Here is a 57671-nt window from a genome sequence, read left to right as displayed (position 1 = left end):
ACAGACATGAAATAATAATTGCATAAAGGTCCTGTGTTTCCCTGATATACTCCGGAGTCGATGGCCGCCTCTTGTGTGGTACGGGCTATCAACGGATCCATTGTACTCAACATCACATTGGCACTGTAGCCACAAGATACCGATACGTATGCAGTGATGATTCCTGCTACCGGATTCAATCCAACCGAATAGAATAGAGTAGCTGCTATCGGCAGTAGTATGATATAACCTGCATCCCCCACTATATTCGATAACAATCCCAGGATAATCACCCAAAGAATTATTTTTTTAGTGTTTCTCCGGTTCTTCACTCCCTGTCGGATACAAGCATCGATAAATCCGGAATGTTGGGCTACTCCGATGCCAAACATTGCTGTCAGTACCATGCCCAGCGGTGCGAACCCGGTAAAGTTAGTGATCGCATTCCGCAACATCCAGCGAATCCCCTCCGGACTCAGCAGACTCTGCACACGAATTTCCGCTCCTGTTTGCGGAAGCTGTACCCTTAGTCCATAGATATCGAATATCCAAGATAAAAAGATGACTGCCAGCGTAAACAGGAAGAACATCGTTGCCGGATGCGGAATGCGCCATTTACTCTTCATCGGCTTCCAGATTGTCCAGATCGATAATGCGAAGTTCTAATGCACGAACCACCAGCCGGGTTGCGTTTACTCCCACCCGTTCACCTTGCGGAAACAACCTCCCAATCAAATCGTTTTGCCGTTTTTCCAGTGATTTCACTCCGAAAGGCATACCCTTCAGGTTAGCTATCATCTCTTTGGTATATCCTAAGGCCAAGTGGCGGAGAAACCGTTCGTCATATTCATCGATATCATAGCTTATGACAGCTTCCTGACGTTTAGCGTCATTGGCAACGGATTTTTTAAACCGCTCGACAATCTTCTCCAGAATAGGATAATTAAATACCAGTTTTTTGCCATCCATCACGGCCTGCACATCTGTTTTGGTCAGTAATTCACCTGTTTTCAATATAATTCCATCTGCTCCGGCGTTCAATACGTCTACCCATAACTTTTCATTTAGAATTTCTCCTGTGAATATCAGCACCCGCACCCCTGGATAGCGTTTAAATATGTTCCGGCAAATATCGACACCGATCGTCGTAGAACCTCCCAACCCTAAATCCAGCAATACCATATCGGGTAACTGAGTCTCCATCAAAGGCCAGAATTCATTTTCCGTCATTGCCGTACCAATTACCTGGGCATTCGGTATTTCATGACGGAATATTTCTTCGGTTCCTTTCAGTTCCAGTTTGACGTCTTCTACAATAATTACTTTAAATTTCTTATCTTCCATACTATTATCTATGTATATTAGTTTTCTTATCTTTTAGGTACAGTAAAATAGACTGTAAATCCTCCCCCCTGTGCTGGTTCGGCATTGATGCGACAACCGCGTCTTCCGGCAAATTCATCATGATCACGGATAATTTGTTTGCATATCAAGTATTCAGTTCCGCGCAACTCACCTTTTTCCCCCGAAGTCATACGTGCCAGATTCGGATAAAACAACAGGTTCAGTTCTTCTACGTGTTTTTCACGTCTTCTGTCTGTAAACAGGAAACGAATGTATTCTCCGTCTGCGACAGCTTTTAATATCAACTCTCCATCCTGATGGAAAGAGAGGGCTTCATCAATCAGGTTTTCCATAAGAAAACGCAATTGATTGATATCTCCTATTACTTTAGCTTCAAGAGGCTCTATAGCCATCGTTATCTTATTAGCACCCCCTTTACCAGCTTTCTTGAAATACTTACCGGCATATGCCATTATATCGGCAACCGGAATTGTTGTTCTCCGAAATGTAACCTCTTCCAACTGACGTGAAGCACACGAACTCAATATCGTAAAAATACCTTTATAATATTCTATCAGCTCACTAATGGTCTCTACACTCTCCTTCTCTTCCTCTTCTGAGAGGGACTGCACATTCAACCTGCCGATGATCTGTTTGATTTTATTCGGATAATAAATCGTTTCATGTTTAATGGTCGAAAGGCAATTATCCAGTACCATGTTCTGTACATGCAGCATACTGTCTTCCCATGAAGCTCTTCTTGTTTCTTCATGTGCTGCTTCAATATCGCGGTATTTCGTAGCAAGCCTGACAACTGCATTAAAAACCACAATGCCTACATATCTGGAGATCAATTGAAACAGCAGGCGGTCTGCCTCTTGCATGCTTTCTTCCTGCCTTTCCAAATATAATACACCCACACACTGATGTTCACCTCCCGCATCGACCAGCAAAGGCAATGCTTGCATGTCTTTGTCCGAAAGATAAGACTGACAGTCAAAACATTGTTGTACAATTTCCGGAGTCACATTCATGCGAGGACTGGAAGCAAACTCAAGCCGATGTCCCATTTCGTTATATACAGCAATGCCTAACCTCTCTATGGTCAAAAGTTCGTTTACCGAGTCAAAAGCTTCATTTACAATTCTCTGTGGTATCTCTTTCAGCGTATCTTCTTCGCGTTGCAAAGCTTCTGCCGATTCTTGCGTACGTGTCAGTGAAGAGGCAAATACTTTTTTGTTAATCTCCAGGACTTGCTCCAGATTCAGGCGGTTCAGGAGCCGTTTGCGCATGTACAAAAGATAATAGCCGCAAAGAGAAACCACTAACAAAAGAATACACAAAATAATCCCTACTGTCTTATTAGTAGTCGACCGTTCCAGTTGACGGCAATAACCTTCCAGAGACTGATCTTCTCCAGTCAGTTTATATAATGCCGTATAAGCGACATTATTGTAATTATATGCATCCAGTTTTTTGAGACCTAAGAAAGCGACTGACGCTTCGTTTCGCACATCCAATATCACATGGAAATCGGTATTGAACGGTTCCACCCACCATTCCAGTTCGGCCGGTACTCCACTCCCCACCAGTTTCATATATCGTTGAGGATGGCGAGCATACTTTTTATAATGTGCATTCAGTCGGTTTAGTGCCGAATCGGCATACTGCAAAGCGAGTTCAAAATTTTCTATCACATTACAATAGTACACTGTATCAGCAAAGCGGGAAGCTTCGTCTAATAAACGTTCGTATTCCTCTTCAGCTACCAAGGTTACGGAGTCGACAGGGACATCTTTCAGTTTCTCCGGCATCGGTTCATCCTGACAAGAGAAGAAACTGCAAGATATGATCAGGTATAGCCAGATCCCGAAGATCTTACGTATCCCGGGAGGCAACCGGAAATAGAAGCGACTTCCTTTACCCGGTGTGCTCTCTACGTTAAATGTACACACCCTGAACAAGTCGTTGGTCTTTTTGTATTTCTCAATAATTCCCTTACAGTTCATCAGTCCGAACCCACTGCCTTTACTGCGTTTCAGTTCTTCTTGATCCGTACTTTCTTTCATCCCTATCGATTGAGAATCATAGACTTTCTCACCGATAATTTTCGTTATATCTTCAGACGAAAGTCCCCGTCCGTTATCCTCCACAGAAATCTCCACATATTCATCGGTCGTCCCAGCATATATCTTTACGGTACCTCCCTCCGGGGTATATTTGCGGGCATTCTCGGCCAGTGTGTTAATCATAAACAAGGTCAGAGCTTTATCCGCCTTTACCAATGCCCCTGTCGGTTCTATTTCAAGCCTCTGCTTCTTCATTTCAAAAGCTTTACGCCCTTTGCCTATTAACTCAAACAGTTCGTTCAGCTCAAAATTTTCAATATTCAGGCTAAGTGAACCTTGTCTCATTTTAATCCACAACGCCAATATATCATTGTATTCATTGATAGTAGTGACCAGTTCGTCAATGTACTGGTACTTCTCTTTTTTTATCCGGTCGTCATTAATAAAGCCTTTTTCCGTCAGCTTGTGGACTTCGTTAATAATCCGATCTATATACGGATTGATTCCGTCTACGATAGCCAGGCAGGATTTTTTTATCAGGTTCTGACGTTTGTTTCCGGCGATGTGCTGTTCATAAACATACCTTTGTTTTTCCAGCTTATTTCGTTCATCACCCAATGAAATAAATGTCATTCCATTGTCTAATGCCCAAGCAATATAAGGAGTTATTACTTTCACCAACGCCTGTTCGTCTTTATTCAGCCGATGGCGGGTAAAGAGAATCAAAATACCGATAGGATCTGTTTTATCGGGTACATATAAATTAAAGTCGGCTCTTATACCAATCTCGCTACCCGGCTTTACTTCAGTTTCCTGTTCACTTTCACATTCTTCGTCAAACTTAATTTCTCCAGCTTCTTCATCCCTCACCCCGATTCTGATTCCTGTCGCACTAAACAATTGTTCCATATCCGGCAATATCGATCCAGCGATGGCACGTACAATCTCACTTTCATCCGCCACATCAGCCGGGATAGAAGCGGTGATTTTCTGACAGACATCCAATGTTTGTTTCAAACGGGCAATATGGATGCGGTTTCGTACTTTCGATCTTTTGTTGAACAGCCAAAACATGACAGCAACCAGTACGAGCCCTATAACTACGAAAAATAATACCACATTCAACTGTCTGGATTCTTGTTCCAGAGACAGGTAACGACTCTCCAGTTCCTTGTCTTGACGGGTATATCGCAAGATATCCAGATAGACATTTCTATTATAATCCGAAGCCGGTTTCATACCCAGACACGCAAATGACACACTCAACTGTTCACGTATTCTGGAGATCCATTCCGGCACAGTTTTCACCTTTTCTTTCCCAAGCCAGGTTACTTCAGTATATGCCACATCTTTGTTTGGGACAAACACCTCCAGTTTATCAAGTGTATCTGCTACAGAATGGTAATATGTTATATGGTGCTGGTTCACGCAATCCAACGCTTTTGCCAACGTGTCCAGCGCTTCTGCATAGCGCCCATGAGCATTCAGATATTTGCCGATTGATACATAGGCACCCGCTATTTGATAAAGGTCGTTATATTTGCGAAAACGTTCCAGTGCCATTTGTCCTAATCTCAACGGCAACAATGAATCTACAGGCATACCGAATCTTGTCAGAGCATGCGAACGCCTGTTCAGGAATAATTCATAACTACCCGGAGATGCCATCAGATTGGCAAGCCCCTGCAAGCCATTTCCTTCGAAGTATAAATATCCTTGCTCCGATGCCATTTTCCAAGTGGTATACAGTTCATCAAACTCTTCAAGCTTCCGGTCTTCCGGTGTTTTCCCCTCACATAAACCGGCTGAACCTTTGATATAATGAAAATAGAGAATTTGGTTTGTATCGGCTGCCAACTCCTCGTTTTGCCGTATTTCGTTCAGCGAAGCCATCGCCTCGGCACGTTGTTGCAGATAGTAGTAATAAACCGCTGAAACGATAAAAAACTCTGTAAAAGCATAATTCAACCGGGCACTTTCGTGACGATCTATAAACAGGTTACTTTCTTCATCAATCCGCTTCATTCTCCGGATTGCACTATTCCTGTAATCATAGAACTCTTTATTCATAGCTGTCCGCTGATAAATTTTCATCAGTCCGATATCAGCAATCAAAAGCTCCAGTTCATTTTTCGTCAGATTGTAGACCTCTTTATACAAACGTTCCGCATTATCAAAATCCATCCGCATGAAAGCGCAGAAAGCAAGATTATTGGAGGCTTCCGCTTTTCCCTGCTGGTACATGCTAACCTCTTTATAGGCCTGCGACGCAGCCCGGCAAGAAGAATCCAGATTTCTATATCGATAAGTATATGCCAGTTGGTTTAGCGAATCGATATGCTGTACCTCCTTGGTTGGAGCTGTATCGACACAAGAGAAGAATGTCGTTAGCAACAACACACAAAAAAGCACTATAGGCAAACGCGGATTCATTTCTTTTCGGATACAATTAGTGTTCAGGTAGCAAAACTACAATTTTTTCTACAATAAGTCTTTTAAAATGCCCAGATAATTCATACCTTTGCGCGCAAATTATAACCAATAGGTAACAACTATTACACACAATGAGCGAAAAAGCACCCTTTATGGTATTCTCGGGAACTAATTCGAGATACCTGGCAGAAAAAATCTGCGCAAGCCTCAATTGTCCTTTGGGAAACATGAATATCACCCACTTTGCTGATGGTGAATTTGCAGTTTCTTATGAAGAGTCAATTCGTGGCGCACACGTATTCCTGGTTCAGTCCACTTTCCCTAATTCCGACAATTTGATGGAACTTCTTCTGATGATCGATGCAGCCAAGAGAGCGTCTGCAAAGAGCGTCGTTGCAGTTGTCCCCTATTTCGGATGGGCACGTCAGGACAGAAAAGATAAACCACGTGTTTCTATCGGCGCAAAGCTGGTAGCAGACCTGCTTTCAGTTGCAGGCATCGATCGTCTGATCACAATGGATTTGCACGCAGACCAGATTCAGGGCTTCTTCAATATTCCGGTGGATCACTTGTATGCTTCGGCCGTGTTCCTCCCCTATATTCAGTCATTGAAGCTGGAAGAACTCGTAATTGCAACTCCCGACGTCGGTGGTTCAAAAAGAGCAAGTACATTCTCCAAGTATTTGGGTGTACCCCTGGTTCTCTGCAATAAGTCACGTGAGAAAGCAAATGAAGTAGCCTCTATGCAAATCATCGGCGATGTAAAAGGTAAAAACGTAGTATTGATTGACGATATTGTTGATACAGCCGGTACTATTACAAAAGCCGCCAACATCATGCTTGAAGCCGGAGCCAACTCAGTACGTGCCATTGCCAGTCACTGTGTAATGTCCGATCCCGCATCATTCCGTGTTCAGGAGTCAGGACTGACTGAAATGGTCTTCACCGACAGCATTCCTTATTCTAAAAAATGTGTCAAAGTAAAACAGCTAAGCATTGCCGATATGTTTGCCGAAACAATCAAACGTGTAATGAACAACGAATCCATCAGTTCACAATACATTATCTAAGAAAGATAGGATAAAGGACAATAAAAAAACGTAGAACTTTCAGTTCTACGTTTTTTTATTTATGCTTATTTATGCTTATCTCTGCTCTGTCTATTGTTCCAGTCGTCCGAATTTGTAAGTTCCTTTACGGATTACTTTTCCGGTACTATCTGTTTCTACAAACGGTCCATTTTTCTTACCTTGCTTGAAGAAGCCTTCATAACGATTCCCGTTTTTATCTTCTTCCACTCCATTGCCTTCCTGCAATCCGTTCACAAATCCACCTTTATATTTGGTACCGTTTGTCAAAGTAAGAGTACCTTTACCATTAGGCTGGTTATTCTTCCATTCTCCCTCGTACACATCCCCGTTGCTCCATTTATAGGTTCCATGTCCGTTACGCTTGTTATCTTTCCATTCACCTTCATATACGGCACCGTTAGCCCAGGTAAACGTACCTTCACCATCCTGCATGCCATCTTTGAAGTTACCTACATATTTGTCACCATTAGCATGATAATATATACCGGAACCGGTACGTTCGCCCTGCAGATATGAACCTTCATAGCGGTCGCCTCCCAGAAAGAAGATACCTTTTCCATGTTGCAAGTCGTCCTTCCAGTCACCCACATATTTTTCACCGTTTGTATATTCAAAGGTTCCTTTACCTTCACGGACATCATTTTTCCAGTCACCGTCATATCTACAACCGTCATTCCATTCCAATACGCCTTTACCGTCTTTTTTATCATTTTTCCAGTCGCCCACGTATTTGGAACCGTCTCTCCAAGTGTATGTTCCTTTACCTTCACGTTTGTCGTTCACCCAGTCACCCACATATACGTCTCCATTATGGTAATACATCGTTCCCGGCCCGTGCTGATAATCCTGAAACCACATACCGTCATAACGGTTATTGTTCATAAAATAGTAGATCCCGTTGCCATGTTGCTGGTCCTGGTACCACTGTCCTTCATACCGTTCACCGTCTGGGAAAGTATAAACTCCGAATCCCTCACGCTTACCTTTTACGTACTCCCCTTCGTAAACGTCGCCATTCTTAAAAACAGTCTTACCTTTACCGTTTGGCTTACGTCCCTTCATTTCTCCGGTATATACGGAGCCATCCTTAAACGTGTAGTTTCCTATTTTAATTTCAGTAGAGAAGGTGTCCCGCACTTTGCTGAAGAATCCACCTTTATTTTGTGCGACAGCACTCCCTTGCGAAAGAGCCGCTAAAATGAGTGCTGTATAGATGTATCTTGTTGTTTTCATTTGGCAAATATACAATTTATACACTAAAGCTGCTTTCTTTTGACGCTTTTTTATGCTAACTTTTTACCTGCAATGACCTCTTTTAAATTCTCTTTGCACAAATAACGACCTGCCAACTCCCGTATTTCTTCCGGCGTAACCTCCTTCACAGCTTGTAGCGAGCGGGCAAAATAAGCATCATCCAAACTGGAAGTAAGGATAAACATCCAAGCATCAGCCAGTGAGAAAGGTGATTCATAATTCCGGCACATCTCTCCAAGCATATAGTTACGTACCATGGCCAGCTCCTCCGGTGCCACCCGGTCATTCTGCAGTTTATCGATCTCTTTGTAAACTTCCTGTATCAACGGTTCTACGTATTCATTCGCTGTCTCCGTACTGATGCCAAGCAGGCCACTACCCGGATAGAACATGATCCCGGCAGAAATTCCATAGGTATATCCTTTATCTTCACGAATATTCGACATCAATCTACTGCCGAAATACCCCCCGAACAGAGTGATCAACACTCGTAGTTTCAGATAATCGGGATGTGTTCGCAAGATAGTTGTAGTTCCCAATTTCACCGCACTCTGCATTGCATCTTCTCTTTCCGTGAAAATACGCTTCTCCGGGACCGCAACAAACGGATATTCTTTCTTAACCAGCCTTTGCTGATGATTGCCAAACGGAACCATACCGAATGCAGCTTCTATACGGCGGGTAATTTCGTCCGTTACTTTACCGGAAAGGTAAATATAGCAATTTCCCGAATGATAATACGTATTATAAAACTCACGCAATAAGTCCGGAGTTATGTTATGATAGTCTGTCTCCTCCACATAGCGTCCGCATGGATGTTCTTCACCATAAAGTGCCCTCAGTAGACTCCTGTGTGCCAGAAAATCCACTTTTGACGTATTAACCAGATACTGCTGAATATTGGCATCTATTACCGTATTCAGTTCTTTTTCCGGAAAAAGCGGCTCTTTGATAATTGATTCAAGTACATCGAGCGTTTCGGCAAAATACTTATTCAGTGAGTACAGTGTGACATATGCATATTCCGCCGAACTGGACAGTTCGAGCCATGCCCCGTAATAATCCAGCCTTTCAGCAATCTCTGCTGCCGTATATTTCCGGGAGCCTTCACGCAACATACGGTTCGCAAACAATGCCTGTAGTTTTTTCGACTGTTGCCAACGTCCGCCACCAAACAAAATGTCAACGCGTACCACATCCTGTTCGCCGGCATTGATAACCGTCAACGGTACTCCATTCGGCATTACCGTACGTTCCGGAGGAAGGATGTTGAACTGAACTAATTCCTGAATTTCGGGTTGAAGTGTCCGGTTCATAATAAATTATTTTTCTGTAAAAACTTCTCTGCCTCTTCCAGATCCTGAGGTGTATCGATCCCGATTGTCTCTACTTCACTGATTCCGACTTTAATGGTATACCCGTTTTCCAGCCAGCGAAGTTGTTCCAATGATTCAGCCAGCTCCAACGAAGACTGTGGGAGTGAAGTTATCTCTTTCAGTACTTCTGTTCTGTATGCATATAGTCCGATATGTTTATAATAAGTGTGATTTTTCAACCAATCTTTTTTATCCGCGTTACGTTGGTACGGGATCACAGACCGGCTGAAATACAATGCATTCATGTTCTTATTCAGTACTACCTTCGGAGAATTCACATTTTCCAGCACGGCAAACTCGTCATCTGCCGGAAAGGGTTTCACTAAAGTAGCAATCTGTGTAGACACATCTTCAAAGCAGGCTTTTACAGCTTTCAGCTGCGAGGGCTGAATAAAAGGTTCATCTCCCTGTATGTTAACCACTACATCAAAGTCCCCACCTATCTTTGTACAAGCTTCATAACAGCGGTCTGTTCCACTTTTATGGTTAACAGAAGTCATTATTACCTTGCCGCCAAATGCTTTTACAGCAGCTTCGATCCGTTCGTCATCCGTGGCTACATAGGCATCATCAAGCACACCGGCCACTTGTTCATATACACGTTGTATCACCGTTTTTCCTCCCAGCATGGCCAATGGTTTTGCCGGGAAGCGGGTAGAAGCATAACGTGCGGGAATTATTCCTAAAAATTTCATATTTCTTATATTTAGTTGCGAGTCATAGGCTACTTCAGTTCTTCAAGTCCTTTGAGAATATAGTCTCTTTTCAAGTCTTCCGGTTTCAATACCCGGTTATCAAAAACGAGTAGGTCGATATCCAGACAAACCTTTTCCCTCTTTTTGTCTTCCTTCTCTCTTCCAGCCTCCTTTTCGATTGTTTTCAACTCTTTCACCACCCGTTCGGCGTCCGCATCAGTATAGAAGCGAGCCACTTGGTTAGAGAACAATGCCGGATTACGAAAGAATAACGGCCTTGTTTCCTGCTCACCCGTAAAGCGGATGGAGGGAAACAGAGCCGTCAGCCTCCTGCGGGCAAGAAGGAGATTCTCCTTCCGGTTATAATTACTTCCGATACAAATCAGACAGGAGTGCATCACTGACTACATTAATTGAATAAATCGTCCAGTCCCGATGCCGGTTCATCTATGATGCTGTCCCCCGAAATACTGAAGTCTTTGCACGGGTCAAATCCGTCAGGGAGTTTAAAAGTCTCTTTCGGATCATATCCCAATGTCTGGTCTGCATACACCTTATGCATGTATTTTGTCCAGATGGGCAATGCCAGCGCAGCACCCTGTCCATCTCTCATCGAGTCAAAATGGATATCCCGTTCTTCACCGCCTACCCAGCAACCGGATACCAGTGAAGGAGTGAATCCCATAAACCATCCGTCCGAGTTGCGCTGAGTCGTTCCGGTCTTACCACCCATATCGGCTGTTATTCCGTACCTGCGGACACGTCCTCCTGTACCTTCATTGATTACGGCACGCAGCATTACCAGCATCTTATAGGCACTCGATGCACTGATCACCTCTTCCATCTGTGGCGAGAAGGTGGACAACACATTGCCTTCACTGTCTTCTATTTTGGTCACAAACAAAGGTGCTACCCGAATTCCCTTATTCGCAAAGGCTGTATAAGCACTGACCATCTCTCCTACCGAAATTTCGCACGGACCAAGACAGAGAGATACTGTAGGTTGAATTTCTTTATTGCGTACCCCGAAAGTGTGGATCAGACGTGCCAACGCATACGGGTTCAGTTTACTCATCAAATAAGCCGATATCCAGTTATTTGAGTTGGCAAGTCCCCATTTTAAAGTTACCATTTCACCATAATGTCCTTTCGAAGTATTCTTCGGTGACCAAGGCTTTCCATTTTCATCAATAAGGGTGATTTCCACATTGCGTGTTTCATCGCAGGGAGAGAATCCGTTTTCCATTGCCAACGCATATAGATAGGGTTTAATAGTAGATCCCACCTGTCGGCGCCCCACCATCGCCATGTCATATTGGAAATAAGTATAGTTCGGTCCACCCACATATGCCTTTACCTGCCCGTTTATCGGATCCATCGACATAAATCCGGCACGCAGGAAGTGTTTATAATAACGGATGGAATCCATTGGAGTCATAATGGTATCTTTTTCACCGTGCCATGTGAAGACTGACATAGGCTCCGGCTTGTCGAATGCCTTCTTGATCTCCGTTTCCGAGGCCCCGGCTGCTTTCATACTCTGATAACGGCTGGTCTGCTTCACTGCCCTGTCCAGAATGCGGTCAATCTCTTCTTGAGTCAATTGATTGCTGTACGGAGCTTTTTTGCGTCCTTTCTTTTCTTTGAAGAACAGAGGTTGCAGAAAGTCTCCGATATGTTCCTCCACTGCCTCTTCGGCATAACGTTGCATGTGCGAATTGATGGTTGTATAAATTTTCAGCCCGTCCGTATAGATGTTGTAGTTCGAACCGTCCTTTTTCTTATTCTTCTCACACCAGCCATACAACGGATTCATTTCCCAGTCGATCGAGTCTTCATAGAACTTTTGCATCTGCCAGCCACGATAGTTACTGCGAACGGGTTTAGGAGCAGTCATCACACCACGCAGATATTCGCGAAAATAAGTAGCCAATCCTTCTTTATGGTCCACCCGGTGGTATACCAGCTCCAGCGGCAGGTTCTGCAACGAGTCACACTCCTCCTCCGTGATATATCCGGCTTTTCTCATCTGGTCGAGTACAGTATTCCTTCGTCCACGCGAGCGCTCATTAAAGCGTACCGGATTGTAGAGTGAAGGATTCTTACACATACCGATCAGCGTAGCCGCCTGTTCAACTTTCAAGTCTTTCGGTTCACATCCGAAATAGGTATAGGAAGCTGTTTTGATTCCTACTGCATTGTTCAGAAAGTCAAACTTATTGAGATACATACTCAGAATTTCCTCTTTGGTGTAATATCGCTCCAATTTCACGGCTATCACCCACTCTATCGGTTTCTGAAACAGACGTTGCAGAGTGTTTTTGGCAACTTCATCTGTGAACAGCTGCTTGGCAAGTTGCTGCGAGAGCGTACTACCTCCACCTGCGTTTTTCTGCATCAATAATCCACGTTTCACTACAGCGCGTATCAGTGCCTTGGCATCAATGCCCGAATGTTCGGCAAAGCGTACATCTTCCGTTGCTATCAGTGCATTGATGATGTTAGGTGAAAGTTCATTATATGAGGTATATACACGATTCTCCTTACTAAGCGACCATGTTCCTAAAACCTTACCGTCCTCCGAAAGAATTTCGGTGGCAAACTTGTAATTTGGATTTTCCAATTCTTCCACAGGAGGCATATATCCAATCCATCCATAAGCGATAGAAGCAAATACTGCAATTCCTGCCAGCACCATCAGTGCAAAGAAAATCCAAAGGCCTTTTACTATCTTCTTAACCATTTTATTCCGTAGTTTTATTCGAAGTTGCAAAGATAATCATTCCCTTCCATCTGACAAGCGTTCCCTTCCATGTTTGCACACAAAAAAGCCTAAGCGAAGTAAAAAAAGGCTCCCGGCCGTCCCGTTTTTTCGGGAATCGGCCGGAAGCCATACACACATCCTGTTTTCTATTCGTCTGTTACAGGATCATTACCTCTCCGTCAGCCGTTTTATGCCGTCGGATCATCTACGATACCTCCGTCTCCTCCATCAGTTGTCCCTTTCAGGTAATCGTCCAGACTGATCAGGTCCAGTTTTTCACCCGCACGGGTAGCCGTTTTGGTAATTTTCAACTCTTTGTTAGCCTGAAAATAGATACGTACAGCCTCTACACTTTTGGCCGTGATGTCTTCTTTCTTTTCGGCACCTTTCGACTTGGCTGCGAGCATAAACACCCCCAATCCTTCAATGTTTACCGCTTTTCCTTCCAGCAGCTGCTCTTTCAACTTTTCTACAAAATTCTGAATCGTACTCTTAATGTCACCTACCGAAAGTGATGAACGGTCCTGGATTTTCTGTGCTATAAACTTCAGGTTTACCGACCGACCCAATGTAATGAGTTGCGGATAATACCTCTTCGGAGAATTCTCAACGCGCGGATCTGACGGGCGTTGCACTGTTTTAAAAATTACACTCATACTACGTTTCTTTTTAAAGATTTAAATTTCATTTTTATAGTCTCGTTTCGTTGATCAACAGTGCAAATATCCGGTTTTCCCTGAAGAGTACCAAGCAAAACAGCCTCCGCAAAGCAGATTATTAAAAAAAAGGTGTAATACACTTATAATAAATGATATACAAAACACAACTCCCCCCTGCCCCAATGGGCCGGAAGGAGTTGACATAAACAAAACAAACATCTCCTCACGGAGAGATTATCGTTACGGCCTTTCTTATCAGGTCATCAGGGAGCATCGGTGCCCTCCACCTTCAGATCCGTCGTCGTGCCATGAGCCTTATTCGTCAGCCGAAGCGTAGCGTCCGGGTAAGCCGTAAAAGGACCGGCATTCACCGTAACTTCCAAAGTGATCTTCTTGCTCCAGAGGTCATCGTCCGAGTCGCTCTCCTGAACGGCACCCACTGTCAGCCAGGCGTTACCAGCAGCGGAGTAGATCACCTTAGCATCCACTTCCGCGTTCGAGTAAGTGGTCAGGGTAAACTTCTTACCCACGGTCTTCTCCAAGCTGATGGTCTTGGTAGGAGCGGTATACACACCGTCACCCGTCACTGTGATAGCATCTGTAGCCACGTCGTTACTTGGGACGTACGAACCCAGGTCGCTACCCTCTTCCCAGTCGGCAACCGTCAGCGTGAAGTCGATGTGGTAAGGGTCAGCTTTCGTGATCGCAACCGTGTAGCGATGGTTTGGGTTAATCTCGATATACGAACCGGTACCGTCCTTGATCTGGCTGAAGTTCACGTTGTAGTTCACCTCCACAGGAGCATCCGTCTGGTTCATTTGGTAGGTGCCTTTCAGGATCAGATAACCCGCATCCGCCTGATCGTTGGCGTACGAGTAGAACACTGGGGTCTGCACACCGTTATTCACGTCTGTCAGACCGGTCACGTCCCGGAAAGGATAGGTGATCAGGTTGCCGTCAGCGTCCCTCTGAGCCTCTAGGGGGAAGAGTGTGGTGGTAGAGCGCCCGTTCCCCATGCCAACACCTGTAAGCGTGAACCGGGAGGTCTCCACCTGATTCACCACGTCGAAACGGGCGACCGAGCGGGTCAGCTTGATGCCCGCGTACAGACGGGAGGTAAGCGAGAAGTCATGAAGGTCGATCGCAGCGGTGTTGGCACCGACCATGGCAAGGGCGGGCTCAATCACCGAAGTGACATCTGCGGGATCGATAACCGTGGTCATCAGTCCCTTGAACGTCTCTTCCGTAGGGATACCGGGTGTCTTGATCTGGTTGTTGGCGGGGTCACCGGGATTTGTCTGAACCAGCGGGGTGAAAGCCGTATACTCCTCGTAGGCGGGAGTGACAGCATTCAAGGTGTAGAGTTTCGGGTGGTTAGCCACGCAATAGAGCTTGATGTACAGACCCTTCTTCGGGCGAAGCAGGACGGTAGGATTCACAGCAGCGGCACCGTCACCATTCTGCACATCGACAGTACCCGCACCGGAGACGGGGGAACCGTCCACCCGGTAACTGAATTTCTCCTGGAAGGTATACTCTCCGTCAATCTCTGTAGAACCGAACACATAAATATCCAACGCGTCAATACGTTTTTCGTCCGTGGTGGCGATGTCGGCACGAGTGCCCACGGAAGCCAGTGACAGCTTGTTTTGCAACGTGAGCAGAAGTTCACGTTGTTCAGGGACGGTACTTCCGCCCGTACCCTCGTCGGGACGGTCCATAGCGGTCTCTCCGCAGGAGGAAAGGGCAACGCCCAGCAACAGGGTACTCAGTAAATAGGAATAATGTTTCATAATCTGTATTTTTTAGTTTGCTTTCGTTACTTTCACTATCAGGTCGCCACCACCTTTCACCGCATTGGCAAAGGTCAGAGGGATCTCAACCGGGGTCTTGCCGCTTTTCAACGTGAAGGTGAAAACGTCTTTCTTCGTATCGGCGCCATCACCCGCCCAGATGGTGGTATGTGACACCGTGAACCAGCTGTAGTCCAGTTGCTTGAGGGTCATTCCGGCTATCGAGGGGACGGTCAGGGTGACGGCTCCCGTTGGCGAGGCGGCTATCTCGAGCTCATCGGTAGCTGCCGTATAGGTGGCTTCCGTAGCCGTCACATTAGCCTTCACCACGCTGCCGTCGGAAATCGTGACGGTGATATCGGTCTTCTGTGTCGGGTCGTCGTTATTGGCGATGGAAACCGTGGCGTTGGTCTCAGCCGTTGTCACATCGGCAAAGGAGAGACAGTAGGTCTCGATCAAGCCCTGGGTGGCGACTTTCGTGATTTTTAGTGCGGCAGCCTTGTCCGTAGTGACGGCGGAGCCGAACGGACAGTCAACGTCGAAGTAGAGCTTGCTGTCCGTACCTTTATACAAAGTGGCGGTCGGGGCGGTCGGTGTAGTCACATCGAGCGTATTGTATGGGCTCCCCGTATATGTTGCAGACTCGCTGACAGCGGGGGCTTTCGCAGGAGGGATGACGGTCAGGACCGTATACAGGTCAGCGTCGGTAGAGGAAGCCTCGTTGATAAGCGTCACGGCTACCGGGACTACAGCGTCCGCGATGTTCTGTACGGTGAACTTCAGAGTGGTCTGGGTTTGACCGCCGATTTCGGAATATTCAGGGTCGTAAGCGGCCGTGGCTGTTAGCCAGTCCCCACCCGCACGGGTCAGGATGGAACCGATTGGGGCGAGCTCGGCACGCACCTTGCCGGTAGCTTTCAGCGTTAAGGTAAGGTCACCGTCAGTAGTAACGGACAGATGGGTTTCACCCGTATTCCAGGCAGTTTTCAGAGGGGTGCCCTCCACGGTAAGCAGTTCCGGGTTCACGTCATTGTCGGGCTTGATATCCACACCGCCGCCGGAAGTCCAGTCTTCAATCTCGAAGATAGCGGTGATCTCGGCCTCGGTCACCTCGCTGATGTGCATCGTGTAGCGCGTGTTGGGTTTCACGTCGATATAATCCACTTTCCCACCGCCGGCTACGGGAGTGGAGGGATTTACGGCGATGGGCACGCGGTAGGTCACCGGAACGTCCGTCTTCGTGCTCGGATTTAAGAAGGTACCTTCGATCACCAGCAAGGACTCGTTGGCCTTGGCGCTCGGATGCATGTAGGCGGCTCCCGTACTGATGCCCGCGTTCGCATTGGGAAGCGTGCTGTAGTCCACTGGGGCATAAGATTGCAGGGTACCTGTTCCGACAGGAGTATCGAACAGCGTAGCGTACGGATGAGCCTTCTGCACGGAGAGTTTCGTGATGGTCAGCGCTGTTTTTGAAGCATCGTTGTCAATGTCGAAACGGGCTACCACACGTTTCATCTCCACGCTTGCTTTTGAGTAGTTACCGCTGATCTTGGTGGAAGTGCTGCCTTTCATGGCAAGCGGAGTATTGATAGGTACGGTGTTGCCTACAGCAGTGGTCACGAAGGCTTTAAAAGCAGTCTCTGTAGTGGCACCATCGGTAGATGGGGTACCGTCACCGCTGTCACTGATGGCGGTCAGCGTGGCAGGCGTGGTTCCGTCGGTGTAAAGTTCACTGTTGGCTACACAATACAAGTGTAAGTAAGGCATCGTTTTCCACTCAGCGGGCTTAATAGAGGTCTGACGGGAGATGCCCGTGCCTTGGAGCGTGATGTGGTGGTCAGCATCCGCCGCGTCGGCTTCGGTAGAGAAGGTTTCCTGATAATAGTAGGTGCCGGCATCGGCATCCGATGCAAATACGTAGATGCGAAGAGCACGGATCTCATTTTCCGACTCCGTAGCAATGCCACGAGTGTAAATCTCGCTGTCACTGCTGCCATTGAATACTAACTGAATTTCACTACGGGTACCTGTTCCTGACGGAGAATCGTGAAAATCCGAATCTTTACTGCAAGAGCTCCACAAGGGAACCAAAAGGGCAGAAAGATAAAACAATTTACTTAACTTCATAATCTTTTTATTTTAAAATGAATAATATGTTTTTGTTTGCTGCTCTTTTACACTTAAAGGAAACAAAAAATCCCCCTATATGCCAAGCGGCAAACAGAGGGACGAAAACTATGGATTATATGATGGTACTTACTTCACAATTTCATGTCTACCGATGACATACGACAACGTATATCCTTTATTCATCAGTTTGTCGCAAAATTTCTTCTGCTATGCTGTTGAGCCATGCTTTTCTGTATTCAAATCCTGATGTAACACAAGATACTCCAACCAGTTTTTTCCAACTATTTAATAGTAAAATTTACACATAATATTCCTAAGACAGGTTCCCAAAGTACTTAGCAACAACAAGCTCTTACCAAACCAACACGGACGACTTAAGAAGTAGGGCTTCCCCATCGTTACCAGATGGTAAACAAAAGCTGTCTTATCAACATAAAGATAACCCTCCCGATATGAATTCTCAAAACGTTGTATACCAATAGGTAATTTATGTAAAGATATATATCCAATCTATTGATATTACATTGTTTTGCGCAAAAAACACTTTATATATACAAAAATGCGAATTATTCTATGGAAAGTTCGAATAGTAAACCATAGTTTTCGTTTCCAATAAGTCAAAGAGCGAATTTTATTTCTTATTTGAATTGATGAATCATTTTTTTATGCATCGAACACGATAAGAACTGGTCTGATATAGAGGATAGAACTGTCCGGTTCCACTGGTTGCATTACCTCCTTTTGAATCAAGAACCCACATTTTGCCTTCTGCTGCACTATTTACCGTGTTAGTCCAATAATAGCCGTTAGTGAATGCCAGAAAAAAGTTGAATATATTGATGGTTCCAGGGGTATAAGATGGAATGCTGCCCCAAGATTCAATATCAGACCTTGATATCATATACCATCCTTGGCCATTGGGACAAGCGGTAGAAGCAGTACTCCATGTTACGGTATTATTTTCATTGGAATATGGACTCGTTAAGTAAGAACTATTATTCACATAATATACTCCGTTACCAGACCATATCGGGTTATAAGCATCTGACGTGTTTTTCTTTACCGTTACTGTCAGATTTCCTGCCCCACTGATATTATTCGTAAAGGCTATAGATTTGTTCGTCATACTCTGATCTCCTTCTTTTACTTGAATCGTATACGTATCCTGCGGACTGCTTTCACTCCAGGACGAAGCTTTCGTCACGGTAAACCACGTTTGATCGGTAGAGCCAGACAAATACGTCCCCCTTCCCGAAGGTATGGTCAGCGTAAAAGCGGTTTTGTTTGAAGCGTTCAGTATCAGTGTCGTACCACTATATGAGGTACCAGACGGCTGTTTGGAGAGAGAGGCCGTCTTGATGACCGACGATTGTAACGAAACATTCAAAGAAAGACTTTGGGAGGTATTCGAAGAATTTGTAAAAGTGACCGTACCGCTACCTGTAGAGCTACTACTTGTTCCGGTCAGTGCAAAAATGTATGTATTACTGCCCGATGGAGTTACTGTCAACCACGACAGGTTTTCCGTCACCGTTAGCGTGGAAGGAGAATAGACTTTCAGCGTAGCGGCGTTACCGTTGGTGGCATACAAGATCAGAGTATTGGAGGCAGATTTGTAATTATTATAAGGACCTGCCGTACCCGTACCTGTGACAGTTCCCAGAAAGACTCCGGTAGTGACTGTCAGCGTAAAGTTACCTCCCCCCACAATGTTGTTGGTGAAGACAACCGATTTATCCGGATAGTCCGATTGTCCGGTTGTACTTGTGAAAGTAAACTCATCATATTTATCCGATTCCTTCCAGATATTTGTATGAGATACCGTAAACCAACCATAATTAGTTTGAGAAAGGGTCACGCCACGAGGAGAAGGCACTTTAAGCTTGAATGAGGTGGTGGACTCGGCAGTGGCTTTCATCATAATTGTCTCTTTGCCAGCAGTGGAGTCATACGTGTTGCCTGTATTCCCAGAAACATAGGTAAGGGATGTTTTTACTTTATCGATGAAGGAGGATTTGAGCACGAGATGCAGTTGTTTCTGCGAACTGCCGTTCAGAACATCGGTAAAATTGATTGTATAGGTGGCATCCTTGTCCATCCCCAGATCGGAAGGAAATTTGGACTGGTTCAACGTGAAAGTATAATCTGTGGCTCCACCCTCAACCTTATGCTCTTCCGTAATCCAGTCTGGAAGGTTCAGTGCAGCCAGTCCCGAAGGGCAATAGACTGTAGCTGTGGCGATGGCTTTATCAGTGCCGTACAGGGTAAGGGTCTGAGTCGTTTCGTCATAGCTGTTGTGGATGTCGTCACCCGGACGCACCGTACCCAGATAGACTCCCTGGGCTTCCACACGTATCTCGTTGGTGGAGCCATTGGCCGTATTGATCAATCGGACCACGGCATCGGGATAGGCAGTGAAAACACCCTCTTTGACCGTCACCGTACAGACACCCGTCTGGCTCCAGAGGGTGCGAGTCAGCGCGTTCATCTCCACTTGGGCATCCAGCCACTCGTTGCCGGGGAAGGCATAGAGCACTTGCGCTTGCAGCGGGGCGTTGGCAAAGGTGGTGAGGGTAAACTGGTTGCCGGGAACCACGGGGGTGGTCATGGTCCGGGTATCCGGGTCATATTGATCCGCCGGTGCCACCGTCAGTTCGCCGATACCGTTCTCGGGGGTATAGTCCCCCAGGTTGCCTCCCTCTTCCCAGTCGGCAACCGTGATGTTGAAGTCGATCCGGTAAGGATCCGCCTTTGTGATAGCCACCGTATAGCGGTGGTTGGGACTGATCTCGATGTGGCTGCCGTTGCCGTCTTCCACACGGCTGAAGTCAATGTTATAACTCACGTCCTTCACCTCGCCCTGGTTCATGACGTATTTGCCTTTCAGGATCAGGTAGCCCTTATCTTCCACGGTGCAGGCGTAGGAGTAGAACACAGGCAAAGCTTGGTTCTCGTTCACCTTGGGCATCTTCTTCAGGCTGCGAAAAGGATAGGTGACCAATTCACCCGAGGCACCCGCCAGCGCTTCCAGCGGGAAGAGCCGGGTGGCCGAACGCCCGTTGCCCAGGCTGACGGACTCCAGCGTAAAGCGAGAGGCGGAGGCGTCGTTCACCACGTCGAAGCGGGCGACGCCACGGGTCAGTTTCACACCCGCGTAAAGCCGGGAGGAGAGCGAGAAGTCGTGAAGGTCCACTGGGGCGATATGGGCGCCCACCATCACCAGGGCGGGGACGATGCTGTCGGCAGCGTTGGCGGGATTCAGCGGGCGGGATATGAACCCGCAGAAGTCCGATTCCGTGGGAATACCCAGCGTGACCACGTTGTCCGGACTGCCCGGAGCGGTTTGTTGCAAGGGGGTATAGTCCTCGTACTTTACATAGGACGGAGCGTCGGGATGGCTCGTGTCGAGCCGGTACAAGTCGGGCTGGTTAGCCACGCAGTACAGCTTGATATACAGCCCCTTCTTCGGGCGGAAAAGCACCGTGGGCTGGGAGGAGTTGCCGTCACCGTTTTCCACTTCGATGCCCGAGCTGTTTTCAACCGTGGAGCCGTCCGAGCGGTAGCTGAACTTTTCCTGAAAGGTATACTCCCCCTCCAGTTCCTTCGAGCCGAACACGTAGATGTCCAGGGCGTCGATCCGCCGCTCGTCGTTCGTGGCGATCTCAGCGCGGGTAAGGGGCAAAGTGCCGGAAAGGCTCACCTTGTTCTGGAGCGTCAGCACCAGCTCCCGGGAGCCGGAGGACATACCGTCCCCACCCTCCTTCTCGGGAGGCATAATCTCCGTCTCCCCGCACGAACCCAGAAAGAGGGCGGCACAGCATAGCGGGAGATAAAGAATGTTAGTCAGTCGTTTCATAAATTTCGTATTTTAAATTAAACTTGTATTCATTTAATGTTCATCGTTTGTTTCACCACAGATTACTCAGATTTCACTGATTACTCTGTGAGCCTCTGTGTCCTCTGTGGTGAGTCCCTCCGTTCACCCAATCGTCCCTCCCTCGTCCCAGTCCGAACCGGAGATTTCCGTCACCTCGATCTGGTCCGGTTCGATCAGGACAAGCAGGTGGAACTCCTGTTCCACGTTACGGCCCATCTCGACCGAGGAGCGGACGAAATAGCGTTTCAGGTCCAACTCGCGGACAATTTGACGGTCACCGCAGTACAGGCTCCAAAGCTGGTGCGTGCGGTCGGTATACCGCAAGGTGACAAACTCACCGCTGACATCACCCTGGTAATCCAGCGAGGCACGGACCCGGTGTTGCGTCTCACCCACGCCCGTCACCGGGAAACGGTGGGGGCCTGCGCTGTTCACCGAGGCGACCTCAGAACCGGTCCGGAAACCGTATTCATCCGGAATGCCGCGAAGGCACATCGTAAGGGGACCCGCCAGCGTGGGACGGTCCGTCAGCCAGCTGACCGTAATCTTCAGGCTGGCATGCGCATGCGAAACGTATATGCGCTGCGACAAGACACCATCCGGCGGGACGGTAAAGGTCTCACTCCCGTAATAGAGACGCTCGGTATTCTCACGGTAACCCGGAGGGACCGTATCACGGGAAGAGGTCAGCCGGGCGGAGGACAGGAAATCTGTTTGCTCCATCCGGGTGGTGCCCCTCCGCTCCGTTCCGTAATTTCCCCAGACGACGAGGGTGTAGTCACCAGGAGGTAACTTTGCCCGATATCCCGTCAGGCTGTCACCACGCAGTTCACGGTTGCGGATCAGGATGCCCTCGCTGTCGTAAAGCAACTCCTGAAGGTTGTCCATGCGCAGCGAAAGGCGGTTCTCTGAGGAGTGGCCGGCGTACCAGTATTCAAGGCGGACGTTGTAGGGACAAACACCCGGTTCGTCCTCGAAACTGCAAGAGACGAGAAGCAAACTGAAAGCCCAGACAAACACACCAAACAGATACGCTTTACACATCTTATCTTTATTTATCGTTTCCCTCCACATCCTCCGGACGTCGCCCTTCTGCCATCAGCCGTTCCAAGTTCTTTCTGGCACGGTACGGGTCCACTCCCACCGCCTTACGGAACCAGTCAGCGGCTTCCTCCAACTTCCCTTCGGCGTAAGCCAGAACACCCAAGTCGTTCCACGCACGGGGATCTGCGCGAAAACGCTCCAGATAGTGCCGGGCGGAGACGGTGTCACCCGAAAGCAAAACGGCGGAAGCCGCGTTGATATGGGCTACAGGATCGTCGGGGAAGTGGTAGGCGGCGATCTCGTAAATCTCACGGTACTGCTCCGTGCCCGGACGGTAGTAGCGGGCGACGCGGTACATCTCCTGCAGCGAAAGCAGCTGGGGGTGCGTATAGACCAGGCGCGCGGCTTCTTCAGGAGCCACGTGGCGGACGTCGTAACGCACCACCACACCGATGCGGCGGAGCAAGGGGAAAAGACGGGCGGACATCTCGCGATAGGGAACACCGCCACGGAGCACCATCAGGTCACGCTCGCGGCCCTCAAAGATACCCGTACCCGAGATCACAGCGAGGGACTCTTCCCAATAGGCGGGGCGATAAGCCCGAAGGAGCTCGCAAAGCCGGTCCCAGTCCTCCGCCACATGGGAGACACGGAAAAGACTCCGGGACAGACTATAATGGGAAGACATATAATCCACAAAACGATCGGCACGAGCACGGGAAAGCGCGTCGTTGTCATAGTAGGCACCCTCGGGGGAGGCATAGCCACAAACCTCGAGACGGCGGATCGTGGAGAGGCTGTCTCCGCGCAGGGGCAGCAGCAAGCTGTCCAGGCGGGAGAGTTCAAGGGCATTGTTGCGATAGCCACGCTCCACGTGATGGCGTCCCTGCGGATAGTCTATATACAAGGTGACATACCCCGTACGGTGTTTTTCCGACTCAAGATCGGGATCGAGCCAAGAGACCATCGCTGCACAGGGAAGACACCGGACGGAGGATTCCACAGGAGTGGAGGATCCCGAAGATCCGGCAGAGCTACCGTATGTGGCAAAAACGGAGGATTCCGGAAATCCGGAGCTATCGGAAGCAGGATCTGCCAACCCAAGTATGGGAAGCAAAGTGTCCACGGTCAGAAGTTCTAAATCGCAGCAGTCTTTGGACTCCTGCATCAGGGCCAGGGAGGCCGTGCGCATCCAAGGGCTGTAGGCTATGCAGACGGAGTAGAACACCGTATCACGGCGGTCGCGGGGATTTCCGGGAAGGATACAATACGGCTCACGAAGATACCCAGACGAGGAAAGCGCACGCTCACGACGGTCGAAACGCAGACGGCGTTGGCCTGACACCAACACAGGGGGAAGCTCAACAATACGCCCCGGGGCACGAAGGACGGGAGTAAACGTATAGCTCACCCAAGGGCGGGCAACCACCATTCCGAGGTCCAGACGAAGACTCACCCGCAGGCTGTCATCGGACAGACGCACAGAGAGGGAACCCACCTTGACCCCGAAACCGAAGGCGCACGAGGGAAAGAGGGAAAGCAACAGGAAAAGCGGGCCTGTCAGCAGAAGGGAGCGGAAGGGGTGTTTCATGTTCGTCTCTTTAAGAGGGGTTAGCGGATAAAATAAATCAGTGAAAGACTCGTACGCGTGGGACCGAAATAGTGGCGGCGGTAACTGCCCGTACGTTCGGCGCACTCCACGCAGCGGTATTTGTCATAGTCAAGCCGGGCGTATCCACCGCCGATGACCGCCTCAAGCCCCCAACGCTCGCCAAACGCCCAATGGTAGCCGTAGGAGATGCCACCGCCATAGAAGTCGCCCCGGTAGATACGGTCCTTCATACCTGAAAGGAAGGGAATCTGACCGACATTGAAATGCCCGTAGTGCCCATGGATGCCCAAGAAATGTCCTTCGAAGCGCTGGCAGAACCAGTAACGAAACTCAGGACGTGCCAGGTAGAGGTTGAGCTTCATCCCGTTGCCGAACTTCCAAGCGTTGTAGGCACCTCCGGCCTCGAACGTCAGTCGGCGAGATACGGAAAACTCCAACGAGCCATTCGGAGTGGTAGTGGCCCAAAGGAGCAGGTCGCTCTTCAGGCAGACACGCTGGCAATGCAGCGGCAGGGTGAAGAGCAACAGCGGAAAAAAAAACGACAGGCGGAGGGAAAGGGCAGACATACTTCGGGCGTTAAAAGGGTTACAAATCAGGCAGACGGATCTCCGAGCAGTCCAGATGCTCACCTATAGCTTCCAGAGTATCAAGGAGGTTGATGCGATGGCAGGGATGGCACAACTCGTAGCCGCAAAGTGACGAATCCAGAAGAGGAGACTTGAGCCCCACAAGACCACCACATACGAATTTGGATAGCACAGAAGCTGATGTATCGCCGAAAACACCGTACCTGTTCGTAGAAAGTACGGATACCAAAGAGGGAGTGTCATAAAGTACCGCTATGGCCACTCGAGTTAATAAACTTAGTATCAATGCATTAGTTGTTATGTAAATGTTTTGTTATGTGATAAAAGACATGAGATATGTTTCAAATAACGTACGTCTTTTGAAACATTATTGAAACATATATTATTTTATTAAGAAGAAGGGAAAACTTACAGATAAAAAGAACATGGGAAAAGAAGCTAAACAATGAAATTTCAATTAATAAAATCGATAAATATAGAATATTTATATTTTTATTATTAAACATTTTGATATATATAAAAAATGCCTTATCTTTGTGTTTCAAAAGACGTACGTTTTTTGAAACATTGCAATCAGCGAATATATACCACTGATTATAAGTAAATTAAACTCCAAAAGAGGTATTCATTATATCTTTTACCATATTTTCTCAGACTTCTTGATTTATTTCTTAGAGACAAGTAATTTAATTTTTCGATTTATTTGTTTATATTTTAACTTTATCATATCATGAACAAAAAACAGGGAAAAAACAAGGATCAAGGATGCAAACAATCAGATCAACACCAAATCACTTCGGAAGAAATTAACTGAAAAACAAAGAGATAAACCAATATTATTACTGGATGAAAAACTAGAAAAATACAGAAAACGGGCAATGGTGTAAAGATGTAGAGATAATAGGTTATTCCGCAATAACCCGTTACTTCCGCAACCGTCTTGGAAAGGAGATGCGAAAAGGGTGTAGCCCTGAAGACGTTTGGGTGTAGCCATCTGACTGTTAAGGCTACACCCTCACAACCGGATGGCTACACCCAAACGGAAAGCTATCAAGACAGAGATACCTTAATCAAGGTATTTAGGGAAATAAATAACATGCGATACAAGATAATAAATATAATTTTCACAGTCTCAATTTACTTATAACCAACTTCTCATTTATATATAAAGTGATAGGTCCAAATATATACAGCAAAAGTACAACTTCTTATTTAATTCTCCGTTTTATGCATCATCTTTCAATTATTTTATTCACTACACATCCATTTAGAGGGTCTCTATCTTTCATCAAAACAGTCCGGGATAAATCTCCCCTCCTGTTTCGCTTACATTAAGAGTCTGTAAGAGTTTACCGTCCGGAGAATAAAACAACTGAAATTCCGAATCAGTGTCATATTCCTCCACTTCGATTATGATGACCGCCGGCTGCTTGGGAAAAGTGATGATTCTTACATCTTCCAATTGCATGGACGCCATCGTACTTTGCATAAAGGCCTTTGCCACAACAGGAGGAACAGCCTCCAAAGATTCGACATCGGTCTCTGTCATCAACCATTTACCTTTATCACTGAACCAGACGTTTAGCTCCCGTCCTTTCACCCTGATATCGGCAATGTGATAATCTCCTTTTCGTTCCCAATCGACCGTGGTCACTTTAGGATACATTTTCTGAAAGGCTTCCTGCACTTTATCGGGAGGAGGAAAACCGGCTGAAAAAACAGTGGTGGAAATGAATAACAACATTGCCATCAACAAAAGGGGGTTAAGCTTCTTTATCATTTGGGTTTCTATTAATTTAAGTTTGATACAACAACAACGTCAAGCGGATTTTGTTTGTGGATTTATTCCACAAAATTGTGGTGAATTCCACATTTACATCCCTGTATTATACTTCATTAGTGCCTTATACCATCTTTTCACATCTGGCATAATCTTTGTCTACTTCATCAATTAGTTTCTTTTCAGAGAAACCGGAATAATTGTATCACTTAAAAGAAAAATTATGAAAAAGTAGAAGAAAACAAAAACTAACAAGACTTCGATTCCGAAATGAGGACGGAGTTGCAAAAGAAGTAAAAAACTGAAAAACATGTTTAACTCAAACCTATTAATTTATGACGAAAAAAAGTAACCTATCCTTAAGGTTTACAAGAGTATGGGAAAAACACTGCCTGAAAACAGTAGTTGCTACTTTGTTGCTGTGGTGCGCACAGTCGGCACAAGCGACGACCGATACTTACAAAACACAAGCGACTGCCAGTATACAACAACAAACCGTGAAAGCCACCGGTGTAATAATCGACAACACGGGTGAACCACTTATCGGAGTTTCCGTAAAAGTGCAGGGCACCAATACGGGAACCATCACCGACCTGGACGGAAAGTTCTCTATTGACACTCCCAAAGGAGCTATCCTCGAGTTTTCATTTATCGGTTACAAAACTGTCACAACGGAAGTGACCGGAAAGGAACTCCATATCACCATGCAAGAAGATTCAAAGCAACTGGATGAAGTGGTAGTTGTGGGCTATGGTTCACAAAAGAAAGTAAACGTTACCGGATCTGTAAGTATGGTCAATGCGGACGTCCTGGAGTCGCGCCCCGTACAGAATGTGTCACAGGCACTGCAAGGAGTTATTCCGGGACTGAATATGTCCGTGGGCAGTAGCGGTGGTACACTGGATGGCGAACTAAACGTAAACATCCGAGGAGCAGGTACGATAAGCGATGGTTCGAGCAGTAGTCCGTTGGTACTGATCGATGGAATCGAAGGAGACATGAATACAGTCAACCCGAATGATATTGAATCGGTATCTGTACTGAAGGATGCAGCTTCTTCATCGATCTATGGTGCGCGTGCGGCATTCGGGGTCATCCTGATCACTACGAAGAGTGGTAAAAGTGGCAAAACACGTGTAAACTATTCGGGTAATGTACGTTTCTCGGATGCCATTCAGTTGCCTGACATGGTGGATTCTTACACCTTTGCGCAGTATTTTAACCGGGCTTCGACCAATGGTGGGGAATCTCCTACCTTTGACGAAAAAGCATTGCAAAATATTCTGGACTTCCAAAACGGAAAGTTTACCGATCCTTCCACTCCCGAGTATTACGGGCTGGAAGCTGGACCGGACGGCAAATGGAAAAGCTATGCAGGATCATTTGCCAATACAGACTGGTTTAAAGAGTTTTACAAAAGCTGGACACCCTCTACGGAACACAACCTCAGTATCAGTGGAGGAACAGAAAAGCTGACTTATATGATCAGCGGCAGTTTCCTGAATCAGAATGGCCTTATCAAGCACGGCGAAGATAACTTCAACCGTTATACGATGAATGCTAAAATCTCGGCAAAACCTGCGGAGTGGATCACGTTAAACTACACGAGCAAATGGACCCGTGAAGACTATGACCGCCCAACTTACATGACAGGCGCATTTTTTCATAACATTGCCCGCCGCTGGCCGACCTGTGCTCCTATGGATCCGAACGGTCATTACATGCCCAATATGGAAATCATTCAGTTGGAAGAGGGAGGTGTGCAAACGAGCCAGAAAAACTGGTATACCAATCAGCTGCAAGCTATCTTCGAGCCCGTCAAAGACTGGCGAATTGTAGTAGAGGGAAGTATGCGTACCTATACACGAAAGCAACATTGGGCAGTATTACCGATCTATGGATATGACGTGAACAACAAACCTTACTTATTGTCGTGGAACGGTGGAGCGGCCGGATATTCAGAGGTTCAGGACGAACGTGAAGATGAAGATTACTTCTCCGGCAACATTTACAGCGACTATGCAAAAACAATCGGTGATCATTATTTTAAAGTGATGGGTGGTTTCAACGCCGAACTTTTCCGGCCAAGCGGAATGACCGGATTCGGAACTGACCTGATCAGTTCGAATGTTCCTTCTTTAGGATTGACTCAGGACAATCAGAAGGCAAATGCATGGGCACGCGAAAGAGCAATTGCCGGTTTCTTCGGACGTGTGAACTATAACTACAAAGAGCGGTATATGTTAGAAGCCAATCTGCGTTATGACGGTTCTTCACGGTTTGTAGGCGATAAGCGTTGGGGATTGTTCCCTTCTTTTTCAGCCGGATGGAATATCGCACGTGAAGATTTCTTCCGTCCTTTGGCCGGTATTATCGGCACCTTAAAGCTGAGGGGCTCTTGGGGGCAGCTTGGCAACAACAACACGGATAAGGCCAATGCCTGGTATCCCTTTTATCAAAATATGATTACGGGATCTGCCAATTCCGGATGGCTGATCGACGGCAAGAAACAAAATACAGCTCAACTGCCGGGCATCGTTAATTCACTGATGACATGGGAAACCATTGAATCATGGGATCTCGGTCTGGATTTTGGTTTGCTCAATAATCGCCTGACAGGATCGGTCGGTTATTATAACCGTTACACATACGATATGATAGGTCCTGCTCCTATATTACCCCCCGTACTGGGAGCTCTACCCCCTCAAGTGAACAACTGCGACATGAAGTCATACGGTTGGGAGCTGGAGCTCTCATGGAGAGACCGCATCAGCGAGTTTGATTATAGTGCGCGATTCGTTTTATCTGATGGAAAACGTAAGATACTGAAATATCCAAACCCGACGAATTCACTCTCTTCGGACGTATACTATAATGGACAGATATTGGGTGACATCTGGGGATACAAAACTGTTGGTATCGCACAAACCCAAGAGGAAATGAATGCGCACCTGGCCAACGGAGGCACACCCAACTGGGGAACAAACTGGGGAGCCGGTGACATTATGTATGCAAACCTGGATGGAAAAGAAGGGGTTAACAACGGATCGAACACTCTGGAAGATCATGGTGACTTAACAATTATCGGTAACAGCACACCCAGGTATAATTTCGGTCTGACACTGACCGGAGCATGGAAAGGATTCGATTTCTCAGTATTCCTGCAGGGAGTGATGAAAAGAGATTACTGGTTGGACGGTCCGTACTTCTGGGGAGCAAATGGCGGATTATGGCAATCAACTGCATTCAAAGAGCACATGGACTATTGGCGTCCGGTAGGTGATCCTCTCGGTGCAAACACTAATGCTTACTACCCAAAACCCTATTTTAATACGGATAAAAACCAGAAAGTACAAAGCGGATATCTACAGAATGCCGCATATTGCCGTCTGAAGAATGCCCAGATTGGCTACACTCTGCCCAAAACATGGACCCGGAAAGCAGCAATGGAATCGGTACGTGTTTATGTGTCCGGAGACAATCTGTTGACCTTCTCGGGAATCAGCGGAGTATTTGATCCGGAATTATTGGGTAGCGACTGGGGAGACGGTAAGCTCTATCCTTTGCAGAGAACGATTTCTATTGGCTTAAATGTTAACTTCTAATTTTACCAGACAAATGATGAAACTAAAACTGAAACATATCTGTTTCTGCTCGTTAATCGGAATGGGCGGACTGGCACTGACTTCATGCAACGACTTCCTGGACCGTTCGCCAATCAGTGATATCACTCCGGAAGATTACTTCAACACAGTAGATCAAGTGGGAAGCTATGTTATCAATTACTATGACGACTACCTTGAAAATTCAAATACAACCAAGATGTATCACCAAAGGGCATGGAACTCCGGAGTGGTAAGAAATGATGCTAACACCGACAATTTATTGAGTGATGATGGAAACCTTGATTATTTTGCGGGAAACAAACAGGTGCCCGAAGGGAAAAACATTCAGGAACCTCTGAACCGTATTCGTGTGTGGAATTATCTCTTTGAACAAGTACTGCCGAAAGAGAAAGAGGGTACGATTCCCGGAGATGCAGAATTGTTGAAGCAGTATATCGGAGAGGCTTATTTCTTCCGTGCCCTGGCGTATTATAACGCATTGGTACGTTTTGGCGATTATCCCATCATTACCGAAGTATTGCCGGACGACTCCGAAACACTGATCAAGAAAAGTCAGCGCGCACCACGCAATGAAGTGGCACGCTTCATTCTAAAAGATCTTGACGAAGCTATCAGTCGCCTGAAAGAACGTGGTTTCCAGAATAACCAGCGTATTAACAAACAGGCTGCATTGGTGCTGAAATCAAGAGTTGCACTGTTCGAAGCAACCTTCGAGAAATATCATCAGGGAACGGGGCGCGTACCGGGTGATCCAACATGGCCCGGAGCCGTAATGAGCTATAGCAGTGGAAAAACATTCGATATAGCAGGAGAAATAAACTTCTTCCTGACGGAAGCAATGCAAGCAGCGGCAGCAGTTGCCGATCATGTTCAACTGGCAGAAAACTCGCATGTAATGAATCCTCCATACAATACACTTTATGGGTGGAATCCTTATTTCGAAATGTTCAGCCAGCCGGATCTTTCGAATGTGGAAGAAGTACTGCTGTGGAAACAATATAACCTGTCACTTACCGTATCACATTGTGTAGGTGCACGCCTTAAAAACGGAGACCGCACCGGACTGACACGTTCACTGATCAAAACATTTCTGATGAAAGACGGTATGCCTATCTATGCAAGCAACAATGCTATTGATGACAGAACGGTTTCTGATGAAAAGAAAGACCGCGACGAGCGCTTGCAACTGTTTGTGTGGGGAGAAAAAGATGCGTGGATGACAGATGAAAGAGCAGATACAGTGAAGAATTACAATAAGGACCAGGCGGGAAACATGGTGACGAATCCGATACCTGTACCTTGGGTAAAATCTACAGTAATCAGTGATCAGGAACAGACACGTGATATCACCGGTTATCGTTCCCGTAAGTTCTATCCGTATGATGACGAACAAAGCAGATCGGACGAATTGCTGGGGACCAATGCCTGTCCTATTTTTCGTGCTTCCGAAGCATATCTTAACTACATCGAGGCTTGTTATGAGAAGAATGGTTCGTTAGACAGTAAGGCACAGGACTACTGGAAAGCCATTCGCAGACGTGCCGGTGTCGATGAAGACTATCAGAAGACGATCAATAGTACGGATCTGAGCCGCGAAGACGACCTCGGAGTTTACTCGGGAGACCGAATGGTAGATGCGACGCTTTACAACATTCGCCGTGAGCGCCGCTGCGAATTTATCGCCGAGGGCATGCGCTGGGATGACCTGAAGAGATGGCGCTCTTGGGACCGGTTATTTACACAACCATACATTGTAGAAGGCATCAACTTCTGGGATGAAGCCTATAAACTCTACACAACCACGGATAAAGACGGTAATGAAAAGTCTGCTGTAGTAGCCGATGGCAGCACATCTGCCAACATGTCGCCGAAATCGGATGGGAAATACGTACGACCACTGCGAAGGACACAAACGAATAATCAACTTTATGACGGATATACCTGGAAAAAAGCTTATTATCTGGAGCCACTCGGACTACAGGATTTGCAATTATCGGCCACCAATCCGGAAGACATCAATACATCCATGATGTATCAGAATCCATATTGGCCTGTCGGTACAGGAAAAGCGCTTGAGTAATGTCGCCGAATACGTAAAACCATAATATAACAAAGTTCACCACAGAGTTTATACAAGGTATGTTTGCCGATGTATCCTGTGGTGAACAAAATCAAACCTCCGAATGAACCTAAGCCAAGTCTTTTAAGTTATATGATATATAGAAAAGAATAAAATCTGATTTGATCAGATCAGACCGACTACAATAAACAACAACTTTAAAATATAGGAAAGTATGAATGTACATGAAGAATTATTCGGTGGAAATATACCACAAGATGTAACTGAGAAACAAGGCGAAAACGCTATTTTTATTGTTTATGGACTGAAGCAATCGGACGATGCAATCAAGCAAGTAAAAGATGTATGTGCTAACTTCTCCGCCCTGATACGCAGTATGCGTAACCGTTTTCCTGATATGCAATTTAGCTGCACGATGGGGTTTGGTGCCGATGCCTGGAGCAGACTTTTTCCGGAGTTGGACAAACCTAAAGAGTTAAGTACCTTTGAAGAGATAAAAGGAGATAAATATATAGCTGTATCTACCCCGGGCGACCTGTTACTGCACATCCGGGCTAAACAGATGGGTCTCTGTTTTGAATTTGCCTCTATAATTGACGAAAAACTCAAAGGTGTGGCAGAATCCATCGATGAAACACACGGGTTCAGATATATGGACGGAAAAGCGATCATCGGTTTCGTAGACGGTACGGAGAATCCGGCCGTAGATGAAAACCCTTATCATTTTGCGGTTGTCGGTGACGAAGACCCGCAATTCGCAGGAGGCAGTTACGTTTTTGTGCAGAAATATATCCATGACATGGTAGCATGGAACTCGCTTCCGGTCGAAGCACAAGAAAAGGTGATTGGCCGCCGCAAATATAATGATGTGGAATTGTCGGACAAAGAGAAGCCGCAAAATGCCCACAATGCCGTAACCAATATCGGTGACGATTTGAAAATCGTACGTGCCAATATGCCGTTTGCCAACACTTCTAAAGGAGAATATGGAACATACTTTATTGGCTATGCCAGCACCTTCAGTACTACCCGCAAAATGTTGGAGAACATGTTTATTGGTGACCCTGTGGGGAACACCGATCGTTTGTTGGACTTCAGTACTCCGGTAACAGGCACATTGTTTTTTGTACCTTCGTACGATTTGCTTGCTACACTCGGAGAATAGTAATCACTCTCCATACAGTACAGTCTCCGCTATCCAGGCAAAAACATTGGCTATCAGTTTGGAGGCATTATTATTAATGGTCCCGGAATTATTGTTTATACGGTTATCGGTAGTAGACGTTGAACTGGATGCCGAACTGCCAATATCCGTATCTCCCCAATAAACGATTCTCCTTGAATAGTCAACGCCCAAAACAATACCTCCTGCAGATCCCATCAATATAGGAGTGATGCCTTTAGAAGCATCGGTATTAAGCAATATCTCACCATGAAAAGAATCGTAATTGCGTAAGGAAAAACCAGTGCTGACAGGAGTATATGGAGCAATGGTAAAAGGCCCGTTAGTAGTAAAGTAGCTATTACCATCCTCAAGAGTTGCCAAAGGATAGGGACCGGTATTACTCGTTAAAAAAGAAATGCCACTATTTCCACCCAATATCTCTTTTAATAAATTCTGGCTGACATCACTGGCATCATAAGAAACAATCAATACACGGTTCTTTTTAGCCTTCACCCAATTGTGCGCTTTCTGGGCATCCGAGATCCCGAATAAAGAATTGCTCATATAATGGACATAAACGACATCAAAAGCCGCGAAAAGAGCATCTGTCAGATTATTATTGCTCGCACTCACGCCAATCAGATTATATCCTCCGCATTCAACTGTTCCGGCCGGACCGAAATTATTTTGATTATTGAGTATTCCGCGAAGACCGGTTGCGCGCGCCTCTGCATTGCCAGAGCCAATTATATTCGTTCCTAAATATCCCAAACCGGCATTGAATGTTAAAAGATCAATTGTTTTGTAGGCAGCGACATCATATCTCTGCTGTATATTCACTAAAATACGCCATCGATGGGCTGTAATCATAAAGTTTTGAGTACGGCGGATATTGCTTGCCGAATTGTTCTGCAGAGCTGTAATCACCAGTTGACTCCCATTCTGTGTTTTTTCTACTTTAAAGAATTCATTTGCTAATGACTGGTCGGCGGTTCCTTGGGGAGCTCCTGCCGCATCGGCCCATTGTAAAGTATAATCCGGAAGATCGGTATTCACACTGATGATTCCTGCCGAACCAGCTTTGTTCTTGAGGATGATCTCTCGCGAAGACACCCCAAAATGATGTTCTCCATCGAAACTCATGTCAATGGTATAATCATCCCATGCCTGTACTTCGGCTACGATATGGGCGGAACGATTATTCGCCGCTTCGTCCGGACTACCCCACCCCGGACCTGAGACCTTCTTTATATTGAAAATATACTTATGATTACGAAGTACTTGCCCGAAAGCATTTTCAACATTATCGGGATCAAAATCCATACGGTAGTAACCCGGTTGATCACTTCCTTCATAATAACCCTCCACAATAATACAGGTTGCCTGACTAACCCGATTGTCCGGGGCTGGTGAATCGGCCTCAGGCAAGTAGAGTTGGGCTGAAAATTCATTCAGGTCCTCAGCAGGTACAGGATACAGGACACTGTTTACATTTCCGGTACTTCCGGCAGGTACGCTCGGAAGCGTAACCCTGACGACTCCGGTTTCATCGGGTATTATCTGTAAGTGGTCATTGGCACGATATGCTTTCACCCCTGACAGCTTAAAGTTTGCCACTTCCGTAGCTTTCACGTCTACCCGGGCAATGGAACGTAACATCTTTATCCCGGTAATATTATTTATAACCGTTGCTTCTAATCCGCCGGGCAATTCATACTCCCCATACATTGGAAAATCGGAAGTGATATTGTTGAACCGGAGATTGATGTTCTTTTTCACCAAATCTTCGCTATCATCCACCGAAGGCTCATTGGCTATTACCGCATCGGTAGCATTGGCTAATATGAGTAATTTTAAAGGCGAACTGCTTGATTTTAATAAAGCTTTAAAAGAAGCAGCGGATGAAGTGTTGTTGATGGATATGCCGGGTACACGGTACTTATATTTACCTTCTTCAAACACTAACACTTGAATCTCACTGATTTTAGACTCATGATCGGTCGTCGCAAATGTTCCTCGCGTCCGGGCATATGTAGTGGAGGCCGGTATGGTTATCACTAACCTTACCGATACATCCTCTGTATTATTTCTATCTGCATCTCCGGGCACTTCCATACTGTCGGTACATGACATATATAAAAGGCCGGTTATCAGAATAACCATTAATTTTTTCATTAGGGTTTAGGTTTATTTTCTCAGATACAAAGATGGACTTTTTCAGGAAGGAATCCGTGGCGTTTAATGAATGGTGTAAACAAAGATTTTTCTATTATCACATCTCACATGAATTTGTTGTCCAATTATGCAACAATCGGAAATGTGTGTAAAGACGTGTATCCATTTTCGAAACTTCGTCATAAACTTGTCACCAGTTCTTGTTGCCGGTTAAAGAAATGGATTCGCTGAACCTCACCACTCTGCGAAATCAAAGTTGAATACTTCTTTAATGACTGTATCCATACTTTCAAATGCTGAAATAGCAAATCATCTTTCGAAGTTATGGAATTAATAGAAAAGACCCCTATCAGGCATTGATGGTAGATATCTGTTTCTACATAACTATATGTAGACTCAAAATTGATATCGGATATATATATTTTCACATCTTTTCCGGATGAATATTTTCCCTGAGCTGAGATCTTCTCCAATTCATTCAGTAATACCAATAATTCCTTCTTTATTCTTTTTACACTGTCTTCTGATATCAGATTGATATTTAAGAAAAACTTGATCTCATTGACCAATCTGATAAATATCTCTTTATCCCATATATAATTGGTTGTCTGGAATAGCTGGGATAAATTTACAAATTCTTTTTGCTTGTCAATCAATTTTTCCGGAATCTCCAAATCTTCATAATGCCTGCCTGCATATGTGCTTTCATGTTGGTAAATCCATTTGAAAAGTTGGAATTTGGATAAGGCTTCATACTTTAAATACAGGGTTTGCGGAACGGTATTTGAGGAGGTACTTCTTTCCGAACTTTCCCGTTCAATCAATTGACCGAACAACTTTATATACGAATCAATAATAGAATAATAGGTCTCCGCAGGGCGTTGACATTGCAACATATTCAGATTAACAATAGCGTTGTCATTCAAATCGGCCCCTACTATTTTATCAAGAGAAATGCCCATGTGTTGAGATATGGTGGCAACTTCGGCAAAAGTGAACGGTACTTCACCCCGCAACCGCCTGTAAGTAGCTTCTTTGCCAAGGTAAAGAATGTCCATCAGCGCATTTGCAAGATTGTTCCCCTTGGGTAAGTATATTTTCATTGCATCTATTAAATCTGTATTTATATCACGCATAATCATTGTTTTTATATTTTTATCTGTAAACAAGTAATCTGTAACTTTTGTTGCGCCTATCGAAACGAACAATCCCTTTGATGACGGTGCGTTGCATTATCAGAGCTTTCTTTTTCAGGGGTTGCTTCAATAGACACTTTTTGTTTATAAATACATTTTTAAAGTCACAAATCGTTGCTGTCTGGAAGGTATATTTGTTATCTGAAAAAAACGTAGTATATCCACTTAAATAAAAAGATAATGAAAACAAGTAAAATCTTTATGACTACACTGGTTGCATTGACTATGGCCGCATGCAGCAATGACAATGATTGGGTTGACCAGCCCAGCAATCCGGACGTAATTGCCCCGGATGCATATGCCTCTTTTTCCATCAGCATTCCCCACGCATCGAAGACACGTGCAGTATCTACAGATCCGGGAATTGCAGCGGAAAATACAGTGAAATCCCTACATGTGTTTATTTATGACGCAGAATCTCCCAATACACCTACTGTAGCTGAATTTACGGTCGCAGGAGGCACACTCACACAGAAACCAGCCGGGAGTTCTACCTGGGTGACCAGCCAACCGGTCAGTACCAAAAAGACGGATAAATATATTTTTGCGGGAGTAAACCTTAATGCAGAAATAGTGAACTATATTACTTCTAATGGATTAGGTGCATTCAGCTATAAAGATTTCACACAAGAAATAACAAAATTGGCCGATCAAACAAATGGATTTGTCATGTTCAATAGTGCTTATCCGACCCTTACGCCCGCTACTGACTTATATGAGAAGAAAAGTGAAGCCGAAAACAATCACATAACCATTTCTGTAAATCGCGTCACTGCAAAAGCGGCGGTGTTCCAATCACAGAGCTTTGTAGTGAATGGAGGCGGAACGATGACAGATCTGAAGTTCGGCTGGAGAAACCTGAATAAAAAATTCTACTTTATTCAGGATAACAGGGACGCTCTCATCAAAGACTATAACTGGGCTAATTATACCGCAGCAGATTTTACGAGGGGAGCAGATGCCATCAACGTTTATGCTTCGGCTGATGTGCCTACCTCTTTTTCTTATGCTACGGAAAATGCATTCCAGTATATTTCGGGTACATCCAATGTGGATGCAGCAACTTTTATCAGTGTCAGCGGGGTATTTACACCCACTAACATCATATCTGCCAAAATAAATCCCCCTACAGTTGCGGCTGATTTTGAAATCATCGTGAATCCGAAACCGGCGGATAAAACATTCTTTGTCGTGCGGACTGCCGATGGTGTTGCCAATTACTTTATAGATGGACCTACGGCAGAAAAGTTTGCGGAGCTATGTGCCGCAAATACTCCGCAAATGCCATCTATCAATGGGGCCTACCTATTATCGGAGAATACGTATAGCAACGGATTGTGTTACTATCATATTTTTGTTAACAGTGATGCAGTCACACCACAGGCTCCTTATAATATCTACAGAAACCAATATTTTAAGATCAACATCAATTCTATACAAGCACCGGGAAATCCTTCGGATAACTTTGACAGCGGAGAACCAATCAAGCCTAATTCATGGATTGGAATCGACATCCAGATTATCCCTTGGGAGGTGATTGAAGAAGATCACGATTTATAACCAGCTAATTAATGTCCCACAGAATGTTCACCTGCAAGATAGAAGCCGGATTCAGAGTATTCATATTCATTATATTGCCTTTCGTACTCACGAATTGCATTCGGGAAGATATGTCCGGATGTCCCCGGGATGATGGAGGGTTGGCCCTCAAATTCAGCTATGATACAAATGCAGACTCAAGACAGAACACTCCACAAGGTATCGATCGGTTGGCTGTTTTCATATTCGATGAAAAAGGGCTTTTTATCTCTCAGGTAAACGATTCTATGACTTCAATCAATGACGATTATGTCATGGAGCTGCCTTACAAACAGGGCAGTTACCAATTTGTAGCATGGGGTGGCTATGATAAAAGTACTTATCAGACTTCTGAATGTGTGCCGGGAAAAACTTATATCGATGATTTCTTTCTATCTGTAAAACGTCAGGAGGACAACCGGGTAATCAATCAGCCCAAACTGCTCTATCACGGTATGCACGATATAGTCGGGCTTAACAGTAAAGAAAAAACAATTGTATTGATAAACTTGAAACAAATGACGAATCATATCCGGGTCATTGCTCATAATTTGAATCAAGACAGAAGTGACAACATTTATATAGAGGATAATAACGGTAAGTATGGATATGATTCACAATTCTCCGATGATGACCAGATAAGCTATATTCCCATTTATGAAGCATCATCGGGACAATCAGATCCGTTGATTGCCGACTTCAATGTAATGAGACTGGAAAAGGATAGAGAACCCCGGCTGCGAATTGCCGACAAAACAGGTACAATCCGCTATGATGAGAATCTTATTGGTAAACTCATAGGCGAAAATCCCAATATTGATTTTGAGCATAACCATGATTTCACCATTGAAATATCCTTCGATAACTACATCCCGGTCATTATCAAGATTAATGGCTGGGAGATAGTTAATGAAGAAATATAACTATAAACTGCAGAAGAATGAAACAAAGAAAGGTACACTCATATCAATGAGGATTCCGTGAAAGATGGCAACAGGTATCATGTCCTTTCCCGAATAGTGAGTAATGGACGGCAACAATACATCCATTGAATTTACACCGGCAGCAGAAATAGGGGCCAGTTTCCCAAAATATTTCCTGATCAGTGGTGCGCCCAGCAATGCCATCATTTCGCGGAAAATATTGGCCAGCAAAGCAATTGTACCAAGTTCCGTTGCCAACTGTAATCCTACAGAAGCTTCCTTAAACTGAGTAATCAAGATGGATGAAAGGGAATAATATGCAAATCCACTTCCCACTGCCATACAATCGAATACACTCCACTGACTCAACAATAAACTGGCAAAAGCTGAAAAAAGAAGGGTTCCGACAATAGTAGCTATCGGCACTAAAAGCATATTGGGGCGTAGACTTTTGATCAGAAATTTCAGATTCTTATTGCTTCCGATACTGATGCCAACCTGCAACATCAACGCATAAAGTATATACATAGAAAGATTGTGCATGTCAAACTGGAAATCATTGAAGATTCCGACCAAACAGCCTATACAGAAAAATGCGACAACAATCAGACTACCTTTCATGATTTTCCTCCTTTCTTGAAAAACAGGCGTAATACGAGAAAAGAAGCCAACATGCTGCCCAAGATACTTGAAGTGGCCAACACAATGGCTTGCCATCCGAATTTACCCAGATTATTTACGATTAAACTATTGGAGCCTATCGAAAGGCCCAGCACAAAAAGTAGCAGGAATATCGTAAGCGAAGTACTCTTTTCTACTTTCTCCAGAAATTTCAGGTTACGCAGCAAATAACCGATGCCAATACCTAAAAACATGATAGATATAATGGAAAACATACTCGTATATTTTAAAAAGTTACACAATGCAATCCCTGGCAACTTTTATGTATGAGCTGCCGGACAGATCCTCCCTTTCACCTTTATTTAATAAGGAAACGAAAAGAGATAAATCAAACTACAAAACAGGGAGTAATTCAGATAAATCCGCTAAACCAATGTACATGCACAATGCAGTGTCCGTACAGAATCTTATTTTCTCGCACGGCATTGTGTATGCTATATGTAGTAAACAATCGGTTCATATCATTCATTAATTACAGTGCAAAGGTAATACTATTGCGCATATTTTCCAAATAATTATGCAAAATATAAATAGTCATAGTAGTAGAATTACTCATAAAAAGACGATGAAAATCTTGCAGAACCTGTATTTTTCTTCGTATCTTTACAAACCGAAATAAAGGATATATCAATAAACATATAACGATATGGAAAACAGAAGTTTAGTAACCATAGCGGAGCATTCGAAAGAAAAAATCCTCTATATGCTCGAAATGGCGAAACAATTTGAGAAGAATCCCAACCGCCGGTTATTGGAAGGTAAAGTAGTGGCTACCCTATTTTTTGAACCTTCTACCCGCACCCGGCTAAGTTTCGAAACTGCTGCCAATCGCCTGGGCGCACGGGTTATCGGATTCTCGGATCCTAAAGCCACCAGCTCATCCAAAGGGGAAACTCTGAAAGATACAATTATGATGGTTAGTAACTACGCTGACGTGATTGTAATGCGGCATTTTCTGGAAGGAGCAGCACGCTATGCCAGTGAAGTGGCCCCAGTGCCTATCGTAAACGCCGGAGACGGAGCCAATCAGCACCCTTCACAAACAATGCTCGATCTCTACTCCATTTATAAAACACAAGGTACACTGGAGAATCTGAACATCTATCTGGTAGGTGACCTGAAATACGGACGTACAGTACACTCTTTACTGATGGCAATGCGGCATTTTAATCCGACTTTCCACTTCATTGCTCCCGAAGAGCTGAAGATGCCGGAAGAATATAAGATTTATTGCAAAGAACATAACATAAAATATGTGGAGCACACAGACTTCAACGAAGAGGTAATTAAGGATGCGGATATTCTTTACATGACCCGCGTACAACGTGAGCGTTTCACTGACCTAATGGAATATGAACGGGTGAAGAATGTATATATCCTGAAAGCGAAAATGCTCGAAAACACTCGCTCTAACCTCCGTATCCTGCATCCATTGCCACGTGTTAACGAAATAGCTTATGACGTAGACGATAGTCCGAAAGCATACTACTTTCAGCAGGCACAGAACGGTCTCTATGCCCGTCAAGCTATACTTTGCGATGTATTAGGAATCACTTTACAAGATATTTTATAAAATCATGAGCGAGAATAAACAAGAACTACAGGTGGCCGCACTGAAAAACGGCACTGTTATTGACCATATCCCTTCGGAGAAACTCTTTACTGTAGTTTCACTGCTTGGGTTGGAACACATGACGACCAATATTACTATCGGATTCAATCTGGACAGCAAGAAACTGGGTAAGAAAGGGATCATCAAGATTGCTGACAAGTTCTTCTGTGACGAAGAAATCAACCGTATTTCCGTAGTAGCACCTCATGTAAAACTAAACATTATCCGTGACTACGAAGTGGTAGAAAAGAAAGAGGTACGTATGCCGGACGAGTTAAAAGGTATAGTGAAATGTGCCAACCCGAAATGTATTACGAACAATGAACCGATGGCCACGTTATTCCATGTGATTGACAAGGATAGTTGCGTTATAAAATGCCATTATTGCGAAAAAGAACAGAAAAGAGAAGATATCACAATCATTTAGTTACGTGTCACAGCGCTACGAGTTTTAAAATACTGTGCTATGACGTAATAGCACTTGTAGCGCATATAGCACGCTATTAATAAAAAAGATGAAGCAAGACTGGAAACCCGGAACCCTGATTTATCCGTTGCCTGCCGTACTGGTGAGTTGCGGAAACAATGAAAGTGAATACAATATACTTACGGTGGCTTGGACCGGAACCATTTGTACCAATCCACCGATGTGTTATATTTCTGTCCGTCCCGAACGCTACTCCTATCCTATTATAAAAAAGAATATGGAGTTTGTGATCAACCTGACAACCCGGGATATGGCTTTTGCAACAGATTGGTGTGGGGTACGGTCGGGTAAGGATTATCACAAATTTGAAGAAATGAAACTGACACCGGGTAAATGCACGGTGGTGAGTGCGCCTCTCATTGAGGAATCTCCCCTTTGTATCGAATGCCGGGTAAAAGAAATTGTATCTTTAGGATCACATGATATGTTTATTGCCGATGTGGTAAACATTCGGGCGGATGACCGTCACTTAAACCGGGAAACCGGAAAACTGGAACTGGCAGAAGCTAATCCGCTTGTATATGTACATGGGGGATATTATAATCTGGGAGAAAAGATCGGTAAATTCGGTTGGTCAGTAGAAAAGAAAACAAAGTGAAGCTATGAAACGAGTGATTCTCCTTTTTATATATATGTGGATTACTTTTGCCGCTTATGGTGAAGGTGATCATAAAAAGGAAAAACGCCCGGATGACCGCAAAATAAATGTAGGAATCAGGGGTGGTTTTAACTCTTCCATGTTTTTGGTTTCCAATCTGAAAATCAAAGATGTAACCATTGACGAGATTCAGAATAATTATAAAATAGGTTATTTCGGTGCTCTCTTCATGCGCTTCAACATGAAGAGACATTTTATACAGCCCGAGATATCGTATAACATCAGCAGATGCGAAATCACTTTCGACAAACTGGGTTCACACCATCCCGATATCGAACCTGACTATGCATCGGTTAATTCAACTATTCACAGTATTGATTTTCCGTTGCTTTACGGCTATCACGTAGTAAGACAAGGCCCTTACAGCATGTCTCTTTTTGCCGGACCGAAACTAAGATATCTGTGGAATCAAAAAAATAAAATCACCTTTGAGAACTTCGACCAGCAAGGCATCCATGAGAGGTTACATCCCTTCAATGCCAGCGCAGTGATCGGAGTAAGCGTCAGCATTTCACGTATCTTTTTCGATTTTCGTTATGAACAAGGACTTCGCAACTTGTCGAAGTCTGTTACTTACGATAATATAGACGTCGAAGGTAAGCCCGAAGTAAGTAATATCACTTTTCGACGCCGTGATAATGTACTTAGTTTTTCACTCGGAGTTATATTTTAAATAACTTTTTTAGCTAAAAGGTTGCACACTCTTTAAATATTACCTAAATTTGTGCGATTATAATAATAAAGGTTTCAAGATATACTTTAATCTTATTATAACAAATAATGAAAAGAGACGATTTAATTTTCGAGATTATCGAAAAAGAACATCAACGTCAGTTGAAAGGCATTGAGCTGATCGCATCAGAGAATTTCGTGAGTGATCAGGTGATGGAGGCAATGGGATCTTGTCTTACCAACAAATATGCGGAAGGATATCCGGGTAAACGCTATTATGGCGGCTGTGAGGTGGTAGACCAGAGTGAACAAATTGCCATCGACCGCTTGAAAGAGATTTTCGGTGCAGAATGGGCCAATGTACAACCTCACTCAGGAGCACAGGCTAATGCTGCTGTATTTCTTGCTGTGTTGAACCCGGGCGACAAGTTCATGGGACTGAACCTGGCACACGGAGGTCACCTTTCACATGGTTCATTAGTAAATACTTCGGGAATCATTTACACTCCCTGCGAATATAATTTAAAACAGGAAACCGGTCGCGTGGATTACGACCAGATGGAAGAAGTGGCATTACGTGAGAAACCCAAAATGATAATTGGAGGAGGTTCAGCCTACTCTCGTGAATGGGATTACAAACGTATGCGCGAAATTGCCGATAAGGTGGGTGCGATCCTTATGATTGATATGGCACATCCTGCCGGATTAATTGCAGCAGGACTGTTGGACAACCCGGTGAAATATGCTCATATCGTAACTTCAACTACCCACAAGACTTTGCGGGGACCTCGTGGCGGTGTAATCATGATGGGTAAAGATTTCCCCAATCCATGGGGAAAGAAAACTCCAAAAGGAGAAATTAAAATGATGTCTCAGTTGCTCGACTCAGCTGTATTCCCCGGAATACAGGGTGGTCCGCTGGAACATGTAATTGCAGCTAAAGCCGTAGCTTTCGGTGAGTGTTTGCAACCGGAATATAAGGAATATCAGAAGCAAGTACAAAAGAATGCTGCCGTATTGGCACAAGCCTTAATTGACCGTGGCTTTACCATCGTTTCCGGCGGTACGGATAATCATTCGATGCTGGTGGATCTACGCAGTAAATATCCTGACTTGACAGGTAAAGTTGCCGAAAAAGCACTTGTATCTGCTGATATAACAGTCAATAAAAACATGGTTCCGTTCGATAGTCGTTCTGCGTTCCAGACTTCAGGTATCCGTTTGGGTACTCCCGCTATCACGACTCGTGGTGCAAAAGAAGATCTGATGCTGGAGATTGCAGAAATGATCGAAACCGTTCTATCGAACGTAGAGAACGAAGAAGTGATAGCACAAGTACGTGCACGTGTCAATAAGACAATGGAAAAATATCCGATCTTCGCTTATTAAATAGCACATTTTAGTATTAAACAATAACATACGTGGGCTCGCAATTCTCTGTGAAGAAAGTTGCGGGCATTTTTTTTTTGCTCTTTTAACATGGCATTAACACCCCACCCTAAAACCTTTCCTTCCCAAGAACCGTTGTTAAGTAGTTAAAAAAAGAAGATATTCACTTAATACCTAAACTGATATGAAAATAAGAAATTTAATGGTTGCAACTACATTATTTGTTGCTGCAGGAGCTATGGCTCAAAATCAGGATTGCGCCTTCTTCTTTCCTAATCAAGAAGGTGAGCAAATCACTCGTAATTGTTACACCGCTGATGGTAAACTCACCAACATCCTTGTCTACAGAGTAGACCAAGCCTACGATTACCCTTCAGGAATGGAAGTAGTAGCCAACTATACATTTACTGATGCTTCCGGAAAAACACTCAATTCCGGGCAAATGGTAGCTCGCTGCAATGACGGTAACTTCTCTATGAGTATGGGAGATGTGGCCACATTCCCCACTGCACTTAATATGATGAATGCCGATGTATATATGATGGGAGATTTAATGAATTACCCGAATGCATTTTCCGATCCAATGAATCCGGGAGACGATGACGAGTTTGATGACGGCACTCTGCGTCTTTATCAAAAAGGCAATAAAAATAACCGCGCCGAAATTTCTATCTTCGACCGGGAATTTGTTACTACCGAAACGGTAAACACTCCAGCAGGAGCATTCTATTGTACCAAAGTAAAGTACGAAATGAATATCTGGACTCCTCAGGAAACAATAAAAGGTTATGGATATGAATGGTATGCACCCAATATTGGAATTGTCCGCTCTGAACAATACAATAATAAGAAGGAGCTACAATCGTACAGTGTGTTAGAAAGAATCAAGAAGTAGCACACTGGACTCTATATATCCGTCATCCCCGCCATTCTTTCAAGAAGAATAGCGGGGATTTATTTATTGCTTTATATCGGACTATTTTTAACTCAATCCTTCAATATTACCATCCACGATGTCAATATGCAGAGCTTGTGGTTCTTTAGGTAAACCCGGCATACGCATTATTTCGCCCGCAATCGCTACGATCATCTCGGCACCGTTATTTATAACGATATCTTTAATATGAAGTTCGAAATTATCTACCGCACCATATACTTTCGGATCGGCTGAGAAAGAATATTGGGTTTTAGCAATACATACAGGATAATGACCAATACCCATTTCTTCAATCAATTTAATCTTGTTACGGGTCAGTGTACTATAAGTCACGACACTTGCACCATATAGATTGATTGCGATTTTCTCGATTTTCTGCTGTACGCTGTCTCCATCATCATATGTAAACTGTAACGGTTCAGACGGTTTATTTTCAATTGTTTCAACCACAAGGTTCGCCAGTTCGACAGCACCCTCACCTCCTTCCGTAAAGGCATTATTGATAGCATAGCCTACTCCTAACTGCTCACAGTGCTCACGAAGCAACTCCATTTCTTCATCCGTATCACTCGCAAATTTATTGAAAGCAACGATAACCGTTTGACCGAACGAATGAAGATTACGAACATGCTTGTCCAAATTGCGCAAACCTTCTCTCAATCCTTCAAGATTCGGTTCTTTAATTCGGTCCAGGCTTACTCCTCCGTGCATTTTGAGCCCTTGTGCTGTGGCAACAATCACTGTCAGACGTGGTTGAAGCCCGCTCTTACGACATTTAATATTATAAAATTTCTCTGCTCCCAGATCGGCACCGAAGCCGGCTTCTGTGATAACATAATCTCCAAAAGTCATCGCCATTTTTGTTGCCAAAATAGAGTTACAGCCATGGGCAATATTAGCAAATGGGCCACCATGTACAAATGCAGCGGTACCTTCGGTAGTCTGTACCAGATTCGGATGTATAGCATCTTTCAGCAAGACAGTAATAGCCCCTGCCACGCCCAGATCTTTTACAGTAAACGGCTTGTTATCATAGGTGTAGCCTAAAAGAATATTCTCGATACGACGGCGGAGATCATCAACATCCTTTGAAAGACAAAGAATAGCCATAATTTCCGAAGCCGGTGTAATGTCAAATCCGGATTCCTGTGTAATACCATTTGTTTTCGGACCAAGACCAACTACGATATTGCGCAATGAACGATCGTTGACATCGAGTACGCGACGCCAGAGAATTTCTTTCAGACCAAAACCTTTAGATTGATTCTGGTATAAATAATTGTCCAGTAATGCAGAGATCATATTGTGAGCCGAAGTGATGGCATGGAAATCACCGGTAAAATGCAAATTAATCTTTTCCATCGGAAGTACCTGGGCATAACCTCCTCCTGCTGCCCCTCCTTTCATACCGAAACACGGTCCCAGGGAAGGTTCACGCAAAGCAACAATTGCCTTTTTACCTATCTTGTTTAATCCTAATGCAAGACCTATGGATACAGTCGTTTTACCAATCCCTGCTTTCGTTGCGGTAATGGCAGTGACCAAAATCAGATTGCTCTGTTTCACCTTCTCTTCATCAATCAGATATTCAGGGATTTTTGCAATATACCGGCCATAATTTTCTACTTCATCGCGAGGTATACCGATGCTTTCAGCCACTTGTTTTATTTTCTTCAATTCAACACTACGTGCTATTTCTATGTCTGATTTCATATTGGGAGTTATTAAGTTAGTAAATGAAGTCGCAAAATTAACAATTAACTCCATATCAAAGTTGTCTTTATTACCTTTTTTTAGTGGAGATAAAAAGATGCCACATCATTGCTGGATTTTTCAGGGAAAAAAGACGTATATTTGCTACTTACAAACAAACAAGCAATATGATACGATATATAATCTTTGTGGCTCTATGTATCTGTACCGGAATAGTATCAGCTATAGATCACCATGCAAAAGACAGCCTCTTACTACAACTAAAACATACGACAGTATCCGCTCAACGAATCAGTATCTACAGAAACCTGGCAGATATCTGTTTTGAAACACCGGACGAAAAAACATATTTGCTTGGCATGTATAGAGAAGCTAAAAAGGCAGGTGACACACCCATGATGCTTGATGCATTGAATGATCTTGCATGCGGAGAGGCTAAAGAATACCGCATGGATTCAGCGTATCATTATATGAATCTGATAAAAGCAACTCATAATGTCAAAGAAATAATTCCTTTATCAGCTTATCTTCACATGCGTTTTTTCGATATGCTATGCAGCCATAACGAGACAGAAGAGGCCATTGCGAAGGAATTGCAGTTTACGGAAGAAAAGAAATCGGACGCACCATCTCTATACAGCAAAATCGTACAAGCTTATATCACCGGAAGTAGCCTTCATTCCAATGAAATGATGAAAGAAGCACTCCCCTATTTGGAAACAGCAATGAACTTATCCAAGCAATTACCTCCTGAGAAACGCATTAAATTTGTATCAATGATTGTTTGGAAATTATCCAATATCTATAGTTTTTTGAACGAATGTGACTCAGCGATCCGTCTTTTGGAAGAAGATTTGGAAAATCAGCAACTGTATTATAAAGATCATTACGAAGCAAAACGCCCCTTTTACAATCTGGCTGCACGTGAGTTACAAATCTATGCGTCACTGTTGACAAATGCTATCATGGTAGCTCCCGAAAAGATGGATTATTACTGGCAGCAAATAGTAAAACTGAACAAGGAGCTGACAAATCCGTACGACCGGTACAATTATTTCCTATCAATGGACAACTATTACTTGAACTTAAAGCCTCACCCCAATTACGAGAAAGCATTAATTGCCAATGACAGTCTGATTCAAATAGCTCAAACGATAATTCCAAACAATCTGCCAGGACTCTACGACATCCAATCACAAACATATGAGGCCATGGGCAATTTTAAGGAGGCGCTGGCATATCTTAGAATATCTGCTCAGTATAAAGATTCGCTAAACACTGAAAATATGCAAAAGCAACTTAGTGAACTCCAAATAAAATATGAGGTGAACAAATTGAATAATGAAAAGTCACAGCTTGAAATAAAAAATAAACGCATTTTAGTGATATGCCTGTTCATCATCCTGACCATTGTAATCGTTATCTGTCTTTATTTATATCACAATCTGAAAAAAGAAAAAAAGATGAAGATTCACCTCCGGAATCTCAAGCAAAAGGCCGAAGAAAGTGAAAAGATGAAAACAGCTTTCATTAATTCTGTTTGTCACGAGATACGAACACCACTTAACGCCATTGTCGGTTTCTCTGATTTGATATTCAATGATGAAGTAGATAAAGAAAACCGCGAAAGCTTCTCACACGAGGTGCAGAAGAACACGGTCTTACTGACTTCACTGATCAATAATATGCTCGAGGTATCCAGCTTGGATGTATCACAGGAAAAACTGCCTTGTAAACAAGTCGATTTACATCATATCTGCATACAAGAAATGAAGCAACTAAGCCAGTATCATAAGCCTGATATAGAATATCATATGGACTTACCGGAACACCCTGTCATTTTGTCTACCCATGAGAAATATTTATCATTGGTTATAGAACACTTGTTGAACAATGCTAATAAATTTACCGAAAAAGGAACTATCACCCTCCGTTACCGCATGGATGAAGCACACCAACAGCTTCATATCAATGTGACAGATACCGGATGCGGTATTCCGGTTGACAAGCACAAAGAGGTATTCGAACGTTTCTCGAAACTCAACACGTTTACTCCGGGAAATGGATTAGGACTATATCTGTGTCAACTAATTATCCGCAGGTTATCCGGAGAGATAAATATCGATCCGACATACAAGGAAGGTACTAAAATAACAGTAACCATACCTGTCCAATAGCCCCTCCTTAATTTTTAAGAGTAAATCTACTTGAAACGTGAAGTATCCACACCTTCACGTTTTTTCTCTTTATATCCTCCGAATTTATAAGTAAACGAGATACCCAATTCACGAAAAGCGGAATAATGGTTTGTTACGTTCTGCGTGGCATAACGAATACGCGGAGAGATTTGAGCCGTTTCAAACAAGTCATTGCACCGAAAGGTGAACAACGCTTTCCCACCAGCAAAGGTATATCTGAGTGCCACATCTACATTGCCGGATACCGGTAAATCATAAATGCCCTGTATTGCCTTACTGCGCATCATCCCATTCACAATCAACCTGAGATCCGGACGGGAAGAAAGGGTCAGGGTATGATTCATATTCAACATGGCATAATATACTTTCCTGTCAAAAGGAATATTCCAGAAGTCACTGTCTTTCTGGCGATCGTAAACGCCGGTCAACGTAAAACGTGAACTTAGCCAGCGACCTATCGTAAATGGAACAACAGCTTGTATACCTGCTTGTTGCTCAAAATCAAAATTGAAGTACTTATAGATCTCGACCAATCGGTCGGGGGACTGATAAAGAGTTTGTGTTGCATTATCTTTAGTATGGCTATACCAGACATTGAATATATATTTACTCTTCAGAATATAAGTCAATTGTAGCTGATAATTAATTTCCGGTTTCAGATAAGGATTTCCATGAATTTCCGAATATTCTCCGCCCATATAGGACACGGCATTTTGAGTTGCCCAATAGTCGGGATAACTTTTATCGCTGCTGAGTGACAATTGCCATACGTTTCCCGGTGCCGGAGTGTAATTGAGATTAAAAGCCGGATATAGACTCCATTCATTCCATACAGTCGTATGGAATCGTTCGGCAGCCAACGAGGCATCCAAAGACAAGTTATCGCCAAAACTCTTGTTAAATCCGGCATAGAAATTCAGTGTTTGCTCCCGCCGACGAGATTTCATGTTGTTGCTTTCCAACATCATGTTGTCATTCTCAGAATTATAATAATATTGATAGCTGTTGTCTAAACTTGTAGTATAAACAGCTCCATAGTTTACTCCCCATCCATTAGGCAGTTCATGTTCTTGAGAAAGGAAAAGCTTCCAACGATTGATACGCTGAGAATCGCTACTACGAAAATTCAATTCATCGCCTTCTAACCGGCTATGTAGCAATTGTGAAGAAGGCGAATGATAATAAGTATATTCCACTCCTGCTTTCATTCCGAATGGGGTGTGATAATCGATCCGCCCGTTATGTAGTTGATCGACCATCCGGGTACGGGCATTTGAGGTTTGTGTACCATTCACTGTACTTAAATTAAAGCCATTCATAAACTGGGCATTGTATGTCAAGCTGAGTTGATGATCGTCGGCAAAAAGATAATCACCTCCCAAGCGTAAATTGTGTCTGTTAAAACGACTTTTTTGAGATTCGTTGGTGTTCATGGGATGTATCGTACCATCCGACAAGGTGTGCAAAGCCTTCTTATCCGTCAAGAAATAGTTCCGTCCATGACTGTAAGAGTAAAGAAAGTCTACAGAAAATTTATGTCCGGAATATAGAAGGCTCGCACGCTCAGTCAGGTTTTCATAATGCTTTTGCCGGTAGTCACTGAAAATTTCTCCTTGCAGGGAAGCTGCTCCGGAATCACCTTGCTTCAGACAAATGTTTATCATGGCTCCACGCACCTGATAACGCGCCGGAGCCGAATACATCACTTCAGCTTTCTCTATACGACTGGCAGGAATACTTTTTAATAGAGTGTTCAGTTGTTCGGGAGTCATTGTAGTCACTTTGCCATCCAATACAACAGTAACGCTCTTTCCACCTAAAGTAAGGTTATCGTTCATTTCCGTGACACCGGGAAGCTCCTTCACTGCATCATAAGCATTATCTACCGCTAAATTCCGGAGGAGCCGTGGCAGGTCATATATAAGTTTGCCTTGCATAGCTTTCACTATCGGGCGTTCACCTACCACCATCACTTCCGGCAAGGATCTGTATAAACTGTCTAAACGTCCATCCATCGTAATCAGGCTATCTGCAGAAAGTATCCGGTCTTCATTTTGTGCTGCCACCTGCCAACAGACAGCAGCAACAAACACTAAAGTTACGTAAATCCGTTTCATCTTTTCGTTTTTTGTTTGGGTTACAGCTGCAAAGTACCGAAGAAAAGACAAAACAATGAGTTATCACCGGCTTATTTAGAGTTATCTACTGTTATCGGGAATACTATTCTTATATTTACTCAATTGTATCATGGAGCAGCATCTACCTATCCCGACAATAGCAAAGACTCATTTCTTTAAGACCTCTCTTCAATCGATTTAGGCCGTCAATCAATATCTGTCGGGGACAGGCTATATTGATACGGATAAAGCCTTCACCGGCTTCTCCATACATACTTCCTTCGTTTATACAAAGTTTTTCTGCCTTCAATAATAACTCTGCAATTTCCTTTGAACTACGATTCAGCACCGAACAATCTACCCATACCAGATATGTACCTTCCAATTTCACAACAGGAAATTGTGGAAGATACTTATTGAAAAAAGTCCTCATGTACAGGTAATTATCCGACAGATAACATTTCAGTTCCTCCAGCCACTCTTCCCCGTCATTGTAGGCGGCCACTAAGGCTTCCACACCAAACGGATTCACGTCACAAACCTCATTCAAATTGATTGCTTTATCTATTTTCACACGTACAGATTCATCAGCCGCAAAGATATTGGCAATCTGCAATCCGGCAAGGTTGAATGCTTTGCTTGGCGAAGTACAGGTAACCGAACGATTTCGGAAATCATCCGAAATAGAAGCAAAAGGTATATAAGTATGCCCCGAGTAAACCAACTCACAATGTATCTCGTCCGCTACAACCAGTACATCATTACGAAGGCAAATTTCACCGATACACATCAGTTCTGCCCGGGTCCAAACCCTTCCTACAGGATTGTGTGGATTGCAAAGTAACAATAGTCTTACTTTCGGATCGGTAGCCTTCCTTGCCAAATCGTCAAAATCAATCCGGTATGTTCCATTCGTGTATACAAGGGGATTAGCTACTATTTCGCAACCATTATTACGAATAGAAGAAAAGAAACAATTGTAAACCGGGGTTTGTACCAGCACACGGTCACCCGGAACAGTCAGGGCTTTGATTATGGCAGATAAAGCCGGAACGACTCCCGAAGTGTATATAATCCAATCTCTATCTATCTGCCAACCATGCCGGCGCGTGAACCAGTTTATAATGGCATCATAATAAACCGGAGGGACTTTGGTATAGCCAAAAATGCCATGATCCATCCGCTTACGTAACACTTCAACCACAGCAGGAGCCGTACGGAAATCCATATCGGCTACCCACATAGGCAGAACACCCTCTTCCATCACCGCATCCCATTTATAGGAATTGCTATTACGACGGGAAATTATTTCATCAAAATCGTACTTCATGCGCTAAAGCAAGTTAAGTTGTCCCATAGTTGCAGTGCGCAGTTAGCAGGAGCTTTAATACTTCCATCCATAATGATTTCCCCGTAGCTTTCTGCCGTTATACTGCCGGTACGCGGATTCTTCACACTATGTACCGGAGTGTTAATAGTTGCCTGCAAACTGCTGTATTCAAAACAAAGGTCAGCATCATCAGCCATCATACAATTCTCCATAACAAGGTCGTGAGCATAACAAAGTGGCTGCGTTCCCGAGATTCTGCAATTTACCAGACGTAGATTGTGAGAGTGCCACCCCAAATACTCTCCGTTCAATTCAGAGTCATACACGGTTACATTCTCCGTATTCCAAAAGGCATCTTTCGAATTAATGACAGCATTATGAATTTCTACGTTCTTGCAATACTGAAAAGAATAATTCCCGTTCTGGCTATAATTATCAATACGGATATTTTCACTATGCATGAACAGGTAATCGGCCTTATCTATCTGTACCTTTTTTAATTCTACATTACGACAATGCCAGAACGTTTCCAACGCATTGGGAAGTTGTACGTTTTCCAATTTGATACCATCCATTTCACGAAACATTTTCGGAGCTTCTACCACGGTATCCATCATCTGGAGATTTTGTGAATACCAAAGTGCGGCACGTGCTCCTTCCGTAAAAAAGCTGCTTCTCACAATGAAACCATTCGTGTGCCAGAAAGGATATTTACCTTCAAAACGGCAGTTCACTGCTATGATATTACTGCACTCTTTTAATGCGGATTCACCGGCATGAATCGTTACGTTTTCCAATTGCAAGTCGTGTGTGGCAAACAAAGGACGTTCGCCTTCATAGTCCTTATTCTTAATTATTTCCATGATTTGATTGTTTAGTTATCGATTTTATTTCTTCCCCTGGTATATCCTCCATCAAAGTAACTCAAAAGAATGATTATATCATATTTCATTCCCATATCCTTCTTTTTTATGGTTCACCCGATACATGCGCAGTTGAATCAGCGTTTAAATGGAATTGATAATCAAAATATTATATTTACCTAAATTTTACTATCGACGTAAATCCATTTACCCAGGCACGTAAAAGCTTTTACCTGGGCATGTAAATCCATTTACCTCGGTATGTAAAAGCATTTACCCCGGCCGGTAAATGGAACCGGCATTCAAGGTTACGGATGTCCGCACCTGGAGTTAACGTCAAGACAACGCATTCTTCGGATAAACCAGATTCCAGCAATGCATGAGAAAAAACTACGCATTTGTGTCGGATGAACTTTTATTATTTCAAATATGTCTTAAAGAAATCCTCCAATTTGTCGAACGGAATAAAATTCACGCGGTCGTAAAGATCCACATGACCCGCACCGGGCACAATATAGAGTTCTTTTGGTTCGGCGGCAAGCCGGTAGGCATCTTCACTGAATTCACGCGAATGTGCATTCTCTCCGGTAACAAAAAGCATCGGACGTGGTGAAATGGTTTCAATATCAGCAAACGGATAAAAATTCATAAACTTGACATTGCTGCTGAGCGTGGGATGTGTAGTGGTCAATGGGGTTGCTCCTTCAGGAGTATATTCTCCCCGTGAAGTACGGTAGAACTCATAGAACTCACGTGCTATCGGATCGGAGTTTTCTGTTATTTCATGAGGAGTCCCACCAGTATATCGGGTTTCTCCACCCAAGAACTCTACATAGCGTTGTTCGGCGGCTTCGACCATGATTTGCTTCCGTTGCTCCAAAGTCAAGGCATGCTTCAGCCCATTACGACTGGCTGTCCCCATGTTGTACATACTTATGGTTGCAATGGCCTTCAGACGAGGATCTATTTTTGCCGCACTGATGGCAAAACTTCCACTGCCACAAATCCCAATCACACCGATATGCTCATGTTCGACAAATGAACGTGTTCCCAGGTAATCGACTGCAGCACTGAAGGCTTCCGCATAAAGCTCCGGAAGGACTGCATTGCGAGGCTCTCCTTCGCTGCTTCCCCAGAAAGATAAGTCGATGGATAAAGTTACAAAACCGCGTTCGGCCATTTTCGTAGCATAGAGATTAGCACTCTGCTCTTTGACGGCTCCCATAGGATGTCCTACAATAATTGCCGGACGTTTCTCGTCTGCTTTCATCTCTTTAGGCAAAAAGAGATTACCTGCCACTTTCATTTTGTACTGATTGGGAAAGGATACCTTCTCCATATTTACCACATTGCTTTTATAGAAATTATCTGCATCGGTTTGAGCAAAAGAAGGATTTGTACTGAGTATCGTAAACGATGTTGCTGCCAATAATAAATTTCGCTTCATATCTTCCTTGATTTTAGTAATTAAATAATTGATTATCTTCTTTCTACATTGCAAATATACAAGGAAGAAAAGAGACTCCTTGTAGACATATTACAGACATCATAACCCGAATTACAGATTATGCTTCTTTATGCCTACACCAATTTTAAGTTTGGCATAAAGTGCCACTGCGATACAGACAGCTAACTAACGGCATTACGCAAAAAAGCATTCCATACCTTACAAGGACAGAATGCTTTTTTTGATATCTACCAATATGTTGGAAATGAAACACACGGACCATGTCCGTGTTATCAGTCTATGGGACCTTACATCACATTATCGGTATTCGGAGAAACTTTTTTCGCTTTCATGTCAATCACAAAACGGTACTTGACATCATTCTTCTCCAAACGTCGGAAGGCTTCGTTTATCTGATCAACACCAATCAACTCTATCTGAGCCGTAATATGATGTTCCGCACAGAAATCAATCACCTCTTGTGTTTCGGCAATACCGCCAATATTGGAACCGGAGAAACTTTTGCGGCCATTTACAATATTGAATGCACCGACTTCAAGCGGTTGGTTAGGAAGACCAACTAAAACGAGACTACCGTCCACTTTCAAGGCATTCAGATACATATTTACGTCATGCCGTGCGGAAACCGTATCCAGGATCATATCAAAACGAGTCTGATATTCCATCTGTCTGGAGTCGGTGGACAGAACAGCTTCGTCTGCACCCAATTCTCTGGCTGTATTCATTTTTGAAGGAGATGTTGTAAACACAGTAACATGGGCTCCCATCGCCTTGGCAATCTTTATTGCCATGTGGCCTAACCCACCGATACCGACAATACCTACTTTCTTTCCGGGACCTGCCCCCCAATGCTTCAATGGCGAATAAACGGTAATTCCTGCACACAAAATGGGAGCTGATGCTGCAAGATCAATCGTCTCAGGAAGTTTCAGTACATAATTGGCATCGGCCACAATAGCTTGCGAAAAACCGCCATAGGTCTGTCCGCCAAGATATTTATCGGGCGAATTAAAAACAACAGTCCAGCCTTCATCACAATATTGCTCTTCACCGTTGTGACAGTGTTCGCAATGTCCGCAACTATCAACAATGCAACCAATACCAGCTAAATCACCAACCTTAAATTTTGTCACATCCGAACCAATTCCTGTAACACGTCCTACAATCTCATGTCCGGGAACTATGGGATAAATAGTTCCACCCCAGTCATTATGCACAGAATGAAGGTCTGAGTGACAAATTCCACAATATAAAATATCAATTTCCACATCGTTCGGTAGAAGTGAACGACGCTGAATATCCAAACGATGAAGCGGTGTTTCAGCCGATTCTGTTCCGTAAGCTTTTACTGTCTTTGTTTCCATACTGTTTTAGGATTATGTTTTGAAATAATTTATTCTATACCAATCTATATTATGAAATTTGTTTCCCCATTTCATATGCTTCTGCCAATGCCGGATTACCTTTTATTTCACCCACATGCCAAACACCGGTAGCAAGCACTTTACCTTTCACTACCGGATTTTCCAGACAATCGATAAATCCCATGAGGTTATCGAATACATGTTCCAAATAAGGAAGTCCTTCTTTACCCTCGGCAGCAGAAGCGAGAAAATAAAACTCCTTATTAATCATTTCGGTATAAGGGCCGCAACAACGGTCGAGTAACGTTTTCAACTGTGCACTCATTGCATAAAAATAAACGGGTGTCGCTAAAACGATAACATCGGCCGATAACATTTTCTCAATAATTTCCGCCGCATCATCTTTCTGAGGGCACGGCTTCTTATATTGGCTGCATACGCCGCATCCCGTACAATAGTGGATGGTCTTGTCCCGTAGAAAAACCTTTTTCACTTCGTTCCCCGCCTCTGTGGCTCCACGCATAAACTCATCACAAAGTGTATCAGAATTTCCCCCGCGTCGCGGACTGGATGATAAAATCAATACTTTCTTGCTCATAATTATCTATTGTTTAAATTGTTGTTTTTCATGTTACAAAGGTATGTGGTTAAGAGAATATACTTAGTAGATAAATCACGGAGAATATAACCCGAATTACAGATTCTGCAATTAGGCGTCTACCTGCTGTTCGGCCTGGTGGATTCAATTAGTAGGGGGGTGCGATACTGGGTATCGGCGTGGTTTTATCATGAATTGAATAAGGTGTACGGCTATAATTACCTCGACCGGTTGCCGACAAGCGATTATACCCTGCGGGAACAGTTCACCTTTGAAACTTACATCAACACTCCCGAAAAAACTCCGGCTGCGGAGCTTATAACAGATATTTATATCCCTATTACAAAAAAAGAA

Annotated in this window: 42 protein-coding genes and 1 pseudogene (2 of these 43 cut by a window edge); 14 read left to right on the top strand and 29 right to left on the bottom strand. The window is 44.2% G+C overall.

Going from position 1 to position 57671, the window contains the following annotated elements:
* The 3 genes in view from R3O62_RS14885 to R3O62_RS14875 are tightly spaced (at most 26 nt apart) and all read right to left on the bottom strand, a layout consistent with a single transcriptional unit that may run on beyond the window.
* Positions 1-605, bottom strand: the start of a protein-coding gene (locus tag R3O62_RS14885; protein ID WP_022012743.1) for an AbgT family transporter. Its footprint begins 850 nt before the window's first position; the window shows 605 of its 1455 coding nt (coding positions 1-605); the start codon lies at positions 603-605; its stop codon lies off the left edge, out of view.
* Positions 595-1323 (bottom strand): DUF5932 domain-containing protein, encoded by a 729-nt coding sequence (locus R3O62_RS14880; RefSeq protein WP_005777656.1) that lies wholly within the window; start codon positions 1321-1323, stop codon positions 595-597. The genes R3O62_RS14885 and R3O62_RS14880 overlap by 11 nt, the downstream gene beginning before the upstream one ends.
* A gap of 26 nt (positions 1324-1349) precedes the next feature.
* The gene (locus R3O62_RS14875) at positions 1350-5825 is read right to left on the bottom strand and encodes a DUF5113 domain-containing protein (protein WP_005820202.1); all 4476 of its coding nucleotides are present in this window, start codon (positions 5823-5825) and stop codon (positions 1350-1352) included.
* A gap of 131 nt (positions 5826-5956) precedes the next feature.
* Here R3O62_RS14875 and R3O62_RS14870 point away from each other — a divergent pair, with 131 nt between their 5' ends.
* Positions 5957-6895 (top strand): ribose-phosphate pyrophosphokinase, encoded by a 939-nt coding sequence (locus R3O62_RS14870; protein WP_005777652.1) that lies wholly within the window; start codon positions 5957-5959, stop codon positions 6893-6895.
* A 90-nt stretch (positions 6896-6985) separates the two neighbouring features.
* Here R3O62_RS14870 and R3O62_RS14865 read toward each other — a convergent pair whose 3' ends face one another.
* The 15 genes from R3O62_RS14865 to R3O62_RS14795 all read right to left on the bottom strand — a co-directional run bounded on the left by R3O62_RS14865 (position 6986) and on the right by R3O62_RS14795 (position 26484).
* On the bottom strand, positions 6986-8149 hold the full coding sequence (locus R3O62_RS14865) for a phosphatidylinositol-4-phosphate 5-kinase (RefSeq protein ID WP_005777650.1): 1164 nt from the start codon (positions 8147-8149) through the stop codon (positions 6986-6988).
* A gap of 50 nt (positions 8150-8199) precedes the next feature.
* Complete coding sequence (locus tag R3O62_RS14860; RefSeq protein WP_234185306.1) at positions 8200-9486, bottom strand: M16 family metallopeptidase; 1287 nt, start codon at positions 9484-9486, stop codon at positions 8200-8202.
* Complete coding sequence (gene kdsB, locus R3O62_RS14855; protein WP_032531484.1) at positions 9483-10241, bottom strand: 3-deoxy-manno-octulosonate cytidylyltransferase; 759 nt, start codon at positions 10239-10241, stop codon at positions 9483-9485. Before kdsB ends, R3O62_RS14860 begins: the two co-directional genes overlap by 4 nt.
* Positions 10242-10270: 29 nt before the next feature.
* The gene (locus R3O62_RS14850) at positions 10271-10639 is read right to left on the bottom strand and encodes a 2-amino-4-hydroxy-6-hydroxymethyldihydropteridine diphosphokinase (RefSeq protein WP_005805998.1); all 369 of its coding nucleotides are present in this window, start codon (positions 10637-10639) and stop codon (positions 10271-10273) included.
* 11 nt (positions 10640-10650) lie between these two features.
* A complete protein-coding gene (locus tag R3O62_RS14845) occupies positions 10651-12984 on the bottom strand; it encodes a transglycosylase domain-containing protein (protein ID WP_250703684.1) in 2334 nt (777 codons plus the stop codon).
* A gap of 209 nt (positions 12985-13193) precedes the next feature.
* Positions 13194-13661, bottom strand: a complete 468-nt coding sequence (locus R3O62_RS14840) for an HU family DNA-binding protein (RefSeq protein ID WP_005805993.1) — start codon at positions 13659-13661, stop codon at positions 13194-13196.
* 266 nt (positions 13662-13927) lie between these two features.
* Positions 13928-15457, bottom strand: coding sequence for a hypothetical protein (locus tag R3O62_RS14835; RefSeq protein ID WP_269109777.1), 1530 nt, complete (start codon positions 15455-15457; stop codon positions 13928-13930).
* A 12-nt stretch (positions 15458-15469) separates the two neighbouring features.
* Positions 15470-17584, bottom strand: a complete 2115-nt coding sequence (locus tag R3O62_RS14830) for a hypothetical protein (protein WP_250709876.1) — start codon at positions 17582-17584, stop codon at positions 15470-15472.
* 288 nt (positions 17585-17872) lie between these two features.
* On the bottom strand, positions 17873-18061 hold the full coding sequence (locus R3O62_RS14825) for an AAA family ATPase (RefSeq protein WP_234168652.1): 189 nt from the start codon (positions 18059-18061) through the stop codon (positions 17873-17875).
* A gap of 181 nt (positions 18062-18242) precedes the next feature.
* Positions 18243-21443: a hypothetical protein gene (locus R3O62_RS14820; RefSeq protein WP_269109774.1), complete on the bottom strand. Its 3201-nt coding sequence runs from the start codon at positions 21441-21443 to the stop codon at positions 18243-18245.
* A 123-nt stretch (positions 21444-21566) separates the two neighbouring features.
* A complete protein-coding gene (locus R3O62_RS14815; protein ID WP_250709874.1) occupies positions 21567-22508 on the bottom strand; it encodes a FimB/Mfa2 family fimbrial subunit in 942 nt (313 codons plus the stop codon).
* Between the two features lie 7 nt (positions 22509-22515).
* Positions 22516-24099 carry a hypothetical protein gene (locus tag R3O62_RS14810; RefSeq protein ID WP_269109771.1) on the bottom strand — a complete coding sequence of 528 codons (1584 nt, stop codon included), beginning with the start codon at positions 24097-24099 and terminating at the stop codon, positions 22516-22518.
* A gap of 20 nt (positions 24100-24119) precedes the next feature.
* On the bottom strand, positions 24120-24686 hold the full coding sequence (locus R3O62_RS14805) for a DUF3575 domain-containing protein (RefSeq protein ID WP_050496883.1): 567 nt from the start codon (positions 24684-24686) through the stop codon (positions 24120-24122).
* A 19-nt stretch (positions 24687-24705) separates the two neighbouring features.
* Positions 24706-24993 (bottom strand): hypothetical protein, encoded by a 288-nt coding sequence (locus R3O62_RS14800; protein ID WP_137569099.1) that lies wholly within the window; start codon positions 24991-24993, stop codon positions 24706-24708.
* A 1002-nt stretch (positions 24994-25995) separates the two neighbouring features.
* A complete protein-coding gene (locus R3O62_RS14795; protein ID WP_032531508.1) occupies positions 25996-26484 on the bottom strand; it encodes a PepSY-like domain-containing protein in 489 nt (162 codons plus the stop codon).
* Between the two features lie 338 nt (positions 26485-26822).
* Here R3O62_RS14795 and R3O62_RS14790 point away from each other — a divergent pair, with 338 nt between their 5' ends.
* The 3 genes from R3O62_RS14790 to R3O62_RS14780 all read left to right on the top strand — a co-directional run bounded on the left by R3O62_RS14790 (position 26823) and on the right by R3O62_RS14780 (position 33358).
* Positions 26823-30092 carry a SusC/RagA family TonB-linked outer membrane protein gene (locus tag R3O62_RS14790; RefSeq protein WP_269109770.1) on the top strand — a complete coding sequence of 1090 codons (3270 nt, stop codon included), beginning with the start codon at positions 26823-26825 and terminating at the stop codon, positions 30090-30092.
* A gap of 16 nt (positions 30093-30108) precedes the next feature.
* The gene (locus R3O62_RS14785; protein WP_269109836.1) at positions 30109-32193 is read left to right on the top strand and encodes a RagB/SusD family nutrient uptake outer membrane protein; all 2085 of its coding nucleotides are present in this window, start codon (positions 30109-30111) and stop codon (positions 32191-32193) included.
* A gap of 214 nt (positions 32194-32407) precedes the next feature.
* On the top strand, positions 32408-33358 hold the full coding sequence (locus R3O62_RS14780; RefSeq protein WP_269109769.1) for a Dyp-type peroxidase: 951 nt from the start codon (positions 32408-32410) through the stop codon (positions 33356-33358).
* Between the two features lie 3 nt (positions 33359-33361).
* Here R3O62_RS14780 and R3O62_RS14775 read toward each other — a convergent pair whose 3' ends face one another.
* Together R3O62_RS14775 and R3O62_RS14770 are read right to left on the bottom strand one after the other, a co-directional pair.
* Complete coding sequence (locus R3O62_RS14775) at positions 33362-35533, bottom strand: fimbrial protein (protein ID WP_269109768.1); 2172 nt, start codon at positions 35531-35533, stop codon at positions 33362-33364.
* Positions 35534-35712: 179 nt separating this feature from the next.
* Complete coding sequence (locus tag R3O62_RS14770; protein WP_005805975.1) at positions 35713-36669, bottom strand: hypothetical protein; 957 nt, start codon at positions 36667-36669, stop codon at positions 35713-35715.
* A 240-nt stretch (positions 36670-36909) separates the two neighbouring features.
* Here R3O62_RS14770 and R3O62_RS14765 point away from each other — a divergent pair, with 240 nt between their 5' ends.
* Together R3O62_RS14765 and R3O62_RS14760 are read left to right on the top strand one after the other, a co-directional pair.
* Positions 36910-38289, top strand: coding sequence for an Mfa1 family fimbria major subunit (locus tag R3O62_RS14765; protein ID WP_005805972.1), 1380 nt, complete (start codon positions 36910-36912; stop codon positions 38287-38289).
* A gap of 23 nt (positions 38290-38312) precedes the next feature.
* A complete protein-coding gene (locus R3O62_RS14760) occupies positions 38313-39230 on the top strand; it encodes a FimB/Mfa2 family fimbrial subunit (protein WP_005805970.1) in 918 nt (305 codons plus the stop codon).
* Here the strand turns inward: R3O62_RS14760 and R3O62_RS14755 are convergent, their stop codons facing one another.
* Together R3O62_RS14755 and R3O62_RS14750 are read right to left on the bottom strand one after the other, a co-directional pair.
* Complete coding sequence (locus R3O62_RS14755; protein WP_005805967.1) at positions 39231-39851, bottom strand: lysine exporter LysO family protein; 621 nt, start codon at positions 39849-39851, stop codon at positions 39231-39233. It abuts the gene before it with no gap.
* Positions 39848-40126: a LysO family transporter gene (locus R3O62_RS14750; RefSeq protein ID WP_005777620.1), complete on the bottom strand. Its 279-nt coding sequence runs from the start codon at positions 40124-40126 to the stop codon at positions 39848-39850. The genes R3O62_RS14755 and R3O62_RS14750 overlap by 4 nt, the downstream gene beginning before the upstream one ends.
* A 431-nt stretch (positions 40127-40557) precedes the next feature.
* Here R3O62_RS14750 and pyrB point away from each other — a divergent pair, with 431 nt between their 5' ends.
* The 6 genes from pyrB (at position 40558) to R3O62_RS14720 (ending at position 45624) form a co-directional block, all read left to right on the top strand.
* Positions 40558-41484, top strand: coding sequence for an aspartate carbamoyltransferase (gene pyrB / locus R3O62_RS14745; protein WP_005805962.1), 927 nt, complete (start codon positions 40558-40560; stop codon positions 41482-41484).
* 4 nt (positions 41485-41488) lie between these two features.
* Positions 41489-41950, top strand: a complete 462-nt coding sequence (pyrI, locus tag R3O62_RS14740; RefSeq protein ID WP_005777611.1) for an aspartate carbamoyltransferase regulatory subunit — start codon at positions 41489-41491, stop codon at positions 41948-41950.
* An 88-nt stretch (positions 41951-42038) separates the two neighbouring features.
* Entirely contained in the window at positions 42039-42608 is a 570-nt protein-coding gene (locus R3O62_RS14735; protein ID WP_005805957.1) for a flavin reductase family protein, read from the top strand.
* 4 nt (positions 42609-42612) lie between these two features.
* Positions 42613-43341, top strand: a complete 729-nt coding sequence (locus R3O62_RS14730) for a porin family protein (protein ID WP_317472557.1) — start codon at positions 42613-42615, stop codon at positions 43339-43341.
* A gap of 107 nt (positions 43342-43448) precedes the next feature.
* A complete protein-coding gene (glyA, locus tag R3O62_RS14725) occupies positions 43449-44729 on the top strand; it encodes a serine hydroxymethyltransferase (RefSeq protein ID WP_005805953.1) in 1281 nt (426 codons plus the stop codon).
* Positions 44730-44913: 184 nt separating this feature from the next.
* Positions 44914-45624, top strand: coding sequence for a hypothetical protein (locus R3O62_RS14720; protein WP_234165264.1), 711 nt, complete (start codon positions 44914-44916; stop codon positions 45622-45624).
* 87 nt (positions 45625-45711) lie between these two features.
* On the opposite strand, the gene R3O62_RS14715 is transcribed toward R3O62_RS14720, so the two are convergent.
* Complete coding sequence (locus R3O62_RS14715; protein ID WP_032539318.1) at positions 45712-47379, bottom strand: formate--tetrahydrofolate ligase; 1668 nt, start codon at positions 47377-47379, stop codon at positions 45712-45714.
* Positions 47380-47546: 167 nt separating this feature from the next.
* Here R3O62_RS14715 and R3O62_RS14710 point away from each other — a divergent pair, with 167 nt between their 5' ends.
* The gene (locus tag R3O62_RS14710; RefSeq protein ID WP_317472558.1) at positions 47547-49556 is read left to right on the top strand and encodes a HAMP domain-containing sensor histidine kinase; all 2010 of its coding nucleotides are present in this window, start codon (positions 47547-47549) and stop codon (positions 49554-49556) included.
* 26 nt (positions 49557-49582) lie between these two features.
* On the opposite strand, the gene R3O62_RS14705 is transcribed toward R3O62_RS14710, so the two are convergent.
* The 6 genes from R3O62_RS14705 to R3O62_RS14680 all read right to left on the bottom strand — a co-directional run bounded on the left by R3O62_RS14705 (position 49583) and on the right by R3O62_RS14680 (position 57317).
* Positions 49583-51694: an outer membrane beta-barrel family protein gene (locus tag R3O62_RS14705; protein WP_317472559.1), complete on the bottom strand. Its 2112-nt coding sequence runs from the start codon at positions 51692-51694 to the stop codon at positions 49583-49585.
* 142 nt (positions 51695-51836) lie between these two features.
* Positions 51837-53024 carry a MalY/PatB family protein gene (locus tag R3O62_RS14700; RefSeq protein ID WP_269096526.1) on the bottom strand — a complete coding sequence of 396 codons (1188 nt, stop codon included), beginning with the start codon at positions 53022-53024 and terminating at the stop codon, positions 51837-51839.
* Positions 53021-53887: a DUF3737 family protein gene (locus R3O62_RS14695; protein WP_165014742.1), complete on the bottom strand. Its 867-nt coding sequence runs from the start codon at positions 53885-53887 to the stop codon at positions 53021-53023. The genes R3O62_RS14700 and R3O62_RS14695 overlap by 4 nt, the downstream gene beginning before the upstream one ends.
* A gap of 418 nt (positions 53888-54305) precedes the next feature.
* The gene (locus tag R3O62_RS14690) at positions 54306-55334 is read right to left on the bottom strand and encodes an alpha/beta hydrolase (protein ID WP_317472560.1); all 1029 of its coding nucleotides are present in this window, start codon (positions 55332-55334) and stop codon (positions 54306-54308) included.
* Between the two features lie 308 nt (positions 55335-55642).
* Positions 55643-56719 (bottom strand): NAD(P)-dependent alcohol dehydrogenase, encoded by a 1077-nt coding sequence (locus R3O62_RS14685; RefSeq protein WP_022012789.1) that lies wholly within the window; start codon positions 56717-56719, stop codon positions 55643-55645.
* Between the two features lie 49 nt (positions 56720-56768).
* Positions 56769-57317, bottom strand: coding sequence for a flavodoxin family protein (locus R3O62_RS14680; protein ID WP_005777589.1), 549 nt, complete (start codon positions 57315-57317; stop codon positions 56769-56771).
* Positions 57318-57500: 183 nt separating this feature from the next.
* Here R3O62_RS14680 and R3O62_RS14675 point away from each other — a divergent pair.
* A pseudogene (locus R3O62_RS14675) lies at positions 57501-57671 on the top strand (GyrI-like domain-containing protein); its annotated part runs 6 nt beyond the window's last position; the annotation flags it as partial.

Origin of the sequence: Bacteroides hominis, assembly GCF_033042785.2 — a bacterium.
Classification (GTDB): Bacteria; Bacteroidota; Bacteroidia; order Bacteroidales; family Bacteroidaceae; genus Bacteroides; species Bacteroides hominis.
The sequence above is the reverse complement of the archived record's forward strand: the minus strand, read 5'-3'. Positions and strand labels throughout refer to the sequence as shown.

Excerpts from the sequence above, each read along its gene's own strand:
- R3O62_RS14875 (WP_005820202.1), bottom strand. The coding sequence starts at position 5,825 with ATGAATCCGCGTTTGCCTATAGTGCTTTTTTGTGTGTTGTTGCTAACG.
- R3O62_RS14860 (WP_234185306.1), bottom strand. The coding sequence starts at position 9,486 with ATGAACCGGACACTTCAACCCGAAATTCAGGAATTAGTTCAGTTCAAC.
- R3O62_RS14695 (WP_165014742.1), bottom strand. The coding sequence starts at position 53,887 with ATGGAAATAATTAAGAATAAGGACTATGAAGGCGAACGTCCTTTGTTT.
- kdsB (WP_032531484.1), bottom strand. The coding sequence starts at position 10,241 with ATGAAATTTTTAGGAATAATTCCCGCACGTTATGCTTCTACCCGCTTC.
- R3O62_RS14880 (WP_005777656.1), bottom strand. The coding sequence starts at position 1,323 with ATGGAAGATAAGAAATTTAAAGTAATTATTGTAGAAGACGTCAAACTG.
- R3O62_RS14840 (WP_005805993.1), bottom strand. The coding sequence starts at position 13,661 with ATGAGTGTAATTTTTAAAACAGTGCAACGCCCGTCAGATCCGCGCGTT.
- pyrI (WP_005777611.1), top strand. The coding sequence starts at position 41,489 with ATGAGCGAGAATAAACAAGAACTACAGGTGGCCGCACTGAAAAACGGC.
- R3O62_RS14720 (WP_234165264.1), top strand. The coding sequence starts at position 44,914 with ATGAAAATAAGAAATTTAATGGTTGCAACTACATTATTTGTTGCTGCA.
- R3O62_RS14680 (WP_005777589.1), bottom strand. The coding sequence starts at position 57,317 with ATGAGCAAGAAAGTATTGATTTTATCATCCAGTCCGCGACGCGGGGGA.
- R3O62_RS14685 (WP_022012789.1), bottom strand. The coding sequence starts at position 56,719 with ATGGAAACAAAGACAGTAAAAGCTTACGGAACAGAATCGGCTGAAACA.
- R3O62_RS14870 (WP_005777652.1), top strand. The coding sequence starts at position 5,957 with ATGAGCGAAAAAGCACCCTTTATGGTATTCTCGGGAACTAATTCGAGA.
- R3O62_RS14850 (WP_005805998.1), bottom strand. The coding sequence starts at position 10,639 with ATGCACTCCTGTCTGATTTGTATCGGAAGTAATTATAACCGGAAGGAG.
- R3O62_RS14690 (WP_317472560.1), bottom strand. The coding sequence starts at position 55,334 with ATGAAGCGAAATTTATTATTGGCAGCAACATCGTTTACGATACTCAGT.
- R3O62_RS14810 (WP_269109771.1), bottom strand. The coding sequence starts at position 24,099 with ATGAAACACCCCTTCCGCTCCCTTCTGCTGACAGGCCCGCTTTTCCTG.
- R3O62_RS14730 (WP_317472557.1), top strand. The coding sequence starts at position 42,613 with ATGAAACGAGTGATTCTCCTTTTTATATATATGTGGATTACTTTTGCC.
- R3O62_RS14735 (WP_005805957.1), top strand. The coding sequence starts at position 42,039 with ATGAAGCAAGACTGGAAACCCGGAACCCTGATTTATCCGTTGCCTGCC.
- R3O62_RS14770 (WP_005805975.1), bottom strand. The coding sequence starts at position 36,669 with ATGCGTGATATAAATACAGATTTAATAGATGCAATGAAAATATACTTA.
- R3O62_RS14830 (WP_250709876.1), bottom strand. The coding sequence starts at position 17,584 with ATGAAGTTAAGTAAATTGTTTTATCTTTCTGCCCTTTTGGTTCCCTTG.
- R3O62_RS14750 (WP_005777620.1), bottom strand. The coding sequence starts at position 40,126 with ATGTTTTCCATTATATCTATCATGTTTTTAGGTATTGGCATCGGTTAT.
- R3O62_RS14815 (WP_250709874.1), bottom strand. The coding sequence starts at position 22,508 with ATGTGTAAAGCGTATCTGTTTGGTGTGTTTGTCTGGGCTTTCAGTTTG.
- R3O62_RS14765 (WP_005805972.1), top strand. The coding sequence starts at position 36,910 with ATGAAAACAAGTAAAATCTTTATGACTACACTGGTTGCATTGACTATG.
- R3O62_RS14755 (WP_005805967.1), bottom strand. The coding sequence starts at position 39,851 with ATGAAAGGTAGTCTGATTGTTGTCGCATTTTTCTGTATAGGCTGTTTG.
- R3O62_RS14785 (WP_269109836.1), top strand. The coding sequence starts at position 30,109 with ATGAAACTAAAACTGAAACATATCTGTTTCTGCTCGTTAATCGGAATG.
- R3O62_RS14700 (WP_269096526.1), bottom strand. The coding sequence starts at position 53,024 with ATGAAGTACGATTTTGATGAAATAATTTCCCGTCGTAATAGCAATTCC.
- R3O62_RS14715 (WP_032539318.1), bottom strand. The coding sequence starts at position 47,379 with ATGAAATCAGACATAGAAATAGCACGTAGTGTTGAATTGAAGAAAATA.
- R3O62_RS14845 (WP_250703684.1), bottom strand. The coding sequence starts at position 12,984 with ATGGTTAAGAAGATAGTAAAAGGCCTTTGGATTTTCTTTGCACTGATG.
- R3O62_RS14865 (WP_005777650.1), bottom strand. The coding sequence starts at position 8,149 with ATGAAAACAACAAGATACATCTATACAGCACTCATTTTAGCGGCTCTT.
- R3O62_RS14710 (WP_317472558.1), top strand. The coding sequence starts at position 47,547 with ATGATACGATATATAATCTTTGTGGCTCTATGTATCTGTACCGGAATA.
- R3O62_RS14775 (WP_269109768.1), bottom strand. The coding sequence starts at position 35,533 with ATGAAAAAATTAATGGTTATTCTGATAACCGGCCTTTTATATATGTCA.
- pyrB (WP_005805962.1), top strand. The coding sequence starts at position 40,558 with ATGGAAAACAGAAGTTTAGTAACCATAGCGGAGCATTCGAAAGAAAAA.
- R3O62_RS14805 (WP_050496883.1), bottom strand. The coding sequence starts at position 24,686 with ATGTCTGCCCTTTCCCTCCGCCTGTCGTTTTTTTTTCCGCTGTTGCTC.
- R3O62_RS14790 (WP_269109770.1), top strand. The coding sequence starts at position 26,823 with ATGACGAAAAAAAGTAACCTATCCTTAAGGTTTACAAGAGTATGGGAA.
- glyA (WP_005805953.1), top strand. The coding sequence starts at position 43,449 with ATGAAAAGAGACGATTTAATTTTCGAGATTATCGAAAAAGAACATCAA.
- R3O62_RS14760 (WP_005805970.1), top strand. The coding sequence starts at position 38,313 with ATGTTCACCTGCAAGATAGAAGCCGGATTCAGAGTATTCATATTCATT.
- R3O62_RS14820 (WP_269109774.1), bottom strand. The coding sequence starts at position 21,443 with ATGAAACGACTGACTAACATTCTTTATCTCCCGCTATGCTGTGCCGCC.
- R3O62_RS14835 (WP_269109777.1), bottom strand. The coding sequence starts at position 15,457 with ATGAAACATTATTCCTATTTACTGAGTACCCTGTTGCTGGGCGTTGCC.
- R3O62_RS14780 (WP_269109769.1), top strand. The coding sequence starts at position 32,408 with ATGAATGTACATGAAGAATTATTCGGTGGAAATATACCACAAGATGTA.
- R3O62_RS14705 (WP_317472559.1), bottom strand. The coding sequence starts at position 51,694 with ATGAAACGGATTTACGTAACTTTAGTGTTTGTTGCTGCTGTCTGTTGG.